We start from the raw sequence: 57,671 nt of genomic DNA, 5'->3' as shown, positions 1-57,671 counted from the left end.
TGGTTGTCATTGTTACCTTAGGATTTAAAGCTGTAGTAACAATTGATAATGCACCGCCTTGGTTTTCACCTTCAACAATAATATTGCCATCAGATTTTGGATGTTGAGAAATAAAATCTACCGATCTAACAGCGTCCATAAAGGCGCCTCTATAGATATAGTTGTTTTTATCTTTAAGCCCTTTTGTGAGATAGCCTTTAAATTCTATTTGTTCGGTACTTATGCCTTGACCTCTAATATCAACAACCATATTTATGGTTTGACTTTCTTTTAAAAACCATATATGAGGTACAACATTGGGGTTTGTATTACCTGGTCCTAATCTAGAAAATTTAATTTTTATAGGATAGGTCTTATCTGTTTGTGGCTCTGAGACCCAAGCATAAAAATAAATCCCTTGAAATGAATTAATTTTATGAAGTGTCCATTTTTTATCGTTGACAATGGTATCTCTAACAGCTTCCGAAGCAATAGGAGACGCATTTAATTCTTCTAAAGTATCTTGCCAAAACACCTCAAAATCATCGGGTTTTTGTTGTGGAACGTAACATGATATGAAAACACATGTAAACAAAATAAGTATACATTTATTTAAATTCATCTTTCCTTTTTGTGAAGTTTTCTGATAGTGCAATGGGAATTATTACCGAATATAATTGAACGCCATATTGCCTGCTAAAAATACATTCTATTACTGAAAACAGAAAAATAATAGTGCAAAAAAACACCACTAAATACTCTTGTTTTCTCAAGTAAAAAATAATTCCAAAAAAGGATACTGTTAAAAGTATAATTCCAAAAAAACCGTTGGTTATGTAAAACTCAAATGGTTGGCTATGAGGATTAAAACCTAGGACACCGCTGCCTCTGCCTTTAGCAAAATAAGGATCCTTTTTATTTTCATAATAGTCCCCTATTCCTATTCCAGACCAATACGCATCTTGTTTTTCTATGACTTTTATAGCATTATTCCAAAGTTGTAGTCTCGGTGATTTATCATAGTCTACAAAGGATGTAAACTTGTTGTAGATTTTATGGTTTAAACTTAAAAAAGTAACTGCAAAAATTATTAATAAAGCGCCAAAACCTAAAAACCATTTTCTAGGAATATGCGCAAACAAGAAGTAACAGCTATAGGCCAAGAACACTACATATACTAATCTTGAAGTCGTTAATACAATCGCCATAAGAAGCAATAGGCAAATCATTATTTTTAAGACTCTGTGCTTTATTAAGTTTAACTCAATGATAGAAAGCAAAGCTATTAAAGTATATACTCCAAAATATGGATGCTGAATTACGGTTATAAAATGTGTAAAGTCTGTTTTAAAAAGTATGTCTTCATTAACATATTTAATTGCATTGTAAAGTGTAATTAAAGCGGCAAGAACGGTAAGCCCAATAAACAATTTTAGTCCGTTTTTAATGTCTTTTTTTTCATAGTTCATAAAAATTAAAACAAATGGAATTACTAAAATGGGTATTCGTTTCCATATATATTTTAAACTGGCACCAATTTCTGTAGAATTCAATACAGACAACATTGTTAGCAGTATAGGAACAGTTACTATGCCGTATAACAGCCATTTCTTATTTGTAAAATTTAATTGAAGCTTTTTGGTAAACACCCCTAATACAAAAACAAAAAGCGCAACACCTAATACTATGTTTGGTGCTGCCATAGAGAAATAAACAGATCCCAGATACGCCAATAATAGTAGTATGACACCAGAATTATAGGACAATTGTCTAAAAGCTATTTTCGTTTCCATTAACGGTTTAGTACATTTTTATAAACTGAGATTATTTTTTCTAAGTGAATATTTTCAGCTAAATTTTCATCATAATATTGACGCACATTAGTCTTCAATTTTGAAACATCGTTAAGATCGATACTTTTGAGCTGCTTTACCGCACTTTCTTTATTACTGAAATCCATCAAATAGCCTGTCTCTTTATCTCGAATCAAATCAATAAACCCACTATGGTTAGAACCTATTACAGGGACACCCAGTGAGAAAGCCTCTATAATAGTCATAGGGCAGTTTTCAAACCATTTTGATGATTGTACTACATATTTTGCCTGACTAACGATCTTAAAGAGATCATCGGCATATTTGGGGCCAACAAATTCAATATTAGAACTATCTTTAATAGTCTCAATAACCTGATCTTCTAAAGGACCTTTTCCGACTATTATTAAGTGTAAATGGGTTGCCTTGAATAACTCTATTAGTTCTAGAACTCCTTTTTCATCTGAAATTCTTCCATAGTACAAATAATAGTCTTTTATAGGCGTTTCAGGTGTTGGTTGGTATTGAACCTGGGTAAAATTTGGAATTACAACGATTTCTTTTTTAACTCTGTTTTTAATCAAATTGGCTAAAAAATGGCTAGGAGATATATAGGTGTCTATATACTTATTATAGTAGCCTAGCGAATGATAAAACGTGCTTTCTAAGGCTCCTACAGTGCTTTTAAATACAGAACCATCAAAACAACGATCTTTAATGCAATTTATAAACGACCCTTTGATACATTTTGTACAAACATCATCCCTTTGGAAGTTATAAAGCCTGTGATACGGACATACCATTTGACTATCGTGAATTGTTTGCACTACTTTGATGCCTCTTTTTTTAATTTCGGGTAAAATACTTGGAGTAAGCTGAAAGTTGTAATTGTGTATATGAACAATATCAGGTTGATAGCTATCTAATACTTTGGCTATTTTTTTTCGGTTCTTTTTTGAATAGATGGTATCAATTACCGAACCTAATTTGCTCAATAATTTCTGATTTTGAAAATCAATGGTTTCTACCTCAAGCCCAGGAAAATCACTCACGGTATTTTCCTCATCATACATGCCCCAAAATTTAATTTCGATATCAAAATTTTCTAGTGCTTTTGATAGTTGAAACATATAGGTTTCGGCGCCACCTACAACTTTAAGAAATTTATTTATTTGAAGTACTTTCATGTTTAGTATCGATGGTATTAACAATTAACGCAAAGAAAATAAATATGACAACCCCTCTTTGTTGTGTAAAAATTGAATCAGAAGTACTATCAATTAACAACATTAGTAACCCCAGAATTGCTGCTAATAAATAGTAATATGTTTCGCTATTTCTATTCGCTTTAATTTTGTCCAGAAAAAATATAAAATAATTATATACAATCATAATCATGGAAAAAAGACCAATATAACCAAATTGCCCCAATACCATAGGCCAATATTGATCGGCAATAAAGTTAGGATATATTCGGGATATCCCGTAGACATTATTTATACCATATAAATCATAAACCCAGGAATAATAATAACCAGAATAATAGGATGAATACGTTCCAAAACCTGTCCCTAACGGGAAAAAATCATTTCCAATAATAAAACTATAATACAAGACCACAGCTCTAGACCAGGCTTCGTCAAGATTTTCAAATGAAAAATAGAATTGTATTTGGTCTTGAAACATCCAAATTAAAAGGAGAGCCAGAACACCAAGGGTTGATGTAAAATACAGCTTAGGTATTCTAAATAAATATTTACTGTAAAACATGAAAAAGATAGAGATTGCTAAAAACCCAAAATACTTAACTCTCAAGCAAAAAACACCCATTAATAAAACCGCAAATAAAAGTTCCTTTTTGGTTTTATAATATTTTGGTAGAAGTGCTAAAAAAATAAAAGCAAAAGCAAAACCATAACGTGAACTATGGTTAAAAAATAACACTATCGTATTTATCCCATACCGCTCTGATCTAGGGTAGATATAAAATATTATATCAATAATCGCAATGAAAATTAATATATAAAAGGCATATTCGGAGTATTTAGAAATCTTATTTAAAACAACAGTAGCATTAAACTTATGTGATACTATTCTAATTCCAAAATAGGCCAAAAAAGCTTTAAAAAAAATAATAAAATCTGCGAAAATAGCTTTGCCTTCTGTAATATTCCCATTGTGATTGGCTGAGATATTTGAAACCAGACCCACAAGCAAAATGACCAATAGGCAAAGGATAACATAGTATTCTTTTCTAAAGAATTTAAGTTTCCCTTTAGCGATATAAAAGAAAATCACCAAAATTGAGAAAACAGCAATAAGTTCATCTAAAGAGCCTAATACTTCAGCAAAAGCATCATATAAAAACACCAAAACCAATATAATTATTAGTATGGTCTGTTCATATAGAGATGCTACTTTAAGTTTTAATTTCATTTAGATGCCATTCTTATTGATTGTAGAAGCTACACGTACACTATTTAGAGTACTTCCCTTCAGGTAATTCTCCCACCGTAATGGTTTTAGTTGCCTCGCCTTTATAAATTGCTCGTCTAAAGGCTAAACGTACTTTAATGAGTTCTATGATACGTTTAGGCAAGCCTATAATTATATCTTTAATGAAAAGGAAAATATGTTTAAGACTTAATCTTTTGTCCATAAGCTCATAACCATATTTTTTCAGCGTTTTGGCTGCTATCATTTGGTATAGCTTAGTTTCAGTAGCTGTGAGAAGCACCTTCCATTTATTGGAATTCGATTTATCTATTTTTTTGAATATTAAGTCTGAATGGTGTTTTCCAATGTATTTATTACTCGATTGATGAAATGCTAACATGCTTTCCTCAAATTCGATATCGAGAAATTTACATGTTTCTCTTAATATTTCTTCTGGCTTATCTAACAGGTCTTCGTACCGAATTATTTTCATACTCGAACTCGGAATATTCTTCATTGATTTTTCTATGAATCGAATTTTGAACTTCCAGTCTAAAGCCATAACCGTTGGATGTGATTTATTGGCATCCATTTTCCTCCAACTAAAAAATACATCTCTTCCATCTCTCACAATATGGATAAATTTAGCATTAGGAAACATTTCATATATTAAATCCATCGCTCCAAAAAACAAACTTTTGTCGCCCCAGCTTGATTTATTTTCATGAGCTGCATAAGCAGAATACATGATTTCCATGATTTCTTTTATGGTTGTAGATTCTTTATTTTCGATTTCACGAAGTAAAGGTTCTCTGTCAAAATTCCACAATATAAACTGTTCGTTCTTCCTAAGATAATTAACTAATTTTTCTTTCTTTTCTCCAGAAATAGGTGTTCTTGTCCATTTCGTTTTTAACAACGGTTTTAAAAAACTAGCTTCTTCAGGAATCGCAATTTCAGAATGCGCATTTAAAAGTAACCTTAATAGCGTTGTCCCTGAACGCTGTACTCCAACAATAAAAAATGGATTAAAATTCATAAATCGTTTACTTTATTTCTAATCGTTTTATCAGTCTTTAATATAAAATAATAATCTGTTATAAGAAAAATTAAAGCTATTGTTTCAATAATACCTATCACTGTACAATAAAAGTATATACTTGAAGATTGAACCACTGAGTATACTGTAATTTTTATAATGAAAACTATAAGCAATGCTATAAAATTTCTTTTTGTTTTGTTTAAGTAGTTGTTTCTTGTAATCATGAAAAACACGAATACTGATGGAATTAAAGCAAATACTAAATACCGCAATGCTTTTTGCCCAGATTCGTACTCTTCAGGGAATAATATTTCATAAACAAAAGGTGATAGGGCAGAAATAAATATTCCGATAAGTACAATTAATGAAAATATAAATCCAAGGCTTTTATAGGTGTTTTTAACTATTTTCAAAAACTGTGACGTTATAATAGAAAAGAAAAATAACTGAGCCACTTGATAAATACTAAAAGCACTAGAAAAGATAGCTAACTCTGTTTTGGCTGCAAACTTCTCTATAAAAACGAAATCCATTCTCATAATCCCTATAAACATCAGAAAATATAATAAGTAATATTTTGACTGAGTAAGTGCTTTATTTATTAATTGTAGAATATCTTTCGTTTGACCATATAAAACCTTTAAACTAAAATATGTTGACAAATACTTTTTGTTTAAAATAAACGCTACGACACTTGCTAACAAATACAATGTCAAAACAATTATTAGGTTATAGCTAAAATAGTCCTTAGTAAAGTATATTATTGTCAATAAAATTAACTTTAATAAGGGTTCTAAAACTATAGAAAGTAAATCGACTTTAGAATATCCTAAACCTCTAGATAACATCTTAATAAGCGAGGATGTAGATGTAAAATAAATAATTACACTAAGTAATGTTATAACTATATAAAAATCTGGATTTGTAATGTAAAAAAACAGTCCTAGAGCCGTAATAACAATGATAGACAAAAAAAATCGAGCTGTATATAGTTGATTTATTCCTTCTTTTTCTCTGTTAAGGCATTTATTATAAATATAGTTATTTATCCCTCCATCCATTAAAATGGAGGTCCATAGAACAATTGCCAAAGCATACGAATAATCTGCATATTCATAAATATTTACAACCCTTATTAAGAGGAGTATATTTACAAAAGATATTGCTTTAGAAAATATTTCAACAATGGGAATAGAAGCTCGGTTAAAAACACTTTTAATTTTCTTAATCACAGCTTTTATATTTGTTTGTTTTTAACCCCAGACACCTAATTAGTGATTAGAATTCGTAAATTGTTTATTTACTTAGAAATTGTATGGTTGAATATTTTACACTAATCTCAGGATTCTTGTTGGCTATCACGTTTTTTGTATTAATACTGAAATCTTCTAAATTAAGCTCAGCAGAATCATTTACCTGTAGGTAATCATTAAAGTTCTCTTTTGTGATTGTTAATGTATTTCCCTTATAGGTAAACTCAATTGTTTTTAAATCAACTGTTTTTAATTTTTTTCCTAAACCAAAATGAATATGCTTAGAAAAATTATTGGGCCCAAAATTAGCCGTTATACTTTCGTAGCCTGTTGAAAGTGGTATCGTTTCTCTAATAAATATATTCTTCTTTTGAAATTCATCTACTTGAATATTATCCATTCTTATGCTAAAAACATCCTCAACATCTGTTTTTAAATAAACTTTTACAATAAGTTCCTTTTTTTCAACAATGGTAGGCACTTCTTTTTTACTGCTTTTCTTTTCAGAGCATGACATAAAAAAGAGAACACATAATATTAAAGCTATTCTATTCATATCAAAAACATTAAACAATCATTCCAGCCGCTACAGTTTCATTGGTTGTATCATCTATTAAGATAATACTTCCCGTTGTTCGGTTTTCTCTGTAAGCGTCAACCATTATTGGTTTTGTTGTTCTAATTTTAACCTTAGAAATATCATTCATTTTAAGATCCTTATCTTCAGTATTACGATCTAAACTTTCGATATTGATTTTATAAACCACTTCTTTTATCATGGCTTTTTGTTCGTTGCTTGTATGACGAATACTATATTTAGCTCTTGGTTTTGCCGGACTATTATTTAGCCAACACAACATCACTTCAATATCCTGAGATGGTTCTGGTTTATTATTTGAACGTACAATCATGTCGCCACGGCTAATATCAATATCATCTTCTAAGGTTATAGAAACAGACATTGGTGCATGAGCTTCTGATAGTGTTTGATCTAACGTGTCTATGGTTTTTATTTTTGAAGTAAATCCAGAAGGCATAACTGTAACCTCATCACCAACCCTAAAAATACCACTTGCAACTCTCCCAGCATAACCTCTATAATCTCTATGCGCTTCACTTTGAGGTCGCAAAACGGTTTGTACTGGAAACCTAGCATCTACTTTATTAATATCACTACTTATATGCATGGTTTCTAAAGTGTGTAATAATGGAGCGCCTTGATACCAAGTCATGTTTTCTGATCGGTTTACAACATTATCACCATTGAGGGCACTAATAGGAATAAAACGAATGTCATGAACTAATAATTTAGACGAAAACTCTTCAAATTGATTAATCACTTTATTGTAAGCCTCTTCTGAATAATCCACCAAATCCATTTTATTGATACACACAATAACATGTGGAATTTGCAATAAGGACGCAATAAATGAATGTCTTTTAGTTTGCTCTATGACACCATGTCGTGCATCAACCAATATAATGGCAGCATTAGCTGTAGAAGCTCCTGTGACCATGTTTCTAGTATATTGAATATGTCCTGGCGTATCTGCAATTATAAATTTACGCTTTGGTGTTGTAAAATAACGATACGCTACATCAATGGTAATCCCTTGTTCGCGTTCGTCTTTTAAACCGTCTGTAAAAAGTGCCAAGTCAACACCATCATGACCCTTCTTTTTACTTGTGGTTTCTATGGCTTGTAATTGGTCTTCAAAAATGGACTTAGAATCATATAATAAACGTCCTATTAACGTACTTTTTCCATCATCGACACTTCCTGCAGTTGTAAATCTTAATAGTTGATTGTTGTCTAACATTGTTTCTTTTTTTTTAAAAATATCCTTGACGTTTTCTGTCTTCCATGGCCGATTCTGAACGTTTATCATCGCTTCTATTTCCTCTTTCGGTTTGACGCATTCCAGAAACCTCATCGGCAATTTTTTCTAAGGTATCTGCATCAGACTCAATACCTCCTGTAATGGTGATATCTCCTAAAGTTCTAAAACGAATTTTCTTTGTGACAATTTCTTCGTGATCTTCAAGAATCAAAAACTCAGAATTCGGGATCCAGCTATCCTGTCTCCAAACCACTTCGCGTTCATGTGCAAAATACAGTGAAGGAATGGCTATGTTTTCGCGTTTGATGTAGTTCCATACATCCATTTCTGTCCAGTTACTAATAGGAAAGGCTCTAAAGTGCTCGCCTTCAAAATGCTTTCCGTTAAAGATATTCCAGAGTTCTGGACGTTGATTTTTTGGATCCCATTGCCCAAAATCATCACGATGAGAAAAGAAACGTTCTTTTGCTCGTGCTTTTTCTTCATCTCTTCGACCACCTCCAATGGCACAATCAATTTTGTTTGACTCAATAGCATCTAGAAGCGTGGTGATTTGTAAGGCGTTTCTTGTTGCATTCTTCCCTTTTTCTTCAGCAACACGACCATCATCAATAGACTCCTGAACAGAACCTACAATAAGCTGTACGCCTAAATCTTTGATAATATCATCTCTAAACTGAATAGTTTCAGGAAAATTATGACCAGTGTCTACATGCATTAAAGGAAAAGGGATTTTAGCCGGATAAAAGGCTTTCTTTGCCAAGTGCGTTACTAAAATGGAGTCTTTCCCGCCAGAAAATAAAATAACGGGATTATCAAATTGAGCCCAGACTTCACGTAAAATAAAAATGGCTTCACTCTCTAATTCGTCTAAATAATTTAAATAATACTTACTCATTGTTGAGTTGTAATTTTGGTGTTATAAAATCTACTATCTTTTGAACAGAATCTTCAATGGATTCATTTTCTGTTTTTATTTCAATATCAGGGTTTTCAGGTGCTTCGTATGGCGCCGAAATACCGGTCATGTTCTTAATTTCTCCAGCTCTTGCTTTTTTGTACAAGCCTTTTACATCTCTACGCTCACATTCTTCGACACTTGTATTGATATAAACCTCGACAAAGTTAACATCTTTAACGATAGTTCTAATGTTCTGTCTATCTTTTTTATAAGGAGATACAAAAGCTGCCAAAACAACTAAACCTGCATCGATCATTAAATTGGAAACTTCAGCAATTCTTCTAATATTTTCTGTTCGGTGTTCAGGAGCAAACGACAGGTCTTTATTAATACCTGTTCTAATATTATCACCATCTAAGGAATAGGTTTTTACACCGTTTTCAAATAGTTTTTTTTCTACCAGATTGGCAATGGTTGATTTGCCTGACCCAGAAAGTCCTGTAAACCATATTAAAAATGAATTGTGTTGATTGGATTGGATCCTATTTGCTTTTGAAACCTGATAGCTATGTGGAATGATATGTTTTGACATGTTATTGTTTTTTACCGAAAAAGTATTCTCTAATTCTACCTAAAGGAAGTTTTAGCCACAGTCTTTCATGAAGGTAATACAGTGCGAATTTCGTAAATAATTCTGTAAGTGCAATATATAACGCTATTTCATCAAAAGCATTCAATACAGAACCAGAAATTAAAAAGGTCATTGTCGTGGCTATGATTCGCCAGGAAATTGTTTTTTTAAGCGTTTGATGTTTTTCTGTTCTTCTGTTAAGCATCTGACTTTGCCAGATTCTTTCGTGAACATAATAGACTAAAAACTTTATTAAAAACTCAATGGAACCAATTTTAATTGCGCTTTCAATACTGCAATGCCCTGTTAAACAGGTTATGAGTAATACAACTAGAATAGTATCTGTTGTTGCAACAATTCTCCAAGAAATTCCCTTGAGAATACTTCTAATATGCGACTCTTGTTTATAAGCAGTCATAGTGGGTTAGTTCTTAGAAACTACAAACCAGGGGTTTAGTAAATTTTCCTTGTTATAGAGTAAAGGTTTTTCGGTTTCTTTTGATATAACATCAACACCAACTGCATTGCAAATGGCCTGACCTGCAGCAGTATCCCATTCCATTGTTGGAGCAAATCTTGGATAGATATCAGCATTTCCTTCGGCAACAAGGCAAAACTTAAGCGAGCTTCCTTTGGAAACTATGGTAACATCACTTCCTGAGGTTTTTAAGGCTTCAACAAAATCCATGGTTTCTTGACTCATATGCGATCGGCTCCCAACGACCTCAATATTGTTAGTTCTTGGTTTCGTTTGTAATGGTTTTGCCTGTTGTAATATCGCTTCTAAGGACGTTTGATGTGAGGTTAATTCTGCTTTAAATGCTTCCGCCTTTACAACATCTGCAAAATAAAGTGTTTTTGTTGCGGGCACATAAATGACACCTAATTGAGGCACGCCTTTATGAACCAAAGCAATATTAACTGTGAATTCACCATTTCGCTTTATAAATTCTTTTGTACCATCTACAGGATCTACAATCCAGCAGGTATCCCATTGCTTTCTAACATTAAAATCAATTTGCTTATTCTCTTCACTAATTATAGGCACAGGTGTTGGTTGTAAAAAAGAGTTGATTACATCATTAGCTTTTTTATCGGCTTGAGTAAGTGGCGATTTATCATCTTTAATTTCTACATCAAAAGCAGTATCATAGACCTCCATTATAACTTCACCTGCTTTTAATGAGGCATCGATTGCAATTTGTAAGTTTTTATTTAGTTCCATACCAATCATACATTTTCTTAATTCCGTTTTCTAATGACACTTTGTGTTTCCAGCCTAAAGCATTTAGCTTAGACACATCGGTTAATTTTCTAAGTGTTCCGTCAGGTTTATTCGTGTTATAAATCAGTTCGCCTTTAAAACCTACTATGGTTTTTATCATTTCAGCTAATTCTTTAATAGAAATATCTTCTCCTGTACCAATATTAATATGTGTGTTTCTTATGTCGTTTTGGTCTTCAGAAAAGGTATCCTTAAAGTCTCTGTTCTCCATAATGAACACACAAGCATCTGCCATATCTTTAGACCAAAGAAACTCACGTCTTGGTTGTCCTGAACCCCAAATTTCAACATGAGCTTTAGAAACACCAAAGCCAGATAAAAATGTTTTAGCTTCCTCAATTGTTGAAAACCCCGTATCTGCTAAAACCTCATCATAGCGGTCTTCATTTAAAAGTTTCGCCAAATGGATTTTTCTAATAAGCGCTGGTAATACGTGTGATTTTTCTAAATCAAAATTATCATTTGGACCATACAAATTGGTAGGCATAACCGAAATGAAGTTAGTGCCATATTGTAAATTATAACTTTCACACATTTTTATACCTGCAATTTTTGCAATGGCATAAGGTTCGTTCGTATATTCTAAAGTATCTGTTAGTAGATACTCTTCTTTCATGGGTTGAGGAGCATTTTTAGGGTAAATACAAGTACTTCCTAAAAATAAAAGCTTTTTAACACCATGTACATAACTTTGATGAATCACATTGTTTTGAATCATCATGTTGTCATAAATAAAATCAGCTCTGTAGGTATTGTTTGCTACAATACCGCCTACTTTTGCAGCAGCCAAAAACACGTATTCGGGTGTTTCAATTTCAAAAAACTTGGCGACATCAACTTGGTTTGTAAGATCCAGTTCCTTATGAGTTCTTGTGATGATATTATGATAGCCTTTCTCTTGAAGGTTTTCTAATAATGCACTTCCCACTAAGCCTCTGTGGCCGGCAACATAAATTTTAGCTTCCTTATTCATAAATGATTACTCAAAGTAATTTTTTATTCTGTAACCACCATCTTTAAGAAATTGCTGTTTTTGCATCAATTTAATATCGCTTGACATCATGTCTTTGACTAAAGAAGGTAAATCATATTCTGGAACCCATCCTAACTTTTCCTTTGCCTTAGTAGCATCACCAATAAGAAGGTCGACTTCGGTTGGTCTATAGTATTTTTCGTCTACTGCAACAACTTCTTTGCCTATCTCTAATTGATAATCGGCGTTGTTACAGGACTTAACATAGCCCTTTTCGTTTGAACCTTCGCCTTTAAATTCTAATTCTATTCCAACATGGTTAAAACTCATTCTTACAAAATCACGAACTGTTGTGGTTTTTCCGGTTGCAATAACCCAGTCTTCAGGTTCTTCGGCTTGTAAAATCATCCACATCATTCTTATATAATCTTTTGCATGTCCCCAATCTCTTTGAGCATCTAAGTTTCCTAAGTAAACTTTGTCTTGTAATCCTAAAGCAATTCTTGAAGTTGCTCTGGTAATCTTACGTGTTACAAATGTTTCCCCTCGAATTGGTGATTCATGATTAAAAAGAATGCCGTTACAAGCATACATACCATAGGCTTCGCGGTAATTAACCGTAATCCAATAGGCATACATTTTTGCTACGGCATACGGACTTCTAGGGTAAAAAGGAGTGGTTTCTGTTTGTGGTACTTCTTGTACTTTACCGTATAATTCAGACGTTGATGCCTGATATATTCGTGTTGTTTTTTCTAAACCTAAAATCCTAATGGCTTCAAGCAATCTCAAGGTTCCAACACCATCGGCATTAGCTGTGTATTCTGGTATTTCAAAAGACACATGAACATGACTCATTGCCGCAAGATTATAAATTTCATCTGGCTTTACATCTTGAATTATTCGAATAAGATTAGTACTATCGGTTAGATCGCCATAATGCAAAATGAAGTTTTGATTTTCCTCATGAGGATCTTGATAAAGGTGATCAATTCTATCGGTATTAAAAAGCGAAGACCTTCGTTTAATACCGTGAACAATATATCCTTTTTTTAATAGGAACTCACTTAGATAGGCGCCATCTTGGCCTGTAACTCCCGTTATTAGTGCTATCTTTTTTTGCATTTTTCTTTATTTAAAACTTCGTTTTATTCTCAAACTAATTTCGCGTATAGTTCAGTAATCTAGTATAATCAGCAAATGTATGGTTTTTGTTCATACTTTTTATACTTAATGCGCTTTCTAATGTTTAGAATCTGAAGATATTGAAAGTGCATTTAATACGATATTAACGCTTTTTCTCCAGTTGGGTTGATCTGTTTTTGTTAGTCGTATGACTTTTTGATTGTCTAAAACACTGTATAAAGGCCGCTCTGCTAATGTATCATAATGTGCTATTGGCTTAACATTCGACGCTTTATTTACATATTCAGCGATATGAGTTGCGAGTCCGAACCATGTAGTATTTCCTGAAGCAGAAAAATGATAGATGCCAAAGCTTTTGATTTGATTTTCTACCAAAAAAAGAATGAATTTTGCAAGATCAATACACGATGTAGGCGTTCCTTTTTGAGATGTCACAATATTTAGTTTCTCATCATTAGATAACTTATTGTATATGGTTTTGACGAAGTTGTTATTGAATTGAGAATACAACCAAGAAGTTCTTATGATAAAATAATCTGAAGTACTCTCTTTGATATAGTTTTCGCCTAAAAGCTTTGATTTTCCGTAACTATTTATAGGATTTGTCTCGTCTGATTCGGTATAAGGACGTGTTTGATTGCCATTAAAAACATAATCTGTAGACATATGAATTAAGACGACCTGATTTTCTTTACAACTCAAGGCTAAATGCTTAGCCCCAATCGCATTGATATTTATTGCGGTTTCATATTCTTTTTGGGCTAAATCAACATTTGTATAAGCTGCACAATTGATACAGTAATCGAAACTGTTTTCGGTAAAAAATTTATGAACGCCATCTTTATCACTAATATCTAATTGAGATTTATTCAGACATATAAATTCTAAAGACTCACTGTAGCTTGATGAGAGGTCACTAATTGTTTTTCCTAATTGACCATTAGCCCCTGTTACTAAAACTCTTATTTTCATTTAGATATTCAGAAAGTGTTGGTAGTGATTTATCTTTTTCTGATAAAACTAAATCACTTGGAGAATCATTCCAGTTAATGTTTAAATCGGTATCATTAAAGATAATACCTCTTTCATGGTTTTTACTATAGAAATTATCGCATTTATAATTAATTACCGTATTGTCTTCTAAAACTAAAAATCCGTGGGCAAATCCTTTAGGGATAAAGACTTGTTTTTTGTTTTTATCGCTTAATTCTACAGAAAAATAATGTCCAAATGAAGGTTCGTTTTTTCTTAAATCAACACAAACATCTAGAATTCGTCCTTTAACCACTCTAATCAATTTTGACTGCTCGTAGGCTCCTATTTGAAAATGCAGTCCTCGTAATACGCCTTTTGATGATTTTGATTCATTATCTTGAACAAAATCAACCGCCTTTCCTGTAATGTCTTTAAATTTATTTTTATTAAAACTCTCAAAGAAATACCCTCTATTGTCTTCAAAAACATGAGGTATTATAACAAAGCAATCTTTGAGGTTTGTTTCTTCAATCACCATAAGTTAAAGGTTTTGAAGGTATTCACCATACCCGCTTTTAAGTAAGGGTTCGGCTAGTTTTTTTAGTTGAGCTTTGTCTATAAAACCCATTTTATAAGCGATTTCTTCGATGCAACCAATTTTTAATCCTTGACGTTCTTCAATAACTTGAACAAACTGAGACGCTTGCATTAATGAATTAAATGTCCCTGTATCTAGCCAGGCTGTACCTTTATCTAAAATCTGAACATTTAATTTTTGGCGTTCTAAGTAGGTTTTATTGATATCTGTAATTTCTAACTCGCCCCGAGAGCTAGGCCTAATATTTTTTGCTATTTCTAGGACTGAATTATCATAAAAATAAATACCTGGAACCGCATAATTAGACTTGGGCTTTTTAGGCTTTTCTTCAATTGAAAGTGCTTTATTATGTTCATCAAATTCGACCACACCATAGCGTTGCGGATCATGAACGTGATAGGCGAAAATAACACCGCCATCAGGATCATTGCTATTTCTAAGAGTTTGGTCTAATCCAGAACCGTAAAAAATATTATCTCCTAAAATTAAGGCGACCTTATCATCGCCAACAAATTTCTCGCCAATAATAAATGCTTCTGCTAAGCCATTGGGTTGTTCTTGAACTTCATACTGGAAATCACATCCAAAATCGCTTCCATCACCTAATAACTCCTTAAATCTCGGCGTGTCTTTTGAGGTGGAAATAATTAAAATTTCACGTATTCCGGCAGACATCAATGTGGTTAAAGGATAATAAATCATGGGTTTATCATACACAGGCATTAATTGCTTGCTAACTACTTTGGTCAAAGGGTGCAACCTCGTACCAGAACCGCCTGCTAATATTATTCCTTTCATTGATTCTTATATTTATCTAAATACCAGTTGATTGTTTTCTCGATTCCAGTTTCAAAACTTTCGTTGGCTTTCCATCCTAGTTCATTTTCAATTTTAGAAGCATCGATTGCATATCTAAAATCATGTCCTGGTCTATCTTTAACAAAGGTGATTTGCTCGCTATAAGGCTTTTGTTTTGGTAAAAGATGGTCTAATAGTTCGCAAATTTTATGAGCAATATATAAATTATCCCTTTCATTTCTTCCGCCTATATTGTAAGTCTCTCCAGCTTCGCCTTTGTTAAAAACCAGATTGATTCCATTACAATGGTCTAAAACATAGAGCCAATCTCTTATGTTTTTTCCGTCGCCATAAATTGGGATTTGTTCTCCATCTAAAGCTTTTCTTATAATGGTAGGAATCAGTTTTTCGTCGTGTTGCTTAGGTCCATAATTGTTAGAGCAATTGGTCGTTACAACGTTCATTCCATAGGTGTGAAAATAACTTCTAACAATAAAATCTGAGGAGGCTTTCGAAGCACTATAAGGGCTATTGGGTGCGTAAGGTGTATCCTCAGTGAACAATCCTGTTTCACCTAAAGTTCCATAAACCTCATCGGTTGAAATGTGATGAAACCGATTAAATTCACAGCCTTCTTTTATTTGATTTGGCCCTTCCATCCAATAATTTTTAGCAACATCTAAAAGATTAAATGTGCCTACAATATTGGTTTTAATAAACTCATCAGGCTTCTCAATTGAATTATCTACATGAGATTCTGCAGCAAAATTGATTACAGCGTCAAATTTATGCTCATCGAAAAGGACTTCAATTAAGTTCCGATCACATATATCTCCTTTAACAAAGGTGTAGTTACTGTTTGAGGCGATTGTATTTAAATTTTCTAATTCACCTGCGTAGGTAAGTTTATCTAAATTTACAATTTTAGTTTCTGGGTTTAGGTCTAAAAAATATGGAATAAAATTAGAACCAATAAAACCTGCGCCTCCAGTAATTAAAACCGATTTTTTACGCTTCATAGTTTTTTACAAACCTAACTATTCTTGATATAAAAAATAAGAAACAAATTAATACAAATGCTAAAATTGGGAAAATAAATGTATAGCGTTCTGTGATTTCTTTTGAAGGGTCACCAACTTCCTGAAAGCCCGAGATGATATCAAAAAACACATCTTCCTCTACTTTCTGCTCTTCTAATCTTCTTAGCTGATCTCTCAACTGAATCTCTTTATTTAATAATTCAAATTCTTTAGTATTCGATTTCTCCTTATCTAAAGACAATTCGTCTCCTCCAAACTTTAAGGTTGACTTAGAGGCCTTTGACTCTTCCTCAAGCACTTCAATATAAACTTTTTGAAGCGAGTCTACCTCATTAATAGCTTCCAGTAAATTTTGTTTTTGCAGAAAATTTAAGGAATCTTTTTTCTTTTTCTTATTCAAAGAATAGGTGTTCGTAAATGACTTAGCGATTCCAGTTCCTAAATTCTGAAAAATATCCTTCTTAAAAGACTCGACAACAATTTCATATTTATCACCAGTATAAATGTCTTCATTTTCTATAAAATCATCAAATGATATATCAAGAGCTCGCGTACTATCTATAGATTTTATAAACCTTTCATACTTTAAAAGCTTCGTGGTTTCTGCTTCTGGTGCTAAATTAATCTCTAATGATTTGATTTTCTGTACTGTATCTTTATGAATTTCAAAAATCTTAGACAAGGTGTTATAGTCCTTATTATCTATTAAAGCATTATAGTAGTTTATGTTTGTTATAAGCTGATATTGAGAATCAAAATAAGGTTTGACCAACATACTAGATTCATAGGTTTTAGGCAGAAATTTTTCAGCTGAATACCCCAAAACAGCAGACACTAAAAGAATAGCAGCAATTAGTTTAAAATTATCAATAACTGCTTTTAAAAGAAAAACAATTAAAGACAACATCGTTTTAAAAACAGACTTTAAAAACCTGAAAAACTTTTCAAATAGGTTACCGATTGCATTAAATAATTGCCCTAAATCGATTTCTTCAGAATTTTGGCTATCCGGTAATTTTTCACTCATAATATGTTTTAATTTTAATTAAATATCTGCTGCAATATTTTTCGTGTTATCAAATATGTTGGCTTTACTCCCGAAGTTCCTAAACCACCAGAAGCTAATGTACTTCCTGTTTCTAATGGATTATCACTTGCGTAATAAGCATACCTTACTTTTACATCTGGATTAATGCTTCCTCGTACTTTAGATGCGGCTTGAATCGCTTTTTGATAATGAGCACCTTCCATCTCTAATCCAATGACATTCCATGTTGAATTAAAAAAGAACTTTAAAATTTCTTTGTTCTGAAGCGATGTTCCTAATACTGTAATCATAGCGCCTTCATAAACATTTACGCCTTGTCCCTCTAAATCTTCTTTACAAAGTTCATTTTCAAAAGGATAATTATCTGCTGTGCCTTCAAATATATGAGCAGAAGGAATCATAATATCACCTTTACCACCTTCTAAAATTCCGGCTTTTCCCATTATCGATACAGATTTCACATCTAAATGCACTTTTTCACCATCTACGACTATAGGTTTTAACAACTCATCTATCGTTTCATAAGCCTGTTCCCCAAAAGCGTAATCCATGACAAAAATGACTGGTTTTTCTACATCATTAAAGGTGGCTCCAACTTCAATATCTGTTTTGGAGAAATCTATTTTTTCAGTATCAAAAATTTGAACATCAATGTTAGTACCCGAAGTGTCTTTAATATAGATCATTCCACTTTGCAACGCTTCTTTAGTAATTTTATTGCGTAGTGCTTCATTTTCTTTTTGGCTTATAGATTCATAAACTTCAAAAATATCCTTTTTAGACACTAATGTTTTTAATGCTTTAGGAGCAAATATAGAGTTCATTACACTGTGCATATTAGCACTAATCACATGTATTGGGCGCTTAAGCAAGTTGTTTTTATGTAAAACGCCCTTGATATTATTGGCCCAGATTTCACCATGAATGTGATGTCCTAAGCGCTCTCTCAGCACTGGGCTAAACGTAACTGTTCGTTTCGTATTGTGAATCACTTCTTCAATAGCCAGTTTTCCTAGCCAATAAATAATATGAAGTAAGCGTTCGGGCTTCGATTTTGTAGTGAATTGGGCGTGTGCGTTGGTGAGTTCTTCAAATGTTCTTCCTAAGATGTTAGCCGTATGCGTGATGGCTATTTCACGTTCTTGCTGTGTCAGTTTCTTTTTAGAAAGCACTGCTTTTTCCAACTTAACCCAATCTCTAGTTGTGGTACCTTGTTCGTCAATTAATACACGCTTACTTATTTTATGAGATTCAACAAATAAAAAAGTAAGGTGAGTGAGTATGTCATAGATTTCTGAACGACCACGCGTTATTTCTATGTTCATTTGCTCATCATCTATGCGGTAACAATTACGTCGTCTTTTAGGAGGAATAATAGGTTTAAAATGAGAATTTCCATAACCTTCATCGCTGGTTAAGTTGATAAATGTACATTCTTCTATACCTTCAGGAAGACGGTCAATTACATATAACAAACCTTCAAGTTCTGCTTTTTCTTCAGCAATCGAGCCGTAGATTTCTGGACGTAATAATAGTAGGGATTCTCTAAGTGTCTCTCCCGAAACACCCATAGGTTTATAGAACCCACGATTAAACAGATGTCGCATCGTGACATACATTCTCTCAATGGCATTTGAGCTTTCTTGCGCTCTCGTTCTTTCGTGAATTTTCTTTTTGTTCATTCGCAATTAGTTTGCGAACAAATATAGTACTATTTAGTTAATTTTTGAGTGTATAAAGCATCAGCTATTTTTCGGTCGTTTGAGAGCCTCGGAATCTTATTTTGTCCCCCTAATTTTCCGATGGATTTCATATAATTCTGAAAGCCATTCTTTTGAATAGTCGTGATTTTTAAAGGCTGAAGCACCTTTCCAACTATAAGATCATAATAATAGCTATTTTGTTGTTGTAAAGCGGTGTCTATACGTTTGGCTAAGTCGGAAATATCTTCAGGTTCATTTTCAAATTCGATAAACCATTCGTGATAAGGTAGCCCAGACTTCGGGTTAATTTGTGGAGCTACAGTAAACTCTGAAATACGGGTTGAAGCCTCTAATGTGGCTTCCTGAAGTGCTTGTTCAACTTCTTTCCCAATGACATGCTCACCAAACGCCGAAATAAAATGCTTTATGCGGCCCGATACAATAACGCGATAAGGTTTTGTAGACGTAAATTGAATGGTATCACCAATATTATATGCCCATAATCCTGCGTTGGTCGAAATGATTATCACATAGTTAACACCAATCTCAACATCTGCAATGGAGAGTCGCTTAGGTGCGGCGTCAAAAAATGTGTTAGCTTCGATAAACTCATAGAACATTCCGGAATTTAATTGTAACAACATTCCTTTTTCCTGTTGCGAATCTTGAAATGCAAAAAACCCTTCACTGGCAGGATAGAGTTCTATACTATCAACTTTTCTTCCGATAAGGTTTTCAAACTTCGCGCGATAAGGTTCGTAATTAACGCCTCCAAAAATAAAAAGGTTAAAGTTTTTAAATATGTCACCAACCTTTTTTCCTGTACGTTGCTGTAGTTTTTCAAAATACATTTGTACCCATGATGGAATTCCAGAAATCACCGTCATATCTTCAGATAATGTTTCTTCAACAATAGCTTCTACTTTAGTTTCCCAGTCTTCTATACAGTTGGTTTCCCATGACGGCATACGGTTTTTTTGGAGGTATTTAGGGACATAATGTGCTACAATCCCAGAAAGTCGGCCTAATTGTATCCCATTTTGTTCTTTGAGTATTGGACTGCCTTGTAAAAAAATCATTTTACCATCAACAAACTTACTATTCCCTGTTTCGGCGATATACATCAAAATAGCATTACGTGCTGCTTCGACATGAGTTGGCATACTTTCCTTGGTTAATGGGATGTATTTTGCCCCAGATGTTGTTCCCGAAGTTTTGGCAAAATATAACGGTTTACCTTTCCAAAGAATATCTTCTTCTCCAGCAACAACCCTATCTACATAAGGCTTTAAATCTTCATAATCTCTGATAGGTACACGTTCGATAAAATCTTGATATGTTTTAATAGACTTAAAATCATGGTCTATTCCAAATTGGGTGTGAGCAGCATCTTTTATGAGTTTCTGAAAGACTTTATCCTGTGTTTTTACAGGAGCTTTTGACCATTTTAAAATAGATTTTCTAATGTTTTTAGCAAATAGTTTGGCGAGTGAAGATTTTATAGATAGCATCAATTAAAGTCTATGTAGTTAGTAGGATTTACGGGATAGCCTCTATTCCAAAGTTCAAAATGCAGATGTGGTCCAGTGGTCAATTCGCCTGTATTTCCAGCCATGGCAATGACTTCTCCAGACTTCACTAAATCGCCTTGCTGCTTGGTAATGGAGGCATTGTGCTTATAAACAGAGATCAGTTCGTAACTGTGTTCAATAATTACAACATAACCCGTTTCTACTGTCCATTCGGCAAAAATCACAGTGCCATCTGCTGTGGCTTTTACGGGAGTGTCTTTGGCAACTACAATATCAACAGCATAATGTTTCTCTTTAAGATTATAGCCTTCAGAAATTTTTCCATTAACAGGTGGAAACAGGACAAAATTTGTGGACGAAATTGCCGATTCAAACACATTGTATTTATCTTCTTTATCAACTAGTTCCCGCAATAGAGAATCTTCTTTCGTTGGCACTAAATCTAAATCATTGGGATCGATACTCGCCGCATCAATAATGGAGTCTCTGTTAAAATCTACCGAGCTAACATCGCCCGTTAGTACTTTTTTTATCGAAGCGTAATATTGTTCATTAAGATTTATAACCTGTTGAAGGGAATCTGTTTTATAATTCAAAACCGTGGCTTGCTTTTTTAAAGCCGTCGATGAATAGCCAGGTATATATTCTTTTAAAGATGTAAAAGCGATTAAAAAAATAGTGCCTGCGACTAGTAGTATTGTTCCTAATGACGCAATGACAAAAACATTAAGTCGCGTTAATTTAATAGCAAATCGTTCTTCAAAAGTATCCTCGTTTAAAACCACCAAACGATACTTATGAAGCAGTTTCTTTCTGAATTTTTTCTCTTTTTCTTGTTTTGCCATTATCGTACAAAATTAAATAAAATAAGTCCAAGTTTAAATTGCAAATCTTAAAGTTTCATAATAAACGTTTAATTTGAAGTTTAATTCTTAAATTTGCAGTTCAAAATTAAATATTATGATATCAAGTTCAATTTTTTTAGGAATGCCAGGATACGGTTCTATAATATTAATCGTTGTGGTTGTATTGCTTTTATTTGGAGGTAAGAAAATCCCTGAACTTATGCGAGGTCTTGGAAGCGGCATCAAAGAATTTAAAGATGCTAGTAAAGAAGAAGACGGTTCAGTAGTTAAAGATAAAAAAGAATAATTTTAAATTCTTATTGCATAAAAAAAAGAGACACTTTAAAGTGTCTCTTTTTTTGGTATTTATTATTGAATAGCAATCGATTTTATTATCGATTCTAACTCAAACATATAATCTCGTTTAGCGATAGAAGGCGCAAAAACATAACCTTCAATAATGACATAACGGTTATTTACTTTGTCTTCGATAGCATAATTAATAAATGGACCAGACATAAAGGCATTTTTTAGATCCCAAATTCCTCTGGTTTCATAGGTTGGTTTATTATCAACGATGACTTGACTAATAAATGGTGTAAACTTATCTTCGGTAGCCATAAACGTATTTTCTACAGCACCTTCGATGTGAATTTTACCAACCGAATCTCTTACTCTAATAACATCTACAACGGCACTATCGCCTTTTCTAATAGAAGATATTGGTACCTCATAAAGCAACATATCTACATTACCTCTATCGATATCTCTTCGAATCCAGAAAAAATCATCTTCATTTTTTGCAATTCTATAAGCGGTTGGAAACTTAAGTGAAACACCTAATTTATCTTTTAGCGGACTATCATTAAACAAGGATTTGCTGGTACGTCTTTGACGCTCTGTAAGCTCTGTTTTTTTGAATGCATTGATAATTTTTGGTGCATTCGCTTTTATTTCCTCAATAATTTCGTCATTAGTTTGTCCAGTAATCACAACCATGGTTTGAGGTCTTGCATAGGCATCTGTAGCAATTTTAGTACCCGCTTCTTTCCCTTTTTCAATTTTCAATACTGTTCTGTTGTATCTTGCAAAACCAGAAAAAACCTGTGTTGGCATTTGACTCATTGTAAACTGAGGTTCTTCTTTTGACAATCCTTCAACAGGTGCAGCGAGAATATCTCTAATCGCTTCTCCAACATTATTTTCCCACAACTGATTCTCGGCAACAACAACAAGGTTATTAATTTGACCTGACGATTCAGGTACATAGCGTTTCTGTTCTTTATCATCACAAGAACTAATGAGTAATACGGCAACTAAAACACTTAATATGTTCTTCATTTTTTTCTGAATTTTTAGCACACTTATTTAGATACAACAAGCGTCATTCCTATTTTTAGTTTGTTACTGCTAATATCGTTCCATTCTTTAATATTTTGAACAGAAACTCCAGGAAATTTTTGTGAAATGCTCCAAAGAGAATCTCCTTTTTGAACTCTATACGTTGATTTTCCTTCAGTATTGATAACTTTTTTAGGCGTATTTGAGCTTACTGTTTTACTCGAAGTTGAAGGTGTTCTTGGGTATATGGTGAGTCGCTGACCAATTTTAAGATTATTACTTCGCAAGCCATTCCATTGTTTTATTTGGCTTACCCTAACTCCATATTTTCTGGCAATTTTTCCTAAGTAATCCCCAGACCTAACGCGATATCGTACTTTACTGTCTGAATCAAAAAACTGCGGAAGCGGCTTCTCACGCTTGTTTAATTCTGCTTCAATATGAGCATAAATTTGTGCTTCATTGCTTACAAATTTACCAATAGCTTCTCGTGGTAATCGCAATGTGTAATTTTCACCTTTAATAAACGGAATAATATCGAGTTTGTAAGACGGATTCAAAAACTGAAGTTGTTCGATTGGAACGTCAACTAGTTCTGAAACCTGATCTAAACTTATCATTCGTTTTACATGAATAGTATCCGTTTCTACATAATGATAGTTAGGTCTTTCTACTTTAAATCCATGCTCTTCGGCATATTCAAAAATATACATAGTAGCTAAAAATGCTGGAAGATATCCTGCCGTTTCACGTGGAAGATGTGGTCTAATATTCCAATAATTTTCATAACCACCAGATCTTCTAATGGCTTTTGTAACGTTTCCTGGTCCCGAATTATAGGCGGCTAATGCTAAATCCCAGTCTCCAAAAATCTTATACAACCGCGCTAAATATTTACTAGCCGCTTCGGTTGATTTTATAGGATCACTCCGTTCATCTACATAACTGCTAACATTGAGCCCGTATTCTTTGCCTGTTCCAAACATGAACTGCCATAAACCTGTCGCTCCAACGCGTGAACGTGCTCTTGGTTTTAATGCCGACTCAACAATGGCGAGGTATTTGACTTCTAAAGGAATATCGTAGTTGTCTAAGGATTCTTCAAATAGCGGAAAGTAATAATGACTTAATGACATTAGCCGCGACATAGAGTTGCGACGGTGTTTTAAATAACCTTTTATCACACTTTCTAAAGATGAGTTGTATTCAATATTGAAAGGTGTTCTCGCATTAAGTCGTTCGAGTCTCGCTTTTAAAGTATCTGTAGATAATTCGGGATAATCAATGGGGTCGTACTTCAATTCGGCAACCGATTGATAAATCGTATCAAACAAATTATTGCTGTATAATTCTTCTAACCACTTTGCATCCAACTCTGAAGCAAGTTTGTGATCTTCTAGTTTTCTAACTTGAGAAGAATCAATAACAGGCTTTAAGTTTAAATCTTTTTTAAAGTAGGTTTTGCCATCAATGATGGTGTCAACGACGTAGGATTCGCCTTTAACAAAATCGGTTTCTGTAAGTCTTTTGGTTTCAGCTGGTTTAGGGATTGAATCCTGACCAAAGCTAAATAAAGCACATAACAAAAAGCCAAACGTTAGGGGTAATAGCTTAGGGTTCATTGGTTAAAATGTTTAACTATCAAAACGATAGGTCAGCTAAAATCGTATTTTTTTAGTTAAAAAGAAAGTTTAATTAGACAATTTAACAGGGTTTGTAAGGCATTTCTGAATTTAGATTGTCTAAAAATGTACTTTGTTTACTCTAAAATAGCAGCAATTCCTGGCAATGTTTTTCCTTCAAGACTTTCAAGCATTGCACCACCACCTGTACTAACATAACTCACTTTGTTTTCGAAGCCAAACTGTTTTACAGCGGCAACAGAATCACCACCACCAACAAGTGAAAAAGCGCCGTTTTTAGTAGCTTCAGCAATAGAATCGCCAAGAGCAATGGTCCCTTTTGCAAAGTTTTCCATTTCAAAAACACCTAAAGGTCCATTCCATAAAATGGTTTTTGATTGCATTACCACTTCGTGAAAACTCTCTATAGATTTTGGTCCAGCGTCCAGACCTTGCCAACCTTCAGGGATTTGTGTTACATCAATAATTTGAGTATCGGCATCATTACTAAAGGCATTGGCTGCTAACACATCAACAGGTAAATGAATTTGAACGTTTTTCGCTTTCGCTTGCTTTAAAATATCTAAGGCTAATTCCATTTTATCATCTTCGCAAATCGAATCTCCAACACTTCCGCCTTGTGCTTTAATAAATGTAAAAGTCATTCCGCCACCAATAATAAGATGATCAACTTTATCTAAAATATTTTCAATAATGGTAATTTTTGAAGATACTTTGGCGCCTCCTAAAACAGCCAAAACAGGCTTTTCTCCTGTTTCCATAACCTTATTGATACTTTCAATTTCTTGAGCTAGTAAATGTCCGAAGCATTTGTTTTCAGGAAAAAACTGAGCAATAATTGTCGTCGAAGCATGTGCTCTATGTGCGGTTCCAAAGGCATCATTCACGTAAATATCGCCTAGTTGTGATAAGGCTTCCGCAAAATCTTTATCTCCTTGTTTTTCTTCCTCATGGAAACGTAAATTCTCTAAAAGCAGGATTTCTCCCGGATTCAAATTTTGAGCAGCCTCTTCAGCAACAGGTCCAATACAGTTATCTACAAACTTTACTGTAACGCCTAGAATGTCTTCAACTTTTGACACAATATGCTGTAATGAAAATTCGGCTTGAACGCCTTTGGGACGCCCTAAATGTGACATCAATATACAGCTTCCACCTTCTTCTAAAATCTTTATGATTGTTGGTTTTGCAGAAATGATTCGTGTGGCATCTGTTACTTCGAAAGCATCATTTAAAGGCACATTAAAGTCGACGCGAATTAATGCTTTTTTATTTTCAAAGTTGAAGTCATTTAAGGTTTTCATTTCGGTGGGTTTAAAAAATTGAATCACAAATGTAACCAATAAAAGCAACCCATAAAAGCTGTTTTTTTACGAAAACGATTGCATGAATTAGAATTATAAAAAAAGTATATTTGCTACATGCTATTTTCTGAAATTTTAGGACAAGAACACATTAAAAATCACCTGACAAAAAGTGCCGATTTTGGACGTGTGCCACATGCGCAACTATTTGTTGGACCAGAAGGTTCTGGAACCTTACCTATGGCTATTGCTTATGCTCAATATTTATTGTGTAAAAATACGGATGGTGAAAACACAGGTGCCAATGACGCTTGTAATTTAAAATTCAAAAACCTGTCGCATCCCGATTTACATTTTGCGTTTCCGGTGGCGACAAACGATAAAATTAAAAAGCATCCTGTGTCTGCTCATTTTATGGAAGAATGGCGACAGCTCAATGAGCGTCAGCCTTACGGGAATTTATTTGATTGGTATCGTATATTAGGAATTGATAATAAGCAAGGCCAAATTGGTGTTGATGAAGCACAAGATATTGTTAAAGCATTATCATTAAAATCGTATGAAGGCGGCTATAAAGTTTTAATCATCTGGATGGCCGAAAAGATGAATACAACAGCATCTAACAAATTATTAAAGCTCATTGAAGAACCACCCAATAAAACGATTTTCATTCTTATTGCTGAAGATGAAGAACAAATTATTGGTACTATTAGATCGCGTTGTCAGGTGTTACATTTTCCTCCTTTAGCCGAAGAGGTTATTAAAAACGCACTCATTAAAAATTATCAAATTCCAGATACTGACGCTACTAAAATTGCCCATCAAGCCAATGGCAATTATAACAAAGCTTGTGATTTGGTCTATAGCGATAGTGAAGATACGCAGTTTGAAGAGTGGTTTGTGTTTTGGATTCGGTCTGCTTTTAAGGCTAAAGGGAACAAAAGTGCGATTCATGATTTAATATCCTGGAGCGAAACCATTGCCAAAACTGGTCGTGAAACACAGAAACAATTTTTAAATTTTTGTCTTGATTTTTTTAGGCAAGCCTTATTGTTAAACTATAACGCTGAAGATTTGGTTTTTATAGCGCCTAAAACGGGATTTAAGCTCGAAAAATTTGCCCCTTTTGTTCATGGTAATAATATTATGGACATTTCAAACGAGCTTCAAGATGCGATTTACCATATTGAGCGCAATGGAAATTCTAAAATTATCCTGACCGATTTATCGATTAAACTCACGCGTTTATTACATAAAAAAGCCAGCTAAAATAACTGGCCTTAATTCTTGATGTATCTTTTTTTTATTGAAATGTATATGAGGTTTTAACCACTTCGGTGGCTCTAAAATAACCATAAGCATAATTATCGTCATTGGTCTCGTTGATACAATTTCCTCTAATTTCTGCGGAAGTAGACGAAAACGGATCGCCACCACTATAGTACTGCTCGATGAGTAGTCTTATGTAATTATAGTAGCTTTCAGAAATTCCGTATAAATTAATTTCAACCGTATCTCCTGGTTGAAATGGTGCTTGGCCACTGTCTTCATCATCGTCTTTTTCAAAGAAATCATGAATCTCATTACCATTTAAAAACTCATCAGAAATATCTTCAAAATACGGAAACAAATCCCCATCTTCATAATACCGAACCAAGTAATAATTTGCTTCGTCTTCAGGATCGTCAAAATAAATATTTAGTTCTAAAAGTTCATCATCAAAACCACCTTCAATAGATTGTGTGATGTTATTGATATCTGAAACAGAGGTCATGGTTTGTGTTGCCGTATAAGTTTCGTCGTTATAAATAACTTCCAATTGGTAGGTATTACCAATAACTGGAACAAATGTAGTGGTTAGGTAAGTTCCATCATTTTGATCAACAAATACAAATTCTTCATTTGTATTTGTATTTACAACTTTAACTGATGCGCCTACAACAACTGGAATCGCTTCGGTTTCAAAATAAGGTGTTGAGGTGCTTAATTTAACCTGTTGATTACTTCCTGAAGTTCCTTTTTCCCAATCTAAAGACGCTTCAATGACAAGTCGGGTTTGCCCTGTTGGAACGTCGACATCAATCACATCTTCACAAGACATAAAGACTACTGCAAGCATTGATAGGATATATTTTATATATGTTTTCATGGTATTAAAATTTAAAATTATAGGTTACAGAAGGAATCAAACCAAAAATTGAAATCCTAGAGGCTTCATTTAAACCCGTTTGATTATTTTGATTAAAAGTTATAGAGGCTGCATTTTTTCTATTGTACAGATTGTAAATACCAAAAACCCATTCGCCTTTCCAGCGGTTGTCTGGCTTTCTGTTTGGTGTGTATGTTGCCGAAATATCTATGCGATGATAGGCTGGTAAACGATCTTCATTTCTGTTGGAAAAAGTCGCTACCGAAAGTCCTTCATAATTATACTGTCCATTTGGATAGGTTACAGGTCGACCGGTTTGAAAGACAAAATTTGAACTAAAGCTCCATTTATCGTTAAGTTTATAAATTCCGGTAAGTGAAATATCATGCGTTCTATCGTAGGGCGTATTGTACCAATGACCTCCATTAATTCCGGGACCTCCCGCTTGACCACCATAGGTACGTTGCTCTGATTTTGATAAGGTATATGCCAGCCATCCTGTAAAATCGCCTTTATTCTTCCGAAGTAAAACTTCTAAACCATAGGCTCTGGCTTCACCGTTTAAAATTTCGGTTTCAATGGTATTGTTTCCAATTAAATCAGAACCATCTATATAATCAATTCTGTTATCTACCGTTTTATAATAGGTTTCGACTTCCAGACTATAAGCATTGTCATTAAAGTTTTTATAATACCCAAAGGCATATTGAGTCGAGCGTTGCGGCTTGATATATTGCCCGCTGGGCGTCCAAACGTCTAAAGGTGTAACCGACGATGTATTGGATAATAAATGTATGTATTGGGAAGACTTTGTGTAACTGGCTTTTATTGAAGACACATCATTTAATTGGTAAGACAAGCCTAAACGCGGTTCGAAATTATCATAATTTTTAATGCGTTCACTTTTACCAAAATAGGTTTCTGAAGCGACTTCACCACGCTCATAAATGCCTAGCTGATCGTTATAAACTACAGGTTGATTATTTATATAGTTTGTCATGCTTTGACCACCTAGTCTAGAAAACGCACTGTATCTTAGTCCGTATTGAGCCGTAAGTTTATCGGTAATTTGATGTTCGGCACTTACATATAATCCGCCTTCAAAAGCACGTTTTTGATCTAGTTTTAGATAGTTAACCGGAGACGTTTCAGATGTTGGCCTCACCTCTCCTGGATTGAGTTTATAAGAAATCCCACTGGCTCCAAATTCAAGTTTTACTTTATCACTAAGATAGTATTTCAAGTCGTACTTTAAGTTATAGTTTTTGATATCAGCAATCCAATCGAGTTCGATAAAATCGAGAACAATCTGATAGTCATACTTACTGTAAATCAATGACAAGTTTGAAAATAATTTATCGTTAAAAATATGATTCCATCTAAGGTTTGCTGTTGCATTTCCGTAGGTGTTTTCAATGATTTTAGAAAGGTTAAAAACATCTCTTCCGAAGTAACCAGACAAATAAACCCGATTATTTTTATTGATATCGTAATTGGTTTTTAGGTTTAAGTCGTAAAACGAAATTTTATCGTCTTTTAAGTCTTCAATGCCCTTCATAAATAGATGCGCGTAGGAGGTTCTTCCTGCGATTAAAAAAGAGCCTTTCTCTTTAAATAAAGGGCCTTCGGCAGCTAATCGGCTTGAGATTAAACCAATGCCTCCTGTTAGATTGAAGTTTTTACTATTACCATCTTTTTGTCTGACATCCAAAACAGAAGACACACGACCTCCGAATTTTGCAGGAATATCGCCTTTATAAAGTTTGATGTCTTTTATTGCATCTGCATTAAACACAGAAAAGAAACCAAAAAAGTGAGACGTATTATAAATAATAGCTTCATCGAGAAGCACCAGGTTTTGATCAACAGCACCTCCTCTAACATTAAATCCCGCAGAGCCTTCTCCGTTATTAGTAACGCCAGGCAACATTTGTATTGATTTAACCACATCGATTTCACCTAACACCGCAGGCATTTGTTTGATGGTACTGGCGTTGAGTTTTGAGACACTCATTTGGGGCTTTTTAAGATTAACCTGCTCAGACTCCTCTGCTACGATGATGACTTCGTTTAGGCTTGTTGCAAATTCTTTAAGTTCAAAATTGAGGGTTTGATCGGCGTCGAGATTAATGTCTTTGGTTAATGTTTCATAACCCATATAGGAAATGATTAAGGTGTATGTTCCTTTTGGAGCCGTTAAGGAGAAAAAACCATATTCGTTTGTGATGGCTCCATTACTGGTTCCTTTTAAAAAAACACTGGCACCCAGTAAGGTTTCTCCGTTTGTAATATCTTTTATAGTTCCTCTAATACTGTACTTTTCTTGGGCTAGTACAACAGCGCTGAATAATAGGCAAAAGCCTACAAAAAGGTGTTTCATTTTGATTGTTCGCTTTTATGATTGATTATTAAATGATGACGAATTCGATTTATATTCGTTACAAAAATGTCAACGCAAATTAATTTTAAATATTTAATAAAGAACAATGAAATAGCGGGTTTTGGAGTGAATTGTATGGTTTTTGGAGTGAATTGTTTGCTTTTTCGAGTGAATAGCATCTTAAAGTTTGTAGTGCTGAGTTATTTCGTTCTTAATCTCTTTTATATACGATTTAGAAACAGGTATATTAATAGCAGGATTGGTAGCAATTATCAGGAACTCTTTACCATTAATTCGCGACAAATGTTTCACGTTTAACAAATTTACAGCAAAAGACCTATGGCTTTGTTTTATAGACATATATTTATTTTGGTTTAGAAAATTCTTTAAGCGGTTTCTTAAAATATGTTTTTTTAGAGTTCCCGATTTTATATAATGAACAACAATATATTGATTACTTGATTCGGCATAAAGAAAATCTTTTAATGCAATAGATAGGTCTAAATTATTATTTTCATCTTTAAGCTTTAACTCTGTATTAGTTCTTGAGGTATCAAATGCTTTATGGTATTTTTTTATCTGTTCTCCAAGTTCGTTAACTTCAAATGTTAACTCTTGAATGAGGACATAAATAATGGTTCCGAAGAGAGGAAATAATAAAATGACAAAGGCTCTAAAATAGTTTTTTAGTTGAAAAGCGAAGTTGAGTTCGTTTTCAAAATCATTACCTAGATCGGGAATTACAAATGAGAATCCAAAATTTATAAGCGAAAGAATAAGTGTTTCAACAAACACCCATGCGCAGTATTTTTTTATTGATACGTTTTCAAACTTTAATAATGGTCTCAAAACAAATTGAGATAGCGTCAAACCCAGTAAAGTACTTATTCCTATTGAAAAAAAGAATAAAAATTTACTAGACGCCTCATTTACAGGGTTTTCCATTTCTTCTGAAATGCCATAAGGCTGAAATATAATTAAAAACACATGGACAAAAAGTGTCGCGCTAATGATATAAACCCACTTACGTTTAGCGGTATTGAAATATAAAAACGGTTGTTCTAATAGCTGATTTAACCTCATGGATTGGTGATGCGTTTTATACTGATGCTATAACTTTCATTTAACAGCCTTATTATAAAAAAGCCAGCTAATTTCTTAACTGGCTTTTATAATTGATATTATCTTTTTGATTATTCTTTTTTATAATCTTCGTTTAGTGCATCGATCACTGCTTTGGTGATATCTTTTGCATCATCCCCATATAAAACACTACCAGCGTCATTAGCTCCTAAAATATAGGTATATCCATTTTTCTTTCCGTAGTCTTTTACAAAAGCTCTCATTTGCTTAATAAGTGTATCTATTTGCTTTTGACCTTCCAGTTGCAAACTTTGTTCTTCCGTTTTTAACTGATAATCTTGAAGTTGTTTTTTCTGAAGCAAGGCCTGGTATTCTGCGTCTGCATCTTTTTGAGACATTTTTGATGCTTTGATTTGGAATGCTTGGGCTTCAATTTGAATCGCTTGTTGTAAGCTATCTGCTTTTTTATTGAACACATCAATTTTTGCTTGAAACTTTTTTTCAAAATCTTTTTTCTTATCAAAATCGCTAACAACTTTCGTATTGTCAATAAAAGCAATTTTTTGCTGTTCTTGGCAAGAGGCTAAAACCAAAACCAGAACTAAGGCACTACATATTTTTTTCATTTCTAAGTTTTATTATTTTTTGCAAATGTATAAAAGTGAATCAGTTTTTGCTTAAAAAAAATTGCCATATACACAATTTATCACTTTAACTATATTGATTTATTTTACCTATAGAAAACCACGGCTTTAAATAGGCTCAACAGCTAAGTTCAAAGATTATCTTATAAAACGGCTGCTAAACCAATAAAAAGCCCCTTAAATCGCCTTAAATTGAGTTTTAGCTCTTTTTTATCACATAAATCATGGAGGAGTATTCTCCTGAGCGTTTTGCTTTAAGATTAGATTTAAATCCGATCCAAAAAGCGACTATTGGATTCATAAAGCCCTTTTTATATTTTTCAGAAAGTAAGGCGACATAATAAGCATCAAAAATCATAGGATGGGTATTTTCAATTTCCATCTGATGTTGTTTCATAAGCTTAGATATAGATCCTTGTGAAAAATGCCACAAATGTCTCGGCACATCATAAGCAGCCCAAAAGTTTTGGTAATATTTGGCGTCATAACTTTTAAAATTGGGTACCGCTATCACTAAACGTCCTTTTGGTTTTAAAAGCCTTTGTATTTGAGTTAAATATTCCTCTAAATCTGGTAAATGTTCCAGCACGTGCCAAAGTGTAATCACATCAAAAGTTTGCGTTTCAAATTGTGATAAATGATTCGTGTCAAATACATCTTGTTCTACTTTTTGATTGGCTATATTTCGAGCACTTTCGTTGGGTTCGATTCCATAAACCTTCCATTGATCCTCTCTAGCTGTTTTTAAAAAATCACCGGTTCCACATCCAATATCTAACAGTGTTTTGGTTTCGGTATTAAAAGCATTAATGAGTTTTAATTTTCGTTTTAATGCAATAGATTTGATGAAGTGGTATACTTTTTCAAAAAGATTTCGCTTGGCATCTGTATGAGAAATATAATCGTCACTTTCGTAATAATCTCCTAATTTATCTATTTCTGGTTGCGGATAGGTTTCTAGCATATCCAATTCTGAATTAAACTTCAGTTGAAACGTCTCTCCAGAAACCGAATGATCTTTAACATGTAAGTATGTTGATTTATCTATCATAACATTAATTCATAACGATATTAAGAGCAGTTAAAATTAGAGCCTTTTATCTCATGTTCCACGTGGAACTATTCTAAGGTATTATACAATTCTACTCCTAAAAGTTGGGCTAAATCTTGTCCGTAATTTAAAACATCTGCTTTATTAGTTGATGTAAATATAATCTTGTTCTTGTGTTCTTGGAACAACTTTATCGTGTATAATTTGTAGCTACTATCACTTAGAATATTAGGTCGAAAACCAACATTATTAGATTGTCTGAATGATTGATGAAACAGTGAAATATAATCAGGAAAAAACAAAGTCTTTTTGACTTTAAATAATGGAATATTAAAGCTTCTAATCAGGTAATAGTTTGAAAAACTTTTAGGTATAACCAAGGCATAGTTGATACTAAAAACCAGTAAGCCAAATAAAATAACTAAGCATCCAACGAGAACACTCTCATTCAAAAAAATAATACCAAGAACGATTAAGGGTGAACTAATAGAAATTTTTTGCCTTAATGGAATCTCTTGTTTTAAACCAATACGCTCCATTACCTTCCTAAATACACCAATAAAACAGAAACATCAGCAGGAGAGACACCAGAAATTCTAGACGCTTGTGAAATAGTCACTGGCTGAATTTTTGTCAACTTTTGAATAGCTTCAGTGCTCATCGATTTTAATTTTGTATAATCAAAATTAGCTGGGATTTTCACGTCCTCTAGCCTATTCAATTTATCGGCATTATTTTTTTCTTTTTCAATATATCCAGAATATTTGATTTGAATTTCGGTTTGTTCTATAACCTCAGTATCTAGATTATGCTCTTGAATATAGTTCTCAACTGCTTCAATTTTACGCATATCTTCAGTAGCAATATTAGGTCTAGAAAACAGCTTAAACATCTTATCAGATTGTTTAACTAAAGATGAATTTTTAGATTCTAAAATAGGATTTACTTCTTCAGGTTTTACACTAGTATCTCTAAAAAACTGTACAAAATTATCAGATTCCTTTTGCTTTTCTTCCATACGTCTTAATCGCGTTTCGCTTGCTAAACCTAAATCGTATCCCTTAGGCGTTAATCTAAAATCTGCATTATCTTGACGCAATAAGGTTCTATATTCTGCTCTGGAAGTAAACATTCGATAAGGTTCTTCAGTGCCTTTTGTAATTAAATCATCGACTAAAACACCTATATAAGCTTCATTGCGTTTGAGGATAAATTCATCTTTTTCTTGAACTTTTAAAGCTGCATTAATTCCTGCCATCAAGCCTTGGGAGGCTGCTTCTTCATAACCTGTTGTTCCATTAATTTGACCAGCAAAAAACAAACCATCTACCAGCTTCGTTTCTAAAGTATGTTTTAATTGCGTTGGCGGAAAATAATCGTATTCAATCGCATAACCTGGTCTGAAGAATTTCACATTTTCGAAACCTGCAACAGATTTTAAAGCTTTAAACTGAACATCTTCCGGAAGTGATGTTGAAAACCCGTTGACATAAACCTCAACGGTATTCCATCCCTCGGGTTCAACAAATAATTGATGGCGATCTTTATCGGCAAAACGATTGATCTTATCTTCTATAGACGGACAATATCTTGGTCCAGTACTTTGAATTCTCCCATTAAACATTGGCGAACGATCAAAACCTTCACGAAGTAAATCATGAACTTCAGGGCTCGTATAAGTCATATGACAAGAGCGTTGTTCTTTGAGTGGTTTGATATGTTCTAAATATGAAAATTTATCGGGTTGTTCGTCACCAGGCTGTTCAATCATTTTAGAATAATCTAATGAGCGACCGTCAACTCGTGGCGGCGTTCCAGTTTTCATTCTTCCAGATTCAAAACCTAAGTCAATAAGCTGTTCGGTAATTCCGGTTGCTGCTCGTTCTCCTGCGCGTCCACCTCCAAAATTTTTATCGCCAATATGAATTAAGCCATTGAGAAATGTTCCGTTTGTTAAAACAACTGTTTTAGCTTTTATCTCCAAACCGAGCGATGTTTTCACACCAACGACCTTATGGTTTTCAACTAACAATCCAGACACCATTTCCTGATAGAAGTCTAAGTTTTTAGTTTGCTCTAAAAGCAATCGCCAGTCTTCAGCAAAACGCATACGGTCACTTTGAACTCTCGGACTCCACATAGCGGGTCCTTTAGATTTGTTCAACATTTTAAATTGAATTGCCGAAGTATCACTTACAATACCACTGTATCCTCCTAGAGCATCAATTTCCCTTACAATTTGTCCTTTAGCAATGCCTCCCATCGCAGGATTACAAGACATTTGTGCAATGTTTTGCAAATTCATTGTCACCAATAAGGTTTTGCTTCCCATATTAGCAGCAGCGGCAGCAGCTTCACTTCCAGCGTGACCTGCGCCTACAACAATGACATCATATAAATCGTTGAACATAATATATTGTATTGTTCCACGTGGAACATTATAGAATTAAATTTTTCAGTCTGCAAATATACGTCGAAATCCTAATATACTAGTTTAGTGTATTTAAATAGTAGTCTTCCTTGAGTCGCATGGTCTTCGCATCGGTTTCGGTTTTATCTTTATAACCACAATAATGAAGAATGCCATGAATGATAACGCGATGCAATTCATCATTAAAAAGGACTTGAAAATCTTTAGCATTATCAGCAACACGTTCTACAGAAATATAAATATCACCATGTAGTTCTTTTCCTACGGAATAATCGAAACTAATAATATCTGTTAAGGTATCATGATTTAAGAATTCAACATTTAATTGATGCAAATACGTGTCGTCGCAGAAGATATAATTGAGCTCACCTTCTTTACAATTTTCATTTAGAATGGCTGATGAAATCCAGTTAGAAACTTTCGTTTCATCTTCTAATTTGAAATCGGTTTCGTAATTAAAATTAATCATTAACTTTCTTAAAATACTCTTGAACTTTCTTTTTATAAACCTGTTGCAAAGGTAATGCTTGTCGGTTTAAAATTTCAGTAGTATTGAAATATTCTTTAGCGGTAGGAATTTGATTTGGAATGCTATTATCATATACCTTATTATTGGTTTCAGATTTACGTTTATTGTCTTGACCTTGCATAAAAGTAGCATTTTCCAATTTCAGTAGCTGATGTTGTAAATCCATCATCTTTTGAAGTGTTTGATTGGTAAACCCTTTATTGATTAAATCCAATTCAATCTCTTCCATCTTTTTAAGTAATTGCCCGCCAGGTCCTTTTTTACCTTCCTCGCCAAGTTTATTTTCTAAAGCCTGACGCAATTGTTGCTGACGTTGATAAATCTCATAAAGTTCACCGTTTATTTGTTCGCTATCGCCTTGACCTTCACCCTCGCCTTGTTGTTGGCCTTCTTTACCTTCCTTCCCTTCTTTACCATCTTTGGAATCGCCATTTTCTCCATCTTTTTCACCTTTCCCCTCGCCTTCTTCTCCATTTTCACCTTCTTTGGGCTTTTGTCCTTCTCCTTTTTTCATCCCTTCCTGCATCTTTTTATTGAGTTCTTCCTGACTCATAATAATGTCTGGTAATTGTTGACCCTGACCTTGCCCTTGACCCATTGAAGGATTCATTTGCATGTTCATATTATCTAAAACATCACTCAAAAAACTAGCTAATTCGTTGGTAGCTGTAATGGTATACTGTTGGGAAGAAATACCTTGATATATTTGATTTTCAGATAATTGACCTAAAGATTTATCTATATTGTAGAGCACATTGGTAATTTGTGAATTGACCTGTTCAGAAATAGCAGGTTGACGTAAAGACAATGCGAAAAGACTATCATCGATGTGTTCAAAATGCTCTCTTAAGTTACTCTGTTTACGCAAAAATTTTCCATATTCATTATGGTTAACTTCTATGCTTTTAAATTGATTCATTAAATTTTCCTGATCAAATGAAAACAACACCAGGTTATCTAAGATTTGTCGTAACACATCAATGTCTTCCTGCATTTGTTCACCACCTCCCATTTGCATTGCCTGAGACATTTTGGTCGTCATCTCTTTCATTTTTTTTGCCGCTTGCTTTTGCTTTTGCTTCGCTTTTTGCTGGTCAGGTTGTGGACCTTGAGGCTTATCGCCTTCTTGTGGTTCTTCGCCTGGTTCTTGTTCTTCAGGTTTGTCGCCACCTTGTTCTTGCTGCTCTTGCTCATCTTGCTTTTTCTGCGCTTCTAAAGCATCTGTAGCCTCTTTTTGATCTTGTTTTATAGATTCCTCTGTGGGCTTATCCTGAGGCAACTCCATAGGCTTTTTGAGTTCTTGATTTTCTTTGTCAAGATCTTCCATTTGCTTTTGGAAATCTTCAAATTTTTCGTTGAGTTTCTCCTGAGCTTCTTTAGTGTTATTTTCTTTCTTTTCTTCTGAAAGTTGTTCTTGTTCTTCAGCTAACTGCTCTAATTCTTTGAGTAATTTTTCAGCCTTTTTAGCCACATAAAAACGCTTTGTCAATTCTAAAAGTTGCTTTAAGCTTTTCTCTTTATTTTTATTTTGTTTCGCTAACTGTTCTAATTTCTGAGTAAACTCTTCTTTGTTAATTTTATCTTTCATCTTCTCCAACTCTTCTAAAAGTTTTTCGTCTTTTTTGAGTTGCTCTTCATTTTCTTCTAAGCGCTTTTGTAAATCTTCTTTAAACTGATCTTCCTCCTTATCTTCATTTTGAAATTCTTCAATGTTTTCTTTCAACTTTTTGTTGAAATTTTTCATTAATTGCTCTTGTTCTTTTTGACGTTTGATAAAATTCTCAAATTTCTTTTTGTCATTAAAATTGAGCTCTTTCTTTTCTTTTTGAGTTTTAGAAAACTCTTTTAACTCTTGATCTTGTTCTTTAAGCTTATCAAAAGTATTGCTGATGTCTTTAATAGTCTCATTCTGCTCTTCGAGTTGCTTTTGCTCTTCTTCATCCTTAGTTAGCTTTCTGTAACTAAACACCGAACTTTTTGAGCTTTTATATTGATGTAAGGCATCATTATCAAACACCTGAAAATACAATTCGTAGTCAACTCCTGCTTCTAGGTTTAACTGATTTGGAAACGCACTTACAAACTCATCAAAATTTGATTTTGAAACAGGCATTGCCTCATAAGATTTGGCTTCAGGGTTATGGCTTGGATAGTACACCATTTGCAACTTGCTCAACCCATAATCATCACTAACTTGCCCGAAAAAATACAGGGTTTGATTGTCTAAAGAATCCTTTTCCATTTTGACATCCAATTCAGGATAAGCATCTTTAATCACATTAATTGAAAAGGCTAGATTTTCGTAGTCCTTTAGTTGCTTATTACTCGTACTGATACTATAATCTGTATTAGCAAAAATACGTTTTGTCGCCTCGAATTTTCCTTCAGAAACAGGTTTAAAAACAACCGTGTCTTTGGAATAAAACACAACCTCATCTGTAGATTTTGTAAGGACATTCCAGGTCACATTGGTTCCTTCAGGAATGGTAGAACTTCCCGTACTTTTTAAAACTTCATCTTGTTTTTTGGTGTAAGCAGGATAATCCAGTACCATTTCAAAATTCACCAAAGTAGGTACTTTGATAATATCAAGCGTATAGTTTTTTGAAAGTACATCATTGGCAGACAAGCTAAACGTAAGTGCTTCTTTAGGTTGAGAAAACACATACTCAAATTGTCCAGGCGCCTTTTGCTGCATAAAAAAGGATTGGTTGTTAAAATGAATCTGTGCATTTTCTGGGATGAGCTCTCCAGCTGTGTTCACAGTCACTTTAAAATCTTTATTTTCTATGGCTTTTAAATCCTCATTAACGACAAAAAATTGAAATGGCGCTGGCGGTTCGTAGGCGGTTTTATAATTGACAACACGCTCATAGCTATCGCTAAACCAATTGATTTTTCCTGTTATAAATGACAATAGCAAAATAGCAACTGGGATGGCTGCATACTTTAAATATTTGGCGTTTTTTTTAAAATTGATGGCTAATTTGAACGGAATTGGGCTTAATTCGGCAGATTTTTGTTCGATGCTGGCTTCTAAAAGTTCTGATTGCTCACGGGTTTGATTTAACTGAAGAACATTGAGTAATTTATCATTGACTTCAGGAAAGTGATTCCCTATAATTTGTGAAGCGTCTTCGTAGTTGATGCCTTTTTGTAATTTGAATAATTTAGCCAATGGAAAGGCAATGAACTTTGCAAATAAAGCCAGTTCTACTCCAATAAAAACCCAGAACAAAATGGTTCTGGCTGTAGGATTCAGCCATAAAAAATATTCAATGAGCAAGGTGGCAATCAAATACAATAATCCGATGGCAAAAAATAAAATAACGCCTTTCAGCAATTCATTGGTATAGTACCGCTTGATAAACTGCTCTAACTTGCCCTGTATTTGTTTAAAATTATTCGCCATATATCTTATTAACTCACTAATATAGAATTTATTTTCATCTGTAATTGCTTAAATTTGGTAAGATTCTGTTAATTTCGAGGAGTTGCGTTAAATTTTAGACCATTTTAAGCACTCATTTTATGAAAGACCTTAAATACCTTACCGCTTTTTCAATTCCGTTTGTGACATGCTTCGGACTCTATTTTAAAGGTTCTCTGGTATTTCTTGCGCCTTTATATGCTTTTGTTATCCTTCCTGTTTTAGAACTCCTATTGCCTGTAGATACCGAAAACTTATCTCAGGATGCGGTTGAAAGCAAGCTAAAAAAACAGCTATTTGACTGGTTATTATACCTCAATATTCCTGTGGTTTTTGGCATCTTGTTCTTTGGATTATACGAGGCAACTACCAAAACCATTGAAACTTACGAATTGGTAGGAATGATTATTTCCGTAGGTATCGTTTTGGGTGTGAATGGTATAAACGTAGCGCACGAACTAGGTCACCGACAACATACAAACGAACGTTTTATTGGTAAAGCCTTGCTCCTGCCTTCGCTTTATATGCATTTTTATATCGAACACAATTTTGGTCATCATTTACATGCGGCAACTCCAGAAGATCCTGCTACGGCTAGATACAATCAAAGTGTCTACTCTTTTTGGTTCACCTCTGTTTTTCGGCAATATGCAAAAGCATGGGAAATTCAAGAAAAACTATTAAAAAACAACAAAAAAGGCTTCTTTTCAGTCAAAAACGACATGTTTTGGTTTGTTTTGCTTCAAATGACGTATTTAGGATTGGTGGTCTTTAGCTTCGGAATTACAGGACTTATATTTGCTGTAGGTTCAGCAATTGTAGGGATTTTACTCTTAGAAACCGTTAATTATATTGAACATTACGGATTACTCCGATTGAAAACTAAATCTGGTCGTTACGAACGCGTTAAAGAAATTCACTCATGGAACTCTAATCATGTCATTGGCCGAATTGTACTCTACGAATTAACAAGACATAGTGATCACCATTATAAAAGCTCTAAAAAGTATCAAATTTTAGATTGTCATGAAGAGAGTCCGCAAATGCCTTTCGGCTATCCAACATCCATGGTGTTAGCGATGATACCGCCTTTATGGTTTCATATTATGAATAAGCGTGTACCCAGAGATATGATTCATTTAGAAACCTGGACCAATTAGGAAAGAAAAGTACCTCGTTTCGTCTTTATTGTATTTTCTTTGTTCTTTCTTCTACGCTATTCTATCTTTGCAACCTCAAAACATTTAAAATGACCAAACCCGTTCGCGTGCGATTTGCACCAAGCCCAACAGGACCGTTACATATTGGAGGTGTTAGAACAGCGCTTTTTAATTACTTATTTGCTAAAAAATACAACGGAACCTTCGTGCTTCGTATTGAAGACACAGACCAGAACCGCTATGTTGAAGGTGCCGAAGATTATATTGTAGAATCCTTAAACTGGTGCGGAATTCCGTTTGATGAAGGTGTTGGAAAGAATGAAAAATTTGGTCCTTACCGTCAAAGTGAACGCAAGCATTTATACAAACAATATGCCGATGAACTCATTGAAAAAGGTCATGCTTATTATGCTTTTGATACTGCTGAAACTTTAGATTTCCACAGAAAAGATCACGAAGCTAAAGGAAAAACATTTATCTACAATTGGCATAACCGACTCAAATTGAGTAACTCTTTATCGCTTTCTGAAGCTGAAACAAAAGCCAAGATAGAAGCTGGAGAAGATTATGTTATTCGTTTTAAATCACCTCAAGACGAGACCTTGCATCTTAAGGATATAATTCGTGGTGCTATAAAAATTGATACCAATATTTTAGATGATAAAGTGCTGTTTAAAAGTGACGGAATGCCAACCTATCATTTGGCGAATATTGTAGATGATCATTTAATGGAAATTTCTCACGTTATTCGTGGTGAAGAGTGGTTGCCGAGTTTAGCATTACACTATCAACTGTATACTGCGTTTGGTTGGGAAGCGCCTCAGTTTGCACACTTGCCGCTTATTTTAAAACCGACAGGAAAAGGAAAACTCAGCAAACGTGATGGTGATAAATTAGGCTTTCCTGTATTTCCTTTGAAATGGACAGATCCTAAAACTGGAGACATTTCTAGAGGTTATAAAGAAGATGGTTATTTTTCTAAAGCTATGGTAAATTTCTTAGCCTTTTTAGGTTGGAATCCTGGAACCGAACAAGAAATTTTTAGTCTAGAAGAATTAGTCAATGCTTTCGAATTAGAGCGCGTTAATAAAGCTGGTGCTCGTTTTGATCCTGATAAAATCAAGTGGTTTAACCATCATTACATGCAAACGCAAGACAATTATGATTTAGCCGTCGCATTTCAGAATTCAAAACCTGAATTAGCTGAAATTGATAGTCAGTATATCGAAATGGTTGTTGCTTTAATTAAAGAACGTGCCACATTTGTTAGTGATTTTTGGGCGTTGAGCCATTTCTTTTTTGTTGCGCCTTCAGAATATGATGAAAAAGCGACAAAAAAAGCTATTAAAGACGATACAGTAACTGTTTTAACCAGCGTTAAGGAACTCATTAATGGTGTAGAAGATTTTACTGTAGAACACCTTCAAAATACAGTTAAAGGCTGGATTACCTCAAACGAGATTGGTTTTGGTAAAGTCATGATGCCATTGCGCTTAGCATTGGTTGGTGCATTACAAGGACCCGACGTGTTTGATATTATTTATATGATTGGAAAAGATGAAACCTTACAGCGCATCGATCAATTGATGGCAATCGCTTAACATTTGTATTAAAACGTAATCATTAAAGCAAAAGACAGCATGTTTTGATGACCTTCAAATTTTTCAGAAGTTGGTGTTGTCGTTAGGTTTTGATCGTTGAGCTTATTAAATATATTAGTAAACCCGTAGCTATAGGCTGCTCTTAGCTTAAAGTTACCAATACCTGCCGAAGCACCAATGACGCCATTCACATTAAACTGAGAGATCTTACTAATGTCTTTAGCCAGTAAATTATCAAACCCATCAATTACGAAATTGCTCTGATTGTCATCTTTAAGTTCCAACTCACTATTGTATTGTAATTGCGGACCTAAATCGATAGTTAAATTATCACCCAATACTTTAGCGTGTAGCATAAATGCCAATTGCACAGCCATAAGCTTGTACTCCATCTGCTCTTGAGTGATTGTTGCTAATGAAGGCCTACCAGTAATCTCTAAAGTGTTTTGCGAAAACTGGAGTCCGTAACTTACAGTGTACCATTTATGAGGAAGATCGACAGTAGCAATCATTCCACCTATAAAGCCACTACCGCTTTTAGTATTAAAATTATCGGTTGCGATGTCATATTGGGTTAATCCGCCAATGATACCAATACCGTTTTTAATGGCATAACGCTTATGCTGAGCAACAGCTGTTGTAACAAAACCGATACAAAGTGCTACTAATATTATAAACTCTTTATTTTGCTTACTCATAATGTGTGATTTGAGCAAATATAACTTAATTTAGTAACTGAGTATTTTATCTAACCCTTAAAAAAGCTTCTATGGAAAATATTATTTATTACATCCCTTTTATTTTTTTAACCTTAATTGTCATCATTTCGTCATTTTTTGTTGTTAAGCAACAAACTGCGGCTATTATTGAACGTTTTGGTAGATTTCAGAGTATTAGACATTCTGGTTTACAAATTAAAATTCCGTTAGTAGACAGAATTGCCGGCAGATTAAGTTTAAAAATTCAACAATTAGATGTGATTATCGAAACCAAAACCTTAGATGATGTTTTTGTACGTTTAAAAGTGTCTGTTCAATATAAAGTTATTAAAGATAAGGTTTATGACGCTTTCTATAAACTTGATTATCCGCATGATCAAATCACCTCTTATGTATTTGATGTGGTACGTGCCGAAGTGCCTAAAATGAAACTTGATGATGTCTTTGTACGTAAGGACGATATTGCCATAGCTGTAAAATCTGAACTTAATGATGCGATGATGGAATATGGTTATGACATTATTAAAACCTTAGTAACAGATATCGACCCAGACGCGCAAGTAAAAGCAGCTATGAATAGAATTAACGCTGCCGATCGAGAAAAAACAGCTGCGCAATACGAAGGTGATGCCGCTCGTATTTTGATTGTTGAAAAAGCAAAAGCAGAAGCTGAAAGCAAGCGTTTACAAGGTCAAGGTATTGCAGATCAGCGTCGAGAAATTGCTCGTGGATTGGAAGAATCTGTTGAAGTTTTAAACAAAGTGGGAATTAATTCTCAAGAAGCCTCAGCGCTTATCGTTGTCACACAGCATTATGATACCTTACAAGCTATTGGAGGAGAAACGAACAGCAACTTGATTTTGCTACCTAATTCACCTCAGGCTGGAAGCAATATGCTTAACGATATGGTCGCAAGTTTTACAGCGAGTAACCAAATTGGTGAAGCGATGAAAAATGCTAAAAAGAAGACCGATAACGAGTAGTTCGCGTCTTAATTTAACTATATTATAAAGTCTCAAAACTCTACTTTGAGGCTTTTTTTAGTGCCCTTCTTTGTATTTTTTTATCATGGCCTTTAAGCCGTCCAAATATTCTTGAAGCTCTTTCTCCATGGTCGCATCATTATCGGGTTTTGGTAGTGTACTTCTGGTTTCGTCTAAATATTTTTGAAGTTCTGGGTAATCTTCTTGAATTTGACGTGTTACTTTTGATATTTCGGTAAGAATTTGACTTGTCTTGTTCATAATCTTTTAACTTTAAGTGTTTATTAATTTACTTATAAATAGCTGTATTTCAAAGCGCTTTAATACAATTTTATCATTGTGACACACCAAACGGATGACGCTCTTCCCAATCTCTTATAGGGTTTGCGTATTTAACTACTAATTTTAAAACCGTATTGGCAATAATATTATTAGTATGCTTTAAATAAATGTTCATTGGGTGTGGTTGTGCGCCCACAGAACTTTTAATTTCCATAGCCGTTCTTGCAAAAATGACAGTCTTATACTGATTAGAAATACCATAAAACACCATATCAAATAACATATTTAAATACATTTGATAAGGATGCTGTAAGTCTTGCTTGTAGCCTAAAAAATAAGTCTCTAACGTATTATGATTACGTATTAAAGTATAAAAGCCAACAAGATCATCATTAAGAAAATAGCCAAATACTTTAAACGTATCTTGAAGCTGAAATTTAAGACTATAAAAATGATTTTGATGTAATTTAAAAGAATTGACACCTGCATTATCTGATACGTTTTCATACAATTCGTAAAGTGTTTTAGAATAGGTATTCACGTCTTCTAAGCTAAGTTCTTTGCAATGGATGTCGGTACACTTTTTTCTAGCCGTTTTATAACGTCTACGGTATTTTTTATTGAATGCAGACACGTAGTCTTCAGGAGATTTCCAATCTGGATGCACATCAAAAATCATATTGGGCTGCACCTTAGCTTTATATAAATTATGTCTTCGGAAAAATGATGTACTATCATGAATAGGATCGTTTTCAAAATAGTCTTTATAGGCAATAATTCTTATTTTTTTTCCATGGTTTTGCTTAACTGAACTAGTAAGTTCTTTTAAACCTTCAGCAATGCAATTGAGAAATGCATCTTGAGACAAGGATGATGCATCAAAGTAGAGTCCGTGCTGACCAGTATGCATGAGGTTTCCGACGATTAAGGCATTACCTTTAACAATCTTTGAAATGAGAATCTTTCCGCAGCGCTTAAAAAACTGATGAGACGTTTTTCTAAACACGTCATCAACGTACATCTCGACACGCTGAATGGTGGCGATACCTACTAAACGTTCGGACACAAAAACGCTCAAAAAATGAGTTGTAATATTAGACGGACTGGAATCTTCTAAAGCCTTTAGAAATGGCGTTTTCAGGAATATATCGTCTACTAATAATTCATCCCAAGTATTGGGTAAGTCGGAAACAGAATGGTATAGTTTGTAGTGTATCACAGCAAAAAATAAAGGCTGAAAATTACAATTCTCAACCTTTAATAATGTTAAATCTTATAAAATATTAGCGCCATCCACAAACAATAGCACCCATTATGGTCAATGTTAAGGTCCAATAACCCACATTAATAAAAATGTGTTTACCGCTTTTACGTTCAAATAAGCCGTTTGTTCCCATTACGGGTAATACAAAGAAAACACCAGCTAAAAAACCGTGTAACGCACCATGTTTAAAAGTTCTGAAATCACCTCCGTACACATCCATAAATGCTTGATATGTTGGTGAGACCCCTTCGGCTGTCGGGTCACCACCAATGAGGCTTACAACACCTGTTTGATGAATCACTAAAAACTGAGTAAAGAATGCTAAAACTAGAGCCAATAAAAAAGAAACACCAAAAATAACAGCCATATTTCCACCTTTCATTTTCTCCTCTGTCATTCCAGATTCACGCATCCAAACGGTTCCAAAAAGTTTTGGATTGTACCAGATAAAACCTAAAACCATAGGTACTACTGCAGCAACCAGAATTGCTAAAAAATTAAATTCCATAATGTGTTTTGATTAAAGTTAGTGTTATAAATATAGCTTAAAATGATATATAAGGTATATTTTTTAACGTTTAAGGCACGATTATATAAAGCAGAAACCCACATAATTATAATTATGTGGGTTTCTTAACTTGTAAAATATAAGTTTTAAATTGCCTTGGCTTCGGTTACTAATAGCTCGTTTTTATCGTCTAAGGCTTTTTCTATAAAGGCCTCAATTTCTGCATTGCGTTCGTGTCCGTTTTTAAGTAAAACACCAAGAGTAATCATCGTCGCAATACGAGTTCCTACCTTTTTCGCAGCAGTGTTAAAAAGGGGTTGTAAATCCTCATAACGTACCGATTCGGCGAGCTTTAAAATTTCAGCTTTAGACCTTTCTTGTTTCGCTTCTGGTAAGTTCGTGTATTTTTTTCCTAACTGTTTAATTACTTCAATAGCAGGACGTTTTTGTTGTGGCTGTTGTGGTTTATTTTGCTGTTGTGGCTTTGGTTTTTGTTTGGCCCAAGAATCTCTTAAACCTACCGTTTTATTGAACACCAAATGACCAGGTTTAGAATCGTCATCAACATTAAAATAGCCTAAACGTTGAAACTGAAAACGGTCACCAATAGCTGCATTAGCTAAACTTGGCTCAACAAAAGCATTAATCACTTTTAACGAATTTGGATTGATGAAATCCATAAAATCTTTATCTTGGTGGCTATCTGGAGCTTCATCCATAAATAAACGATCATACTCTCTCACCTCAGCCTTTATAGCGTGTTTGATAGACACCCAATGTAGTGTTCCTTTGACTTTCTTTTCGGTATCTGTAGAATAGGTACAGTGAATTTCGGTGATCTGACCTTGAGCATCTTTAACCACACTTTCTCCTTTAATGATATAGGCGTTTTTAAGTCTAACTTCACTGCCAAGTTTTAGTCTAAAAAACTTACTGCTGGCTTCTTCTTTAAAATCGGCTCTTTCGATATATAAGGCTTTTGAAAAAGGTACTTTTCTAGAACCTGCACTATCATCTTCAGGATTATTTTCGGCATCAAACCATTCTTCTTTATCGTCAGGATAATTGGTGATAACTAATTTGACAGGATCTAAAACAGCCATAACTCTTGGTGCTGTTTTATTTAAATCTTCACGAATACAAAACTCTAAAAGCGACACATCAATTACATTTTCACGTTTCGCAACCCCAACTTTCTCTATAAACTGACGAATAGAATTAGGAGTATACCCACGACGACGTAGTCCTGAAATGGTAGGCATTCTTGGGTCATCCCAACCAGAAACGATGCCTTCTTGAACCAATTTGAGTAATTTACGTTTACTCATAATGGTGTAACTTAAATTTAAACGTGCAAATTCACGTTGTTTTGGAAGCATTGGAAGTGTATTGGCTGCATAATCGTACACATGCTCCTTAAACCAGTCGTAAAGCTCTCTATGCGGCTTAAATTCAAGCGAACATAAAGAATGTGAAATTTGTTCGATGTAATCACTTTCGCCATGGGTCCAATCATACATTGGGTAGATACACCAGGTATCACCAGTCCTGTGATGGTCTTTCTTTAAAATACGATACATGATAGGATCACGCATCAACATATTAGGATGTTGCATGTCTATCTTAGCACGTAAAATATGCTCACCTTCATCAAATTCGCCGTTTTTCATACGTTCGAACAGGTCGAGGTTTTCTGCTACAGTTCTATTTCGATAGGGACCATCAACACCAGGTTGAGTTGGTGTTCCTTTTTGCTCGGCCATGGCTTCACTGGATTGTGAATCGACATAGGCTTTTCCGTCTTTTATTAATTGAACCGCCCAGTCGTACAGGGTCTGAAAATAATCTGAAGAATACAATTCGTTAGCCCATTTATACCCTAACCAAGCAACATCACGCTTAATAGCATCGACATATTCTTGTTCCTCTTTTGCTGGATTGGTATCATCAAAACGAAGGTTGACAGGTGCATTATACTTTTCTCCTAAACCAAAACTTATACCAATAGCTTTGGTATGACCAATGTGTAAATAGCCATTAGGTTCGGGAGGAAAACGAAAACGGAGTTTATCTTTTGATAAGCCATTAGCTAAATCTTCTTCTATGATATGCTCTATAAAATTGAGCGATTTTGTTTCTTCAGACATGCTTTTTAAATAATAAGCAAAGTTATTAAATTATATATCAAAAAAACATCTAAAATTAATTGGCAGTATATTTCATATTTGCGTCTTATATTTGCTTTAAAATAGAACACTTTGGGAATAATTAAAGTTGAAAATATTCGTGTTTTTGCACATCATGGCTGCTTAAAAGAAGAAACAAAAATTGGTAGTGATTATCGTGTTGATGTTGAAGTGAAGGCTGATTTACAAACTTCGGCAGTAACAGACTTGCTTAGTGATACTGTGGATTATGTGCTTTTAAACAGAATTGTAAAAGAAGAAATGCAACAACCTTCAAAATTACTGGAAACTGTTGCTAAACGTATTATAAAACGCATTTTTGCTGAAGAATCATTAGTAAAAAAAGCATCGGTAAGTGTGAGTAAACTCAATCCGCCAATTGGTGGAGATGTTGAAAGCGTAACGATAAAAATGACCGAAAGACGAAAAAACTAAGGGTTTGTCTTGTTAAATGGTAAATTTTTATAAATTTGCTGACTTGTTAGAATTAACGAGTAGCCTTTTTTAAAAGGTATCTATGGCATCTTGGCCGAGTGGCTAGGCAGAGGTCTGCAAAACCTTGTACAGCGGTTCGAATCCGCTAGATGCCTCCAAAACCTTCAACCTAAGTTGAGGGTTTTTTTGTTTTTATAAAATTAATTAAATAGCTAAAGCAGTTAAAATGAGATGCTGAAACCAGTTCAGCATGACGCTATCCAATAGTGTTATCATGGATTTAATTATACCAGACAGCATAACGCTGACGTCGCAATTCTAAAGCTAAAGTTTCTTCCATCTTTAAAGCTTCTGCTCTGGTGGCTAATGGCGGAATGTGATTGTACAAGCTCGGTCGTAAATAGGACCCATATTTTTCTACGATATTAGACGATAGCTTATAACCTTTTTTGTTTCGGTAACCGGTTTTGTGTTGTTCAAAACGTTCCTTAGGTGTTTTACTCGTCATCCCCACATACAAACACTCTAATACACCATTAAATTGCGGATTAGCTTCTCTAAATTTTCGGTGTTCGCTAAAGACTCTTTTTGATAATTCTACGACGTAAATGCGGTATTCGGTTTTAGGCATAGTCTACACTAGAGTTATAATCTATGTTCAATTTGTTCTTGGAGTCGTTCTTTGCCTTTTGGGAAAAAACCCTGAACTAACAGTAAAATACCAAAACCTAAAATCACTAAGGCTACAATTTTTTTAGTTTTAAAAATCAGTCTTGGTGTAAGACGACTTCGCAGGCGTTTGGCGATGGCTATTTTTACTAAATCGGTTAAAAAATAAACGGTGAGCATGGTCGTAATAAAAACAGTCACTCCATTTTCGGAGGTTGTAATTGAGCTTCCTATCACGATAAAACCTAACCATCCTAAAAGCACGCCAATATTGATAAAATTGAGTAAAAACCCTTTTATAAAAAGTTTGCCGTAGGCATTTTTCTGAATTTCTACTTTGTGATATTCTTTAACAATGGCCCGAAAGGATTTAGAAGTCTTAATAAATGAAATAAAGCCATAAACGGCTAAAAGCACACCTCCAAAAATTAAGAAATTAGGATCGTCTTTAATTTTACTAATAAGGTTATTAGTACTATAAAAAGCGAGTAAAATAAAGATAATATCGGCTAAAATAACGCCTAAATCGAATATTAAAGCGCTTTTAAATCCTTTGGTTGCACTGGTCTCGAGCAGTACAAAAAATACTGGTCCGATAGTGAACGCTAAGATAATTCCGAAAGGAATAGCTGCTAAAATATCATCAAACATAAAGGAAATAACTTTCCTACAAAGCTAATAAAAAAGAAAGGATTAGTCCATACGCTTAATTCTTCCGCCTAAAGTCGTTTTTTCTTTGACATGTTCTGGGTTTCCGTAGATATTAATATCACCACCAGCTGTCACACGAGCATCCACTGTTTTTGATGCAAAGACATCGGCTTCGCCTGCCGCTTTAATGTTAACAGTAGTATTTTTAGTTTCAAAAGATCGGCCTTCGTAAACGCCACCAGTATTGAGTGTAATCGCTTGAGAAATGGCTTTACCTCTAGTTTCAACGATGCCACCTGAAACGGCTTTAATATCCACTTGATCGACATCTAAGCCTATTTTTAAGTGGGCACCTTCTTGAGCTCTTAATTCGATATGACTTTGCTTGATAAGTTCGTTTGCTGTGATGAAGGCACCTTCATTACCATCTATGATATCGAGTTTTGTGTAGTATACCGATACGAATGTACGATCACCATTAAAACTCTTATCGGTCTTCATTCTAATTTTTAATTTTCCGTCTTTATTAACCACCACCACATCTTCGATATCATCACCTGTGATTTCTACTTTTGGTGTATCGGCTTTGATCAGATTTACGACTATTAAATCGTAAACTTTCACTTCATTGAAGTCGCCAACTCCCTTTTCTTTTGGGTTTTGGGCTGTTAATACGGAAGTTACTACAAGTAATGCAATGGTAAAAAGCGTTTTCATTTTGAATCTGTTTAAAGTATGTACGTTTGGTTTCTGTATTAAAGATGCTCTTAAACGTTTATTGTTACAGTTGTCAAAAATTAAGCGACAGAAACTGCAGTTCCAGTTACCGAAACCATGGCGTAATTACTTGCCATTAATTCAATTTCAACTTTAATACCTACAACGGCATTAGCACCTAGTTTTTTAGCGTTTTCGGTAAGTGTCTGGAATGCTTGTTCTTTGGTTGAATCAATACTATCCTGAATAGCTTTATAGTATTTAGAAATACTAAATCCCATGTTTAATTTACCGTCGTGAATTGAAACACCTGTGACGATGCCTTTGTAATCTGATATTTTAAAACCTTCGATTGAATTGGTTGTGGTTAGAATCATGGTAATTAAATTTGTATAAAATGAAAAGTTACAGATACAAAGTTATGAGATGCTGAACTAAATTCAGCATGACGCTTACTACTTTTTTCACTACTAAGTTTCAATGTGACCTCCTATTTTTATACACATTACAGATTCGCGTTAAGGATGGCAGTGGCATCCTTTTGGTTGTTACCAAAAGATATAACGGACAGCCTGACCTTTAGGTAACGCCCAAATTAAGAAGCTTCGTGCTTACCGATTAAGGTAAAATCTAAGTGTTTTTTAACCAAATCGGTATTTTTAACTTTTACAACTACCTCATCACCAAGTTGATACATGGTTTTTGAATTTTTACCAATGAGTGCATAATGGTCTTCATTAAATTCGTAATGATCGTCTTTCATATCGCGAACACTCACCATACCTTCACATTTATTGGAGATAATTTCTACATAAATTCCCCAATCGGTCACCCCAGAAATGACACCGACAAATTCTTCGTTTTTATGATCTTCCATAAAGCGAATCTGCATGTATTTGATTGAATCTCTTTCGGCTTTAGTGGCGAGATTTTCCATATTGCTGGAATGGTTACATTTATCTTCGTAAGCCTCTTCGCTCACCGATTTTCCGCCATCTAAATAATGCTGAAGTAAGCGATGTGCCATCACATCAGGATATCGTCTGATAGGCGATGTAAAATGACTGTAATAGTCAAATGCGAGTCCGTAATGCCCAATATTATGTGTGGAATATTCGGCTTTACTCATGGTACGAATCGTAAGTGTATCGACCAGGTTTTGTTCCTTTTTACCGTTCACATCTTTAAGGAGATTGTTTAATGAGGCAGACACGCTTTTTCGGTCTTTAAAATTGAGTTTATAACCAAAGCGTCCGACCACATTTTGTAAGGCTGCTAATTTAGAATCATCGGGTTCGTCGTGTACACGATACACGAAAGTCTTCTTTTGTTTACCCACAAATTCACCCACTTTTTTGTTAGCTAATAGCATAAATTCTTCAATCAATTTATTAGCATCTTTACTCGTTTTAAAGTAGACACCTATTGGGTTAGCCTCTTCGTCTAAATTGAATTTAACTTCGACTTTATCAAATGAAATAGCGCCTGTACTCATACGTTTACGACGCATGATTTTGGCAAGCTCGTCGAGTTTTAAAACAGCATCAGCAACAGCTTGATTGGCTAAATAAGGCTTTCCGGTTAAGGATACTTCAGCTGGAATCTGGTTGGCTTTGGTTTCTATGATAGCCTGTGCTTCTTCGTAAGCAAAACGCGCATCAGAATAGGTCACCGTTCGCCCAAACCACTGGTCTTTAATTTCGGCTTTATCGTTCATTTTAAACACTGCAGAAAAAGTGTATTTTTCTTCATGTGGACGTAATGAACATGCACCATTTGATAAGATTTCAGGAAGCATTGGTACTACTCTATCTACCAAATACACAGAGGTTGCACGCTCATAGGCTTCATCATCGAGAATGGTACCTTCTTGTAAATAGTGAGAGACATCTGCGATATGAATTCCGATTTCATATAAACCATTATCCAGCACTTTAAAAGATAAAGCATCATCAAAATCTTTAGCATCTTTGGGATCGATAGTAAAGGTTAAATCTTGCCGCATATCACGACGCTTGGCGATTTCCTCTTTGGTAATAGAGGTATCTATTTTATTAGCAAATTCTTCGACTTCGTGCGGAAATTCCATTGGTAAACCGTATTCGGCAAGGATTGCATGAATCTCGGTATTGTGTTCCCCTGGTTTTCCAAGGACTTTAAGAACTTTCCCGTAAGGAGAATCGGCTTTTTCTGGCCAGTCTTCGAGAGATACCAGTACTTTATCACCTTCTTCGGCTTTGTTAATTTTATTGATAGGAACAAAAATATCGGTATACATTTTATTGCCATCCGGAACCACAAAAGCATAACTTTTATGAATCTGGATCACACCAACATATTCACTTTTTGCACGTTTGATAATATTGGTAATCTCACCTTCTATCTTGCCACGCTTTCTTCGTTTATAGGCATAGAATTCGACCTCATCACCATGAAGGGCTTTATTCATATTATTTGAAGCAATGTAGATATCTTCATCAAAATCGTCGCTGATAATATAACCTGAACCTCTGGACGCCATATCGACGATACCAATGTGGTATTCGGTATTAATGATAGCTTTAAATTTACCACGATCTACTTCTTCAATCTCTTGCTTTGCTTTGAGCTGCTGAAGTTTCTTTATAATTTGATTTCTGCTACTAGCATCATTAACACCAAGTTTAGCAGCAATTTGTTTATAGTTAAAAGTTTGATTTCTATCTTTTTTTAAAATACTTAGAATGGTATTTGTAAGGTTGGAAATCTTGTTATGTGATGATTTCCTTTTTTTCTTTTTTGTCATTTAATTTGTAATCATATTCTTTTCCTAAAAGTGTTAGGAATTCTAAATTTTAACTTAATAGAAGGAGGAGAGAAGCTATTAAGTTTCTGCAAATCTACGGTTTAATTATTTAATAGTGTTTAATCTACGTTAAATTAATGGAAAGGTCCTGTAAAATCCTTTATTCTATATTTATATTTTTAGTTGCTTTTCCTTTGTATATAGTAATGTAAATAAAAAAATTGAATGATTTATTTTTAAGATAAATTTCATTATAGATTAAATCATCTAAATTAAAAACTTATGTTATCAACATATATATACATATCATCTTTTTTCTTTTAAAATTTAAAAAATAAAATGATGCTTATTATTGCTTGTTAATAGCGTCTATAACTTTTTAAACTTTTGTTTTGATATATGACTTATAAGAATTACTTAATATGTAGTTAACATTAATTTTACATTTAAACTGCTCATTTTTAAGTGTATTTAGAATACTATTAACAGCTGTTGATAACCACTGTTGACAACTTAAATTTGAAAAGTATTTCTAAAATTCTTGTTGGTATCTTAAGATTTGTATGCTGATAACTTCGCCAAAAAAAACGATTAACTTTTTAGGTTTTCTAAGAGTCTTTTTTGTTTGAAAAAATTAATAGATAATCCTAATAAAAGTTATAATTACTTTAGACAAGATATGAACAAGTAATCCCTAAAATTCTACATGATGTTAACAGCCTTTATTAAGGAGCTCAAATTCATAATCTGATAAACTTAATTATTATGGATAACTAAAGCAGTTATCCTTGGTTTTATTTGTTAGCAATTATTAACTTTAAGGTTTTAAACAACACTTCAAAATCATGAATATTTCAATAGGTAATGATCACGCGGGAACCGAGTATAAACAAGCTATTGTAGCACATTTAGAAGCCAAAGGTTATACTGTTAATAACTACGGAACAAATACAAATGATAGTGTTGACTATCCTGATTTTGTTCATCCGGTTGCTCAAGATATTGAATCTAAAAAAGTAGATTTTGGTATTATTGTTTGCGGTAGTGGGAATGGCGCTAATATGACAGCTAATAAGCATCAAGGTGTCCGTTCGGCCTTATGTTGGACCAAAGAAATTACAGCTTTAGCGCGACAACACAACAATGCTAATATTTTAAGTATACCTGCCCGTTTTACGGCTTTACAACAAGTTATTGAAATGGTCGATACCTTTTTAAATACCGAATTTGAAGGTGGTCGCCATCAAAAGCGAGTGGATAAGATTCCAGTAGCATGCTAAATGAGTCAGTTTCATTCTCATAAGCATTCTCACAATCACAAAGATCTAAAAGGCCAGAAGCTTTTAATTTCTATAGTATTAAACATTGTTATTACTGTAGCTCAGGTTATAGGCGGACTCGTTTCTGGTAGCTTATCATTACTTAGTGATGCACTTCATAATTTTAGTGATGTTTTGTCTTTAATTGTAAGTTATGTCGCTTCCAGACTAACAAAGAAAAAAGCATCAATCGATAAAACATTTGGTTATAAACGTGCCGAAATTTTAGCGGCTTTCATTAATGCCAGTACTTTAATAATTGTCGCTGTTATTTTAATAAAGGAGGCTATTGAACGTTTTAAGAATCCGCAAGTTATAGACTCTCAAATCGTTATATGGCTGGCTTTATTGGCTATTATTGGTAATGGTTTAAGTGTGTTATTATTAAAAAAAGATTCTAAGCATAATATAAATATGCGTTCAGCTTATTTACACTTACTAACAGATATGTTGGCTAGTGTTGCCGTATTAGTTGGAGGTTTACTTATGAAATACTACCAGTTGTATTGGGTGGATAGCTTGCTCACTTTATTGATAGCTTTGTATTTAATTTGGGTTGGATATGATTTATCAAAAACGTCTACCAAAATGTTAATGTTATTTACACCAGAACACATTAACATAAAAGATGTTGTTAGAGCGGTAAATAAATTACCCAAAGTCAATAAGCTTCATCATGTTCATATCTGGAATTTAAGTGATGATGAGCTGCATTTAGAAGCGCATTTAGACTTAACAGAAGACATTACGACAACAGAATTTAATACCTTGCTTTCTACTATTGAAACTATTTTACATGATGAATTCGATATTAATCATGTAACAATCCAACCTGAATTTAATAAAGAAGATCCTAAAGAAGTCATCGTTCAAGATTAAGTAATTATGATAGAAATTAAAGTTAAAACCTTTCAAGAATTAACAACTCAAGAGCTTTACGATGTGCTTCAGTTAAGGAGTGAAGTTTTTGTAGTTGAACAAGATTGTGTATATCAGGATATAGATGGTAAAGATCAAAAAGCCTTGCATATTATTGGTTATAAAAATAACAAAGTCGTTGCGTATACAAGAATTTTTAAACCTGGTGATTATTTTGAATTTGCAAGTATTGGTAGAGTAGTGGTAGTAGCTAATGAACGCAAGTACAGTTATGGTTATGACATTATGAATGCTTCAGTAAAAGCGATAAAAGAACATCACAAGGTGTCCGTAATAAAAGTCTCGGCTCAAACCTATTTAAAGCGATTTTATAACAATCTGAAATTTTTTGAAGTAGGCGAGGAGTATCTAGAAGATGGGATTCCTCATATTGCAATGATTAGAGAAGATTAATTACTCTCACCCACATAAGTGATTAATATCTCAACACGACGATCTAATTTAGGTTCACCTCCTAACGGAAATTTTCTACGCATACCCACATATTTCATTCGTCTGGTACTTACGCCTTTTTTAGCCAGATAATCGTAGATGAATTTTGCTCGGGCGACAGATAAATTTCGTTTCTTAGTCTTACGATCAATAGCATCTCTACTATTTTTAGTACAACATACATGACCTTGAATGGTAAAATAAATGTCTTTACGTTCTAAAAGAATTTCGGCAATTTCTTTAAGGGTTTCTTTAGATTCTGGTAACAATTTACTGTAGCCTGTTTTAAACAAAATATTATTGAGTTCAAATTTATCACCTGCTTTAAGGTCGCCTTTTAGAATTTCTTTTGCTTCTTTTTTCTTAGCATCAGTAACCTCAGGAGACTCTTTGGGTCTGGGCGGAAAAACAGAGGTTACAATAATTTCAACTTTACGGTTGAGCCCTCTAATTTTATTTAAATCATCTTCTTTAACCAGTTTCAGCAAGATTTCCCCTTTGCCATCCACATTGGTTATGACCGATTCGTCAAATTCGTTATTTGAAAATATAGTTTTTATAGAGTTGGCGCGTTCCTGAGACAATTTTAAATTATAAGTATCACTTCCTCGATCATCAGTAAACCCATAAATTGAAATTTTAGCGATGTCCATTCCTTCAATTTCAGATAAAAACATGAGTAATCTGTTGTGTTCTGTTGGAGGGACTTCAAACTTATCGGTCTCAAAATATACCTCATGAGTTCTCTCTTTTTGAGCTAACAAAAGTTGAGAACATAGAAGTGTTATGAGTAGTAGATATTTCATATTATGGTTTAAAGTAAAAACTAAATATAATTTTTTTTAAGGTTTTAGTCAAGTTTTTAGAGCGTCATCAATTTAAATAACTCTGATAATTTGAAGGGTTTTTAAGTATTTCTACACCTTTTTGAATCTCAAAATTGCTAGCTACATAATAAGTATATAAACCTTCACGATAGAAATAACGTTTAACAATTTCATCTGAAAGTAACGCTAATATCTGAGCTTTGTTATCGTCAATTGCTTTGTTTTTATAACGGTTTAAAGCTGAAATTAATTCGGAATAATCCGAATCTATTGCCTTATTAATTTGTTCTTCATTAGCTACTAAAAGTGCATTAGCAAAGGCTTTTTCGGTTTTGGTCTCGAAGTTAAAATTATTAGCCTGAAGGAAAT

Annotated in this window: 55 protein-coding genes and 1 tRNA gene (2 of these 56 running past the window's edge); 10 read left to right on the top strand and 46 right to left on the bottom strand. The window is 34.0% G+C overall.

All coding sequences use genetic code 11. The features are described from left to right. The 22 genes from N4270_RS06145 to N4270_RS06040 form a co-directional block, all read right to left on the bottom strand. Positions 1 to 601, bottom strand: partial view of an acetylxylan esterase gene (locus N4270_RS06145; protein ID WP_260096055.1) — the 5' portion only. It extends 353 nt beyond the left edge of the window; the window shows 601 of its 954 coding nt (coding positions 1–601); its start codon is at positions 599 to 601; its stop codon lies beyond the left edge, outside the window. After that, complete coding sequence (locus N4270_RS06140; RefSeq protein ID WP_260096054.1) at positions 588 to 1,772, bottom strand: O-antigen ligase; 1,185 nt, start codon at positions 1,770 to 1,772, stop codon at positions 588 to 590. Before N4270_RS06140 ends, N4270_RS06145 begins: the two co-directional genes overlap by 14 nt. After that, positions 1,772 to 2,980: a glycosyltransferase family 4 protein gene (locus N4270_RS06135; RefSeq protein ID WP_260096053.1), complete on the bottom strand. Its 1,209-nt coding sequence runs from the start codon at positions 2,978 to 2,980 to the stop codon at positions 1,772 to 1,774. The genes N4270_RS06140 and N4270_RS06135 overlap by 1 nt, the downstream gene beginning before the upstream one ends. Next, positions 2,958 to 4,229 (bottom strand): hypothetical protein, encoded by a 1,272-nt coding sequence (locus tag N4270_RS06130; RefSeq protein WP_260096052.1) that lies wholly within the window; start codon positions 4,227 to 4,229, stop codon positions 2,958 to 2,960. Before N4270_RS06130 ends, N4270_RS06135 begins: the two co-directional genes overlap by 23 nt. 40 nt (positions 4,230 to 4,269) lie before the next feature. Then, complete coding sequence (locus N4270_RS06125; protein WP_260096051.1) at positions 4,270 to 5,268, bottom strand: sulfotransferase; 999 nt, start codon at positions 5,266 to 5,268, stop codon at positions 4,270 to 4,272. Beyond that, on the bottom strand, positions 5,265 to 6,503 hold the full coding sequence (locus N4270_RS06120; protein ID WP_260096050.1) for an oligosaccharide flippase family protein: 1,239 nt from the start codon (positions 6,501 to 6,503) through the stop codon (positions 5,265 to 5,267). The genes N4270_RS06125 and N4270_RS06120 overlap by 4 nt, the downstream gene beginning before the upstream one ends. Before the next feature lie 64 nt (positions 6,504 to 6,567). Continuing rightward, a complete protein-coding gene (locus N4270_RS06115; RefSeq protein ID WP_260096049.1) occupies positions 6,568 to 7,080 on the bottom strand; it encodes a hypothetical protein in 513 nt (170 codons plus the stop codon). 10 nt (positions 7,081 to 7,090) lie between these two features. Next, positions 7,091 to 8,344 carry a sulfate adenylyltransferase subunit CysN gene (gene cysN / locus N4270_RS06110; RefSeq protein WP_260096048.1) on the bottom strand — a complete coding sequence of 418 codons (1,254 nt, stop codon included), beginning with the start codon at positions 8,342 to 8,344 and terminating at the stop codon, positions 7,091 to 7,093. A 13-nt stretch (positions 8,345 to 8,357) separates the two neighbouring features. Then, positions 8,358 to 9,263, bottom strand: a complete 906-nt coding sequence (gene cysD / locus N4270_RS06105) for a sulfate adenylyltransferase subunit CysD (RefSeq protein ID WP_260096047.1) — start codon at positions 9,261 to 9,263, stop codon at positions 8,358 to 8,360. Beyond that, positions 9,256 to 9,858 (bottom strand): adenylyl-sulfate kinase, encoded by a 603-nt coding sequence (gene cysC, locus N4270_RS06100; protein WP_260096046.1) that lies wholly within the window; start codon positions 9,856 to 9,858, stop codon positions 9,256 to 9,258. Before cysC ends, cysD begins: the two co-directional genes overlap by 8 nt. 1 nt (position 9,859) lies before the next feature. Beyond that, the gene (locus N4270_RS06095) at positions 9,860 to 10,315 is read right to left on the bottom strand and encodes a DUF2061 domain-containing protein (RefSeq protein WP_260096045.1); all 456 of its coding nucleotides are present in this window, start codon (positions 10,313 to 10,315) and stop codon (positions 9,860 to 9,862) included. 6 nt (positions 10,316 to 10,321) lie between these two features. Then, positions 10,322 to 11,122 (bottom strand): 3'(2'),5'-bisphosphate nucleotidase CysQ, encoded by an 801-nt coding sequence (gene cysQ, locus N4270_RS06090; RefSeq protein ID WP_260096044.1) that lies wholly within the window; start codon positions 11,120 to 11,122, stop codon positions 10,322 to 10,324. Next, positions 11,109 to 12,155 carry a GDP-L-fucose synthase gene (locus tag N4270_RS06085; RefSeq protein ID WP_260096043.1) on the bottom strand — a complete coding sequence of 349 codons (1,047 nt, stop codon included), beginning with the start codon at positions 12,153 to 12,155 and terminating at the stop codon, positions 11,109 to 11,111. Before N4270_RS06085 ends, cysQ begins: the two co-directional genes overlap by 14 nt. A gap of 6 nt (positions 12,156 to 12,161) precedes the next feature. After that, complete coding sequence (gmd, locus tag N4270_RS06080) at positions 12,162 to 13,280, bottom strand: GDP-mannose 4,6-dehydratase (protein WP_260096042.1); 1,119 nt, start codon at positions 13,278 to 13,280, stop codon at positions 12,162 to 12,164. 117 nt (positions 13,281 to 13,397) lie between these two features. Continuing rightward, positions 13,398 to 14,273 (bottom strand): dTDP-4-dehydrorhamnose reductase, encoded by an 876-nt coding sequence (rfbD, locus tag N4270_RS06075; protein WP_260096041.1) that lies wholly within the window; start codon positions 14,271 to 14,273, stop codon positions 13,398 to 13,400. Then, a complete protein-coding gene (rfbC, locus tag N4270_RS06070) occupies positions 14,242 to 14,814 on the bottom strand; it encodes a dTDP-4-dehydrorhamnose 3,5-epimerase (protein WP_260096040.1) in 573 nt (190 codons plus the stop codon). The genes rfbD and rfbC overlap by 32 nt, the downstream gene beginning before the upstream one ends. Positions 14,815 to 14,817: 3 nt before the next feature. Continuing rightward, positions 14,818 to 15,672 (bottom strand): glucose-1-phosphate thymidylyltransferase RfbA, encoded by an 855-nt coding sequence (gene rfbA, locus N4270_RS06065; RefSeq protein ID WP_260096039.1) that lies wholly within the window; start codon positions 15,670 to 15,672, stop codon positions 14,818 to 14,820. Continuing rightward, positions 15,669 to 16,691 (bottom strand): dTDP-glucose 4,6-dehydratase, encoded by a 1,023-nt coding sequence (gene rfbB / locus N4270_RS06060; protein WP_260096038.1) that lies wholly within the window; start codon positions 16,689 to 16,691, stop codon positions 15,669 to 15,671. Before rfbB ends, rfbA begins: the two co-directional genes overlap by 4 nt. Beyond that, on the bottom strand, positions 16,681 to 17,739 hold the full coding sequence (locus tag N4270_RS06055) for a hypothetical protein (RefSeq protein ID WP_260096037.1): 1,059 nt from the start codon (positions 17,737 to 17,739) through the stop codon (positions 16,681 to 16,683). Before N4270_RS06055 ends, rfbB begins: the two co-directional genes overlap by 11 nt. 14 nt (positions 17,740 to 17,753) lie before the next feature. Next, positions 17,754 to 19,442 (bottom strand): hypothetical protein, encoded by a 1,689-nt coding sequence (locus tag N4270_RS06050; protein WP_260096036.1) that lies wholly within the window; start codon positions 19,440 to 19,442, stop codon positions 17,754 to 17,756. Positions 19,443 to 19,471: 29 nt separating this feature from the next. Beyond that, a complete protein-coding gene (locus N4270_RS06045) occupies positions 19,472 to 20,974 on the bottom strand; it encodes a GH3 auxin-responsive promoter family protein (RefSeq protein WP_260096035.1) in 1,503 nt (500 codons plus the stop codon). Beyond that, the gene (locus N4270_RS06040; RefSeq protein WP_260096034.1) at positions 20,974 to 21,840 is read right to left on the bottom strand and encodes a M23 family metallopeptidase; all 867 of its coding nucleotides are present in this window, start codon (positions 21,838 to 21,840) and stop codon (positions 20,974 to 20,976) included. The genes N4270_RS06045 and N4270_RS06040 overlap by 1 nt, the downstream gene beginning before the upstream one ends. 115 nt (positions 21,841 to 21,955) lie before the next feature. On the opposite strand from N4270_RS06040, the gene tatA reads away from it, so the two are divergent. Further along, positions 21,956 to 22,147: a twin-arginine translocase TatA/TatE family subunit gene (tatA, locus tag N4270_RS06035; protein ID WP_279309196.1), complete on the top strand. Its 192-nt coding sequence runs from the start codon at positions 21,956 to 21,958 to the stop codon at positions 22,145 to 22,147. Between the two features lie 62 nt (positions 22,148 to 22,209). On the opposite strand, the gene N4270_RS06030 is transcribed toward tatA, so the two are convergent. The 3 genes from N4270_RS06030 to pgk form a co-directional block, all read right to left on the bottom strand. After that, a complete protein-coding gene (locus N4270_RS06030; protein WP_260096033.1) occupies positions 22,210 to 23,181 on the bottom strand; it encodes a DUF4837 family protein in 972 nt (323 codons plus the stop codon). A gap of 23 nt (positions 23,182 to 23,204) precedes the next feature. Continuing rightward, entirely contained in the window at positions 23,205 to 24,803 is a 1,599-nt protein-coding gene (locus tag N4270_RS06025; RefSeq protein ID WP_260096032.1) for a LysM peptidoglycan-binding domain-containing protein, read from the bottom strand. Between the two features lie 137 nt (positions 24,804 to 24,940). Further along, complete coding sequence (gene pgk, locus N4270_RS06020; protein ID WP_260096031.1) at positions 24,941 to 26,128, bottom strand: phosphoglycerate kinase; 1,188 nt, start codon at positions 26,126 to 26,128, stop codon at positions 24,941 to 24,943. Between the two features lie 117 nt (positions 26,129 to 26,245). Between pgk and N4270_RS06015 the strand changes: the two genes are divergently transcribed. After that, the gene (locus N4270_RS06015; RefSeq protein WP_260096030.1) at positions 26,246 to 27,397 is read left to right on the top strand and encodes a DNA polymerase III subunit delta'; all 1,152 of its coding nucleotides are present in this window, start codon (positions 26,246 to 26,248) and stop codon (positions 27,395 to 27,397) included. A gap of 34 nt (positions 27,398 to 27,431) precedes the next feature. On the opposite strand, the gene N4270_RS06010 is transcribed toward N4270_RS06015, so the two are convergent. The 9 genes from N4270_RS06010 to N4270_RS05970 form a co-directional block, all read right to left on the bottom strand. Then, positions 27,432 to 28,277, bottom strand: a complete 846-nt coding sequence (locus N4270_RS06010; protein ID WP_260096029.1) for a DUF4249 domain-containing protein — start codon at positions 28,275 to 28,277, stop codon at positions 27,432 to 27,434. A gap of 4 nt (positions 28,278 to 28,281) precedes the next feature. Further along, positions 28,282 to 30,657, bottom strand: a complete 2,376-nt coding sequence (locus N4270_RS06005; RefSeq protein WP_260096028.1) for a TonB-dependent receptor — start codon at positions 30,655 to 30,657, stop codon at positions 28,282 to 28,284. A 180-nt stretch (positions 30,658 to 30,837) separates the two neighbouring features. Next, positions 30,838 to 31,740 (bottom strand): LytTR family DNA-binding domain-containing protein, encoded by a 903-nt coding sequence (locus N4270_RS06000; protein ID WP_260096027.1) that lies wholly within the window; start codon positions 31,738 to 31,740, stop codon positions 30,838 to 30,840. A gap of 110 nt (positions 31,741 to 31,850) precedes the next feature. Further along, on the bottom strand, positions 31,851 to 32,366 hold the full coding sequence (locus tag N4270_RS05995) for an OmpH family outer membrane protein (protein WP_260096026.1): 516 nt from the start codon (positions 32,364 to 32,366) through the stop codon (positions 31,851 to 31,853). Positions 32,367 to 32,583: 217 nt separating this feature from the next. Continuing rightward, positions 32,584 to 33,435 (bottom strand): class I SAM-dependent methyltransferase, encoded by an 852-nt coding sequence (locus tag N4270_RS05990; protein WP_260096025.1) that lies wholly within the window; start codon positions 33,433 to 33,435, stop codon positions 32,584 to 32,586. Positions 33,436 to 33,503: 68 nt separating this feature from the next. Continuing rightward, positions 33,504 to 33,974, bottom strand: coding sequence for a hypothetical protein (locus N4270_RS05985; protein WP_260096024.1), 471 nt, complete (start codon positions 33,972 to 33,974; stop codon positions 33,504 to 33,506). Then, the gene (gene mnmG, locus N4270_RS05980) at positions 33,974 to 35,845 is read right to left on the bottom strand and encodes a tRNA uridine-5-carboxymethylaminomethyl(34) synthesis enzyme MnmG (RefSeq protein WP_260096023.1); all 1,872 of its coding nucleotides are present in this window, start codon (positions 35,843 to 35,845) and stop codon (positions 33,974 to 33,976) included. Before mnmG ends, N4270_RS05985 begins: the two co-directional genes overlap by 1 nt. A gap of 79 nt (positions 35,846 to 35,924) precedes the next feature. After that, on the bottom strand, positions 35,925 to 36,335 hold the full coding sequence (gene ybeY / locus N4270_RS05975; RefSeq protein ID WP_260096022.1) for an rRNA maturation RNase YbeY: 411 nt from the start codon (positions 36,333 to 36,335) through the stop codon (positions 35,925 to 35,927). After that, on the bottom strand, positions 36,328 to 39,807 hold the full coding sequence (locus tag N4270_RS05970) for a DUF4175 family protein (protein WP_260096021.1): 3,480 nt from the start codon (positions 39,805 to 39,807) through the stop codon (positions 36,328 to 36,330). The genes ybeY and N4270_RS05970 overlap by 8 nt, the downstream gene beginning before the upstream one ends. Before the next feature lie 119 nt (positions 39,808 to 39,926). Between N4270_RS05970 and N4270_RS05965 the strand changes: the two genes are divergently transcribed. Both N4270_RS05965 and gltX read left to right on the top strand, forming a co-directional pair. Then, positions 39,927 to 40,985 carry an alkane 1-monooxygenase gene (locus N4270_RS05965; RefSeq protein WP_260096020.1) on the top strand — a complete coding sequence of 353 codons (1,059 nt, stop codon included), beginning with the start codon at positions 39,927 to 39,929 and terminating at the stop codon, positions 40,983 to 40,985. Positions 40,986 to 41,074: 89 nt separating this feature from the next. Continuing rightward, on the top strand, positions 41,075 to 42,586 hold the full coding sequence (gene gltX, locus N4270_RS05960) for a glutamate--tRNA ligase (protein ID WP_260096019.1): 1,512 nt from the start codon (positions 41,075 to 41,077) through the stop codon (positions 42,584 to 42,586). Positions 42,587 to 42,594: 8 nt separating this feature from the next. Here the strand turns inward: gltX and N4270_RS05955 are convergent, their stop codons facing one another. Beyond that, positions 42,595 to 43,284, bottom strand: coding sequence for a PorT family protein (locus N4270_RS05955; RefSeq protein WP_260096018.1), 690 nt, complete (start codon positions 43,282 to 43,284; stop codon positions 42,595 to 42,597). A gap of 71 nt (positions 43,285 to 43,355) precedes the next feature. On the opposite strand from N4270_RS05955, the gene N4270_RS05950 reads away from it, so the two are divergent. Next, positions 43,356 to 44,288 (top strand): SPFH domain-containing protein, encoded by a 933-nt coding sequence (locus N4270_RS05950; protein WP_260096017.1) that lies wholly within the window; start codon positions 43,356 to 43,358, stop codon positions 44,286 to 44,288. Between the two features lie 57 nt (positions 44,289 to 44,345). On the opposite strand, the gene N4270_RS05945 is transcribed toward N4270_RS05950, so the two are convergent. The 4 genes from N4270_RS05945 to N4270_RS05930 all read right to left on the bottom strand — a co-directional run bounded on the left by N4270_RS05945 (position 44,346) and on the right by N4270_RS05930 (position 48,489). Beyond that, on the bottom strand, positions 44,346 to 44,549 hold the full coding sequence (locus N4270_RS05945; protein ID WP_260096016.1) for a hypothetical protein: 204 nt from the start codon (positions 44,547 to 44,549) through the stop codon (positions 44,346 to 44,348). A 73-nt stretch (positions 44,550 to 44,622) separates the two neighbouring features. Beyond that, entirely contained in the window at positions 44,623 to 45,789 is a 1,167-nt protein-coding gene (locus N4270_RS05940) for an aminoacyltransferase (protein ID WP_260096015.1), read from the bottom strand. A gap of 64 nt (positions 45,790 to 45,853) precedes the next feature. Further along, positions 45,854 to 46,342: a DUF1761 domain-containing protein gene (locus N4270_RS05935; protein ID WP_260096014.1), complete on the bottom strand. Its 489-nt coding sequence runs from the start codon at positions 46,340 to 46,342 to the stop codon at positions 45,854 to 45,856. 146 nt (positions 46,343 to 46,488) lie between these two features. Then, the gene (locus N4270_RS05930) at positions 46,489 to 48,489 is read right to left on the bottom strand and encodes a glutamine--tRNA ligase/YqeY domain fusion protein (protein ID WP_260096013.1); all 2,001 of its coding nucleotides are present in this window, start codon (positions 48,487 to 48,489) and stop codon (positions 46,489 to 46,491) included. Between the two features lie 111 nt (positions 48,490 to 48,600). Here N4270_RS05930 and folB point away from each other — a divergent pair, with 111 nt between their 5' ends. Together folB and N4270_RS05920 are read left to right on the top strand one after the other, a co-directional pair. Beyond that, complete coding sequence (folB, locus tag N4270_RS05925) at positions 48,601 to 48,963, top strand: dihydroneopterin aldolase (protein WP_204344505.1); 363 nt, start codon at positions 48,601 to 48,603, stop codon at positions 48,961 to 48,963. An 84-nt stretch (positions 48,964 to 49,047) separates the two neighbouring features. After that, positions 49,048 to 49,121 (top strand) — tRNA-Cys (locus tag N4270_RS05920). Between the two features lie 122 nt (positions 49,122 to 49,243). Here N4270_RS05920 and N4270_RS05915 read toward each other — a convergent pair. The 5 genes from N4270_RS05915 to rnr form a co-directional block, all read right to left on the bottom strand. Continuing rightward, complete coding sequence (locus N4270_RS05915; RefSeq protein WP_260096012.1) at positions 49,244 to 49,594, bottom strand: ribose-5-phosphate isomerase; 351 nt, start codon at positions 49,592 to 49,594, stop codon at positions 49,244 to 49,246. Between the two features lie 14 nt (positions 49,595 to 49,608). Beyond that, positions 49,609 to 50,283: a LysE family translocator gene (locus N4270_RS05910; RefSeq protein WP_260096011.1), complete on the bottom strand. Its 675-nt coding sequence runs from the start codon at positions 50,281 to 50,283 to the stop codon at positions 49,609 to 49,611. A 42-nt stretch (positions 50,284 to 50,325) separates the two neighbouring features. Next, entirely contained in the window at positions 50,326 to 51,000 is a 675-nt protein-coding gene (locus N4270_RS05905; RefSeq protein WP_260096010.1) for a head GIN domain-containing protein, read from the bottom strand. Between the two features lie 80 nt (positions 51,001 to 51,080). Further along, positions 51,081 to 51,377, bottom strand: a complete 297-nt coding sequence (locus tag N4270_RS05900) for a YbjQ family protein (protein WP_260096009.1) — start codon at positions 51,375 to 51,377, stop codon at positions 51,081 to 51,083. A 218-nt stretch (positions 51,378 to 51,595) separates the two neighbouring features. Then, on the bottom strand, positions 51,596 to 53,785 hold the full coding sequence (gene rnr / locus N4270_RS05895) for a ribonuclease R (protein WP_260096008.1): 2,190 nt from the start codon (positions 53,783 to 53,785) through the stop codon (positions 51,596 to 51,598). A gap of 845 nt (positions 53,786 to 54,630) precedes the next feature. Here rnr and rpiB point away from each other — a divergent pair. From rpiB to N4270_RS05880, 3 genes are read left to right on the top strand one after another with little or no spacing between them, the layout of a single operon-like run. Further along, a complete protein-coding gene (gene rpiB / locus N4270_RS05890; RefSeq protein ID WP_260096006.1) occupies positions 54,631 to 55,065 on the top strand; it encodes a ribose 5-phosphate isomerase B in 435 nt (144 codons plus the stop codon). Then, complete coding sequence (locus N4270_RS05885) at positions 55,066 to 55,983, top strand: cation diffusion facilitator family transporter (RefSeq protein WP_260096005.1); 918 nt, start codon at positions 55,066 to 55,068, stop codon at positions 55,981 to 55,983. Positions 55,984 to 55,989: 6 nt separating this feature from the next. Next, positions 55,990 to 56,436, top strand: coding sequence for a GNAT family N-acetyltransferase (locus N4270_RS05880; protein ID WP_260096004.1), 447 nt, complete (start codon positions 55,990 to 55,992; stop codon positions 56,434 to 56,436). Here N4270_RS05880 and N4270_RS05875 read toward each other — a convergent pair. Beyond that, positions 56,433 to 57,281, bottom strand: coding sequence for an OmpA family protein (locus N4270_RS05875; RefSeq protein WP_260096003.1), 849 nt, complete (start codon positions 57,279 to 57,281; stop codon positions 56,433 to 56,435). The genes N4270_RS05880 and N4270_RS05875 overlap by 4 nt on opposite strands. Before the next feature lie 67 nt (positions 57,282 to 57,348). Next, positions 57,349 to 57,671 carry the final stretch of a S41 family peptidase gene (locus N4270_RS05870; RefSeq protein ID WP_260096002.1) on the bottom strand. It continues 1,315 nt past the right edge of the window, so only the last 323 of its 1,638 coding nucleotides appear in the window; its start codon lies beyond the right edge, outside the window — the gene reads right to left on this strand; the stop codon is at positions 57,349 to 57,351.

This window comes from Psychroserpens sp. SPM9 (genome assembly GCF_025153525.1).
In the GTDB taxonomy this organism is placed as follows: Bacteria; Bacteroidota; Bacteroidia; order Flavobacteriales; family Flavobacteriaceae; genus Psychroserpens.
This window is presented reverse-complemented; position numbering and strand designations above follow the sequence as displayed.

Coding starts and splice junctions, on each gene's coding strand:
- N4270_RS05955 (WP_260096018.1), bottom strand. CDS start 43,284: ATGAGTAAGCAAAATAAAGAGTTTATAATATTAGTAGCACTTTGTATC.
- N4270_RS05990 (WP_260096025.1), bottom strand. CDS start 33,435: ATGATAGATAAATCAACATACTTACATGTTAAAGATCATTCGGTTTCT.
- cysN (WP_260096048.1), bottom strand. CDS start 8,344: ATGTTAGACAACAATCAACTATTAAGATTTACAACTGCAGGAAGTGTC.
- N4270_RS06010 (WP_260096029.1), bottom strand. CDS start 28,277: ATGAAAACATATATAAAATATATCCTATCAATGCTTGCAGTAGTCTTT.
- N4270_RS05950 (WP_260096017.1), top strand. CDS start 43,356: ATGGAAAATATTATTTATTACATCCCTTTTATTTTTTTAACCTTAATT.
- cysD (WP_260096047.1), bottom strand. CDS start 9,263: ATGAGTAAGTATTATTTAAATTATTTAGACGAATTAGAGAGTGAAGCC.
- N4270_RS06025 (WP_260096032.1), bottom strand. CDS start 24,803: ATGAACCCTAAGCTATTACCCCTAACGTTTGGCTTTTTGTTATGTGCT.
- N4270_RS06040 (WP_260096034.1), bottom strand. CDS start 21,840: ATGGCAAAACAAGAAAAAGAGAAAAAATTCAGAAAGAAACTGCTTCAT.
- N4270_RS05985 (WP_260096024.1), bottom strand. CDS start 33,974: ATGGAGCGTATTGGTTTAAAACAAGAGATTCCATTAAGGCAAAAAATT.
- N4270_RS06030 (WP_260096033.1), bottom strand. CDS start 23,181: ATGAAGAACATATTAAGTGTTTTAGTTGCCGTATTACTCATTAGTTCT.
- N4270_RS05930 (WP_260096013.1), bottom strand. CDS start 48,489: ATGTCTGAAGAAACAAAATCGCTCAATTTTATAGAGCATATCATAGAA.
- rfbB (WP_260096038.1), bottom strand. CDS start 16,691: ATGAAGCGTAAAAAATCGGTTTTAATTACTGGAGGCGCAGGTTTTATT.
- N4270_RS05995 (WP_260096026.1), bottom strand. CDS start 32,366: ATGAAAAAAATATGTAGTGCCTTAGTTCTGGTTTTGGTTTTAGCCTCT.
- N4270_RS06050 (WP_260096036.1), bottom strand. CDS start 19,442: ATGAACAAAAAGAAAATTCACGAAAGAACGAGAGCGCAAGAAAGCTCA.
- N4270_RS06005 (WP_260096028.1), bottom strand. CDS start 30,657: ATGAAACACCTTTTTGTAGGCTTTTGCCTATTATTCAGCGCTGTTGTA.
- N4270_RS05910 (WP_260096011.1), bottom strand. CDS start 50,283: ATGTTTGATGATATTTTAGCAGCTATTCCTTTCGGAATTATCTTAGCG.
- N4270_RS05875 (WP_260096003.1), bottom strand. CDS start 57,281: ATGAAATATCTACTACTCATAACACTTCTATGTTCTCAACTTTTGTTA.
- rfbC (WP_260096040.1), bottom strand. CDS start 14,814: ATGGTGATTGAAGAAACAAACCTCAAAGATTGCTTTGTTATAATACCT.
- N4270_RS06135 (WP_260096053.1), bottom strand. CDS start 2,980: ATGAAAGTACTTCAAATAAATAAATTTCTTAAAGTTGTAGGTGGCGCC.
- rfbD (WP_260096041.1), bottom strand. CDS start 14,273: ATGAAAATAAGAGTTTTAGTAACAGGGGCTAATGGTCAATTAGGAAAA.
- N4270_RS05965 (WP_260096020.1), top strand. CDS start 39,927: ATGAAAGACCTTAAATACCTTACCGCTTTTTCAATTCCGTTTGTGACA.
- N4270_RS06125 (WP_260096051.1), bottom strand. CDS start 5,268: ATGAATTTTAATCCATTTTTTATTGTTGGAGTACAGCGTTCAGGGACA.
- N4270_RS05970 (WP_260096021.1), bottom strand. CDS start 39,807: ATGGCGAATAATTTTAAACAAATACAGGGCAAGTTAGAGCAGTTTATC.
- N4270_RS05905 (WP_260096010.1), bottom strand. CDS start 51,000: ATGAAAACGCTTTTTACCATTGCATTACTTGTAGTAACTTCCGTATTA.
- tatA (WP_279309196.1), top strand. CDS start 21,956: ATGATATCAAGTTCAATTTTTTTAGGAATGCCAGGATACGGTTCTATA.
- N4270_RS06085 (WP_260096043.1), bottom strand. CDS start 12,155: ATGAATAAGGAAGCTAAAATTTATGTTGCCGGCCACAGAGGCTTAGTG.
- N4270_RS05880 (WP_260096004.1), top strand. CDS start 55,990: ATGATAGAAATTAAAGTTAAAACCTTTCAAGAATTAACAACTCAAGAG.
- pgk (WP_260096031.1), bottom strand. CDS start 26,128: ATGAAAACCTTAAATGACTTCAACTTTGAAAATAAAAAAGCATTAATT.
- ybeY (WP_260096022.1), bottom strand. CDS start 36,335: ATGATTAATTTTAATTACGAAACCGATTTCAAATTAGAAGATGAAACG.
- rfbA (WP_260096039.1), bottom strand. CDS start 15,672: ATGAAAGGAATAATATTAGCAGGCGGTTCTGGTACGAGGTTGCACCCT.
- cysQ (WP_260096044.1), bottom strand. CDS start 11,122: ATGGAACTAAATAAAAACTTACAAATTGCAATCGATGCCTCATTAAAA.
- N4270_RS06130 (WP_260096052.1), bottom strand. CDS start 4,229: ATGAAATTAAAACTTAAAGTAGCATCTCTATATGAACAGACCATACTA.
- N4270_RS05885 (WP_260096005.1), top strand. CDS start 55,066: ATGAGTCAGTTTCATTCTCATAAGCATTCTCACAATCACAAAGATCTA.
- N4270_RS06115 (WP_260096049.1), bottom strand. CDS start 7,080: ATGAATAGAATAGCTTTAATATTATGTGTTCTCTTTTTTATGTCATGC.
- N4270_RS05900 (WP_260096009.1), bottom strand. CDS start 51,377: ATGATTCTAACCACAACCAATTCAATCGAAGGTTTTAAAATATCAGAT.
- N4270_RS05935 (WP_260096014.1), bottom strand. CDS start 46,342: ATGGAATTTAATTTTTTAGCAATTCTGGTTGCTGCAGTAGTACCTATG.
- N4270_RS06140 (WP_260096054.1), bottom strand. CDS start 1,772: ATGGAAACGAAAATAGCTTTTAGACAATTGTCCTATAATTCTGGTGTC.
- N4270_RS05915 (WP_260096012.1), bottom strand. CDS start 49,594: ATGCCTAAAACCGAATACCGCATTTACGTCGTAGAATTATCAAAAAGA.
- mnmG (WP_260096023.1), bottom strand. CDS start 35,845: ATGTTCAACGATTTATATGATGTCATTGTTGTAGGCGCAGGTCACGCT.
- gltX (WP_260096019.1), top strand. CDS start 41,075: ATGACCAAACCCGTTCGCGTGCGATTTGCACCAAGCCCAACAGGACCG.
- N4270_RS06015 (WP_260096030.1), top strand. CDS start 26,246: ATGCTATTTTCTGAAATTTTAGGACAAGAACACATTAAAAATCACCTG.
- N4270_RS06000 (WP_260096027.1), bottom strand. CDS start 31,740: ATGAGGTTAAATCAGCTATTAGAACAACCGTTTTTATATTTCAATACC.
- gmd (WP_260096042.1), bottom strand. CDS start 13,280: ATGCAAAAAAAGATAGCACTAATAACGGGAGTTACAGGCCAAGATGGC.
- N4270_RS06095 (WP_260096045.1), bottom strand. CDS start 10,315: ATGACTGCTTATAAACAAGAGTCGCATATTAGAAGTATTCTCAAGGGA.
- N4270_RS06045 (WP_260096035.1), bottom strand. CDS start 20,974: ATGCTATCTATAAAATCTTCACTCGCCAAACTATTTGCTAAAAACATT.
- rnr (WP_260096008.1), bottom strand. CDS start 53,785: ATGACAAAAAAGAAAAAAAGGAAATCATCACATAACAAGATTTCCAAC.
- N4270_RS05945 (WP_260096016.1), bottom strand. CDS start 44,549: ATGAACAAGACAAGTCAAATTCTTACCGAAATATCAAAAGTAACACGT.
- cysC (WP_260096046.1), bottom strand. CDS start 9,858: ATGTCAAAACATATCATTCCACATAGCTATCAGGTTTCAAAAGCAAAT.
- N4270_RS06055 (WP_260096037.1), bottom strand. CDS start 17,739: ATGAGTGAAAAATTACCGGATAGCCAAAATTCTGAAGAAATCGATTTA.
- rpiB (WP_260096006.1), top strand. CDS start 54,631: ATGAATATTTCAATAGGTAATGATCACGCGGGAACCGAGTATAAACAA.